Origin of the sequence: Geodermatophilus sp. CPCC 205761, assembly GCF_051383655.1 — a bacterium.
Lineage (GTDB): Bacteria > Actinomycetota > Actinomycetes > Mycobacteriales > Geodermatophilaceae > Geodermatophilus.
The window spans coordinates 1-55,917 of record NZ_JALPKQ010000036.1; the positions used below are offsets into that span (position 1 = coordinate 1).

Below are 55,917 nucleotides of genomic sequence, written 5' to 3' on the forward strand. Positions count from 1 at the left end.
CCCCGACCAGCCCCTGTTCCCCGGCCACAGCAGCGACGACCCCGCCGGCATCGGCGCGACCGCGCACTGAGCCCTGATCTCAGGAGACACCCCCGTGCCCTACGTCATCGGCTCCGAGTGCATCGACACCACGGACATGTCCTGCGTCGAGGAGTGCCCGGTCGACTGCATCTACGAGGGCGACCGCAAGCTCTACATCAACCCCAAGGAGTGCATCGACTGCGGCGCCTGCGAGCCGGTGTGCCCGGTGGAGGCGATCGCCCAGGACCGGCGGGTGAGCGAGGACAACGAGCCGCACATCGACGACAACCGGCGCTTCTTCGTCGAGGTCCTCCCCGGCCGGGACGCCCCGCTGGGCAGCCCGGGCGGCGCCTCCAAGGTGGGCAAGATCGGCGTGGACACCGAGCTGGTCGCCGAGCACGGCTGACCGATGCGCGTCGTCCTCACGCTCAGCAGCGACCAGCCCGCCGTCGCCGCCGAGGCCCGGGCCGCCGAGGAGGCCGGCTACGACGGCGTGGCCACCGGCGAGCACCTGTTCTTCCACGGCCCCGTCGCCAACGGCTTCGTCGTCCTCGCCGCGGCCGCCGGGGCGACCACCCGCATCCGGCTGCTCAGCTCGCTGACCGTCGTGCCGCTGTACCCGGCGGCGCTGGCGGCGAAGCTGGCGACCACGCTGGACCAGGTCAGCGGCGGCCGCTTCGACATGGGCGTCGGTGTCGGCGGCGAGCACCCGCCGGAGTTCGTCGCCGCCGGCGCCGACGTCGCCGAGCGCGGCGCCCGGGCCGACGAGGCGCTGGAGCTGTTCCGCGCGCTGTGGCAGGGCGGGCCGGTCGACTTCGCCGGCCGGTTCACCCGGGTGCCGGGCCTGGCCCTGGACCCGGAGCCGGTGCAGCCGGGCGGGCCGCCGATCTGGCTCGGGGGCCGCCGGCCGGCGGCGATCCGCCGGGCCGGCCGGTTCGGCGACGTCTGGATGCCGTACATGTACACGCCCGAGCAGGTGGCCCGCAGCCTCGGGGAGGTGCGCGCGGCGGCCGAGGCCGCCGGCCGGGACCCGGCGTCGGTCCGGGGCGCGGTCTTCTGCTGGGGCGGCGTGGGGGAGGACGCCGCCCGGTCGCGCCGGCAGGTCGTCGACACGGTCAGCACCGTCTACCAGCAGGACTTCGACCCGCTGGCCGACCGCTACCTGCTGCACGGGGACCCCGACCGGGTCGCCGCCCGGGCGCGGGAGTACGCCGACGCGGGTGCGGAGACCCTGGTCTTCTCCCCCGTCGGCGAGGGCGCCGAGCGGCGGCAGATCGTCGACCTGTTCACCGCGCAGGTGCTCCGCCGCCTGCGCTGACGCCGGCCGGCGATCACCCGGCGCGCCGCCCGTCCCACTGGTACCGTGCGGTTCCGGTCGAAGCTCCGGCCGCGCGCACACCGGTGCGCACCTCTCGGCCGCCCGGAGCTCTCGCCCGGGCTCGGACACCGCGACGAGGTGCTCCGTGCTGGCTCGTTCCCCCGGGTCGTCCCCCGACCCGCTCCCCCGCCCCCTGCTCGTGTCGGTCGACCTCCGGGCCGGCCGCGTCTCCGTCACCGGCGAGCTGGACCGCGGCTCCGCCCACCACCTGCTCGACGCCCTGGCCGCGCTGTCGCTGACCGGCCTCCCGGCGTGGACGGTCGACGGCGCCGGCATCACCTTCTGCGACGCCACGGGCCTGCGGGCGCTGGCCCGGGCCCGGGTGCTGGCCGCCGGCCGCGGCCGGACGCTGGGGGTGGTCGGTCTCCGGCCGTTCCTCGCCGCACTCGTCGAGCTGGCGGGGCTCGGCTCGCTGCTGCCCGGGGAGCCCGTCCGCGGTGGGCGGACACCGTCCTGGCGCTGCGGCACGACGTCGTAGCGGGCCTCCCCCGTCGGGGTGGCGGGCGGGCGCGCGGGAGGTCCCGCCGCCGCGTCCGGCGGGGATGATGGGCTGGGCGACGGGCGCCGGGGACAGGGTGGGGGCGATGGCCGGACGCGGAACGGGACCGGACTTCGTCGAGGCGCTGGCCCGCGGCCTCGACGTCATCGCCGCCTTCGGCGCCGACCGGCCGGCCATGTCGCTCACCGAGGTGGCCACCGCCGCCGGCCTGGCCCGGCCCACCGCCCGCCGGCTGCTGCTGACGCTGGAGGAGCTGGGCTACGTCCGGACGGCCGACGGCGTCTTCCACCTCACCCCGCGGGTGCTCGAGCTCGGCACGGCCTACGTCGGCGCCCTGGGCCTGTGGGACATCGCCCGCCCGCACCTCGAGGCGCTGGTCGCGCAGACCGGCGAGTCCTCGTCCATGGCCCAGCTCGACGGCTCCGACATCGTCTACGTCGCCCGGGTCGCGGTGCCGCGGATCATCGCGCTGCGGGTGGAGATCGGCACCCGGTTCCCCGCCGTCCGGACCTCGCAGGGCAAGGTGCTGCTGGCCGCCCTCTCCCCCGCCGAACTGGAGGCGGCGCTCGCCCAGCCCAGCCGCGCCGGGCTCCCGGCGTCGCCCCCGCCGGACCCGGAGCAGCTGCGCGAGGAGCTGGTCAAGGTGCGGGCACGGGGCTGGGCGCTGGCCGACGAGGAGCTGGCCCCGGGCATCCGCTCGGTGGCGGTGCCGGTGCGCGACGGGGACGGAACCGTGCGCGCCGCCATGAACGTCACCGTGCACGCCGCCGAGACCTCGACCGAACGGCTCGTCCAGGAGCACCTGCCGCGGCTGCTGCAGACCGCCGGCAACGTCAGCGCGGAGTGGGCGCTGTGGCGGTCCCGGCCGCACGTGGAGACCCGCCAGGCGCCCGCGGCGGACACCGCCAGCGCCTGACCCCCGGCACCGCCGTCGGGCTCAGGGCAGCTCGAGCGCGGCGTGGGTGCCGAACACCCGGCCGTGGTAGGTCAGCGGCTGCCCCTCCGTGGTCTCCGCCGCGACCACCGTGCCGAGCGCGACCACGTGGTCGCCGCCGTCGACGAGGGTGGCGACCTCGCAGGCCAGCCAGCCCGGCGCACCGGGCAGCCGCGGCAGGTCGGAGTCGATCTCCCACCGGACGCCGGAGAACTTCCCGGTGCCGCCCTTGCGGGCGAAGGCCAGCGCGAGGTCCGACTGGTGCGCGCCGAGCACGTTCACCCCGAACCGCTGCGTCTCCCGGACGACGGCGAGCAGGTCCGACCCGCGGTCCAGGCTGACCAGCACCATCGGCGGGGTCATCGACAGCGAGGCGAAGGCGCTGACCGTCGTCCCGTGCGGGAGGCCCCCGGCGGTGCTGGTGACGACCGACACCGGCGTCGGCACCCCGGCCATCACCTCGCGGAAACGTGCCTGCAGCTCCGGGTCGACGGGCGCGTCCTCGTCCACCGGGACGATCGGCTGGGCGGGATGGGTCATCAGGAGGTCCTCCCGGGGTCGTCGGCGGGCGGCGTCCGTGCCGGGCCGTACTCGATGAGCTCGATCATGCCGGGCCGGCTCGGGCCGCCGTCCAGGTAGGCCACCTCGCCGCCGGTCAGGTCAGCTGCGTCGCAGGTAGCGCGAGATGGCCACCGCCGCGACCAGCGCGCCGCCGTAGAACAGCTGCTGGGCGTAGTCCTGCGCGCCGAGCAGCTGCAGGCCGGCGGTGCCCGTGGCCAGGAAGAGCACGGCCACGCCGGTGCCGAGGGCGTTGAACCGGCCCGGCTGGATGGTCGTGGCCCCGAGGAACACCGCCGCATAGGCCGGCAGCAGGAAGGTCTCCACCGAGGTCGGGCCGGCCGAGCCGGTGGTGCCGACGTACAGGATCCCGGCCAGGGAGGCGATCACGCCGGCGAGGGTGAAGGCGCCGAACCGGATGCGGTCGGCGTTGATGCCGCTGAGCACCGCCACCTCGCGCGACTGGCCGACGAACAGGTTCCGCACGCCCAGCGGGGTGTGGTTCATGACGTACCAGATGACGAGCATGACCAGCAGGCAGTAGTAGAACTGCACCGGCACCTGCCCGATCTGGCGCAGGTAGGTCCACATCGACAGGTCGCGGTCGACGCCGACGATCGTCGTCGAGTTGGCGATCCAGAACACCAGGCCACCGAAGAGCGTGCCGGTGCCGAGGGTCATGATGAACGGCTCGGTCTTGAACTTGACCACGAACAGCCCGTTGAACGCCCCGCACAGCGCGCCGACGGCGACCGCGATCAGGCAGGCCAGCGGGAGCGACACCCCCTGCTGGACGTTGAGCACCGCGACGAGGATCGCCGCGAGCCCGCCGATGCTGCCCAGCGACAGGTCGAGGTCACCGGACCGGGTGGGCAGCAGCGCGGCCAGCGCCAGCATGAACAGGATCGACTGCGATCCCAGGATGTTGGCGATGTTCCCCATCGAGAGGAACGTGTCGGGGGCGAGGGCGGCGAAGACGACGAAGAGCACGAGCCACGCGATGGGCAGCGCGGCCTTCTCCCCCCACCGGCCGCGGACCGAGCCACTGCCCTGGGCGACGCTCGGCGGCGGCTGCTGGTCCTTGGTGTCGACGGCGTCCGTCGCGCTCATGGCCTCACCTGTTCAACGGTCGGGAGGATGGTGGACTCGCTGGTGCTGGCCCCGTAGACCCCGGAGGTGATCGACTCCGGGGTGATGTCCTCGAGCGGGATCTCGGCGGCGGCCGCCCCGCCGCTGACCACGACGACGCGGTCGCAGACGGCCGCGAGCTCGTCGAAGTCGCTGGAGACCCACACCACCGCCATCCCGGTCTCGGTGGCGCGCTTGATGACGCGGTAGATCTCCGCGCGGGCGGCGATGTCGACGCCCTGCGTCGGCTCGTGCAGCAGCAGGACCGCCGGCTCGATCTCCAGCCACTTGCCGACGACGACCTTCTGGGCGTTGCCGCCGCTCAGGGTGCCGACGGGCAGGTCGGTGCGGCGCGGCCGGACGTCGAGCGCCTCGGCCCGCTGGTCGGCGGCGTTCCGCAGCCGGCGGTTGCGCAGCCGCCCGCCCGAGGCGAAGCGGCGGACCACCAGCAGCATCATGTTCTCCGCGACCGAGACGGCCGGGGCGATGGCGTCGCGGCGGCGGTCGGCGGGGATGAGCGCGAACCCCATGCCCACGGCGGTGGCTGGCTGCTGCTTGTGCGCGGGGACGGTCCGGCCGCCGAGGGTCAGCTCTCCGCCGGTGGCCTGCCGGGCGCCGAAGAGCAGGTAGGGCACCTCCTCCGCGCCGGAGCCGAGCAGCCCGGCCAGGCCGACGACCTCGCCGGGGGCGACGTGCAGGTCCAGGCCGCGCACCTGGCCGCCGCGCAGTCCGGTGACGTGCAGCCCGACGTCCGGGGACCGGTCGAAGGTGCGCGGTGGCGCGGTGGCCGCCTGGGTGGTCCCGTGCACGTGGCCGTGGCCGAAGGCGTCGAGCTTGGCGATGGCCGGGCCGACGATCATCTCGACGATCTCGGCGTCGCTGACGTCGCTCATCCGGGCGACGGCGGCCAGCTTGCCGTCGCGGAGCACGGTGACCCGGTCGGCGATCTCGCGGACGGCGGGGAGGTCGTGGGAGATGAAGACGACGCTGGCGCCCGAGGCGACGATCGTGCGGATCAGGTCGAAGAGGAACTGAACCTCCTCCTCGGGGAGGAAGACGGTCGGCTCGTCGAGCACGAGCACTGACGACGAGGCCCCGGTGCGTTCCCGGTACTGCTTGAGCTCCTCGGCCGCGCGGGCGATGGCGACCAGCGCCTGCTCGACCGGTGGCAGGTGGTTGACCACCGCCAGCGGGTCGACGTTCACGCCGTAGCTGCGCAGCATCGCCCGGGCCTTGCGCGCCTCCGTCCGCCACCGGATGCGCAGCCGGGAGCCGCTGCGCGCGGCGGCCCCGCCGAGCAGGTTCTCCAGCACGGTCAGCGGGCGCGCCAGGCCGAGGTCCTGGTGGACGAAGCTGAGCCCGAGGTCCCGCGAGGCGCCGGCCTCCAGCGGGAGCGGGACCTCCCCGCCGTCGACCAGCATCCGGGCACCCGGCTCCGGGTCGTAGACGCCGGCCATGACCTTCACCAGGGTGGACTTCCCGCAGCCGTTCTCCCCCAGCAGCGCGAGCACCTCGCCCCGCTCGACGGTCATGGAGACGTCCTGCAGCGCCCTGGTCGCGCCGAAGGTCATGGAGACGTCGTGCAGCTCGAGGGCGGTGGTCGTCATCCGGAGGCTCCCCTGGGTCGCCGGCTCAGGCCGCGGGGGCGTCCAGCCAGAGGCCGCGGTACCCCTCGATGTAGGAGTCGCCGAAGCCGTCGTTGGGCCCCTCCACCTCGGCGGCGTTCTCCGGGGTCCAGAGCCGGTAGGGCGAGAATGCCTGGTCCGCCGGGATCGGCTCACCGCCGGCCAGGACGCGGAACAGCTGGTCGGCCCCGGTGTAGGACATCCAGTCGAAGTTCGGGCCCATGTCGGTGCCCATGGGGTTCTCCGGGTCGGTCATCAACTGGACGAAGGTGCGGTCGGCACCGAAGGCGTAGGTCTTGGCGTCCACGTTCGACGACTGGATGGCCGGCAGCACGAACGGCGTCTGCGCGTCGAAGACGGTGAACACCGCGCGGATGTCGGGGTTGGCCACCAGCGCCGAGGACACCGCGCTGGTCAGGTCGGTGGCGTAGTCGGGGATCGGGATGTTGATCGACTCGACGCCGCACTCGTCGCCGCAGAGCTCGGCGAACTGGTCCTTGACCGTCTGCTCCATGCCGACGGACGGCGGGTTCTCGTTCGAGGTGATGACCAGCGCGTCGATCGGCCGCCCCTCGGACTCGATCAGCGCCTGGGCCACGCCGAGCTCCATCGTCCGGTTGAACTGGCCGTTGGTCTGCGCGGCGATGAGGTCCGAGGGCTCCTCGGAGACGTCGGACAGGTGCATGTCGACCACCGCGATCCCGGCCGCCCGGGCGGCCTCCATCTGCGGGGCGAGGGCCGCCGGGTCGATGCCGCAGACCAGCGCGACGCCGTCGTAGCCCTGGTTGATCGCCAGGTTCATGCCCTGGACCCACGCCTGGGGGCCACCGTCGTTCTGGAAGTACGTGCTGTCGGTCATGCCGACGCTCTTGGCGATGTCGACGACGGTGCGGGCCATGCGGTCGCAGCCCTCCAGCTGGCTGCTCACCGGCATCGAGAAGATCTTCTTGCCCGCCAGGCCCGCCACCGAGAACGCCTCGCCCTGGGCCTCGAACTGCGGCTGGGCCATCGCCTCCTCGACCTCGGCGCGGAGCTCGTCGAGGGTCTCCTCCGGGACGACGGCCTCGGCACCGCTGTCGGTGGCGCCCTCGTCGGTGTTCGTGGGCGCGCAGGCCACCGTCGCCAGGGCCAGGACCGCCGCTGCGGCCGGCAGGGCCAGCCGTCGGGAGCGCGTCGAACGGAACACGCGATGAGCCATGGGGTCGTCCTCTTCGTCGGGGTCGCACAGCTGCGGGGATCGCCGCGCACGGGCCGCCGGACGGGCTCGGGCACCGTGGTGGTGGCGGAACAGTGACAGCGGCCACACCCCTTGTCAACCGTCTAGCGGTCAGCTGTCCGTTTCTATCGCGAGGGCAGGTTCTCGCGGCATCGCGCCCGCGCGCGGACGAACCGGAGCACCGCCTGGCGGAGGCAGCGTTGACACCGCGACGTGTCATGCGTCACGGTGCAGCCCGAAGCGGACGACTGTCCGTTCCCGATTGCCGAGGCAGGAGATGCCGTGACCGTTCCCGCTGCTGGACCGACGCCGACGAGGGTGCCGATGGGCTCCGGCGAGATCAGCCTGTTCCGCCAGGGCTCGGGCCGGCCCGTCCTGGTCCTGCACGCGGCCGGCGGGGCGGGGGCCTGGAACCCCTACCTCGAGCAGCTGTCGGAGCACGTCGACGTCATCGCACCCGACCACCCCGGCTTCGGGCTGAGCGACGACCTGCCCGAGGTGGCCACGATGGCCGACCTCGTGCAGCACTACGTCCGGCTGCTCGACGTCCTCGGGCTCGACCGGGTCGACGTCGTCGCCGCCTCCTTCGGCGGGTGGATCGCCGCGGAGCTGGCCAGCACGGTCCCCGACCGCGTCGACCACCTCGTCCTCATGGCCCCCGCCGGGCTGCACATCCCCGACGCCCCGCCGGCCGACCTCTGGCAGATGACGCCGGAGGAGACCGTGCGCGCGCTGTTCTACGACCCCGCCCTCGTCGAGGCCGTGCTGTCGGTGCCACCGACCCCGGAGGCGGCGGCGCAGACGGGTCGGGACATGGAGTCCTTCAGCCGGTTCGCCCGCGAGCCGTTCCTGCACAACCCCGAGCTCCCTGCCCGGCTGTCGAAGATCACCGCCCGCACGCTGGTCATCGCCGCGGAGGTGGACACGATCATCCCGCGCGCGCACAGCGAGGCCTACGCCGCGGCGATCCCCGGCGCGACGCTCCGCACCGCGGAGAAGTGCGCGCACGGGCTGTACCACGAGCGCCCCGACCACCTCGCCGAGCTGGTCGTCGAGTTCCTGACCGGCGCTCCGCAGCCCGCCGACCGCTGAGGCGCCCGCCCCGCCTCGGATCGAACGAGAGGGCCGGACCGGGAACCCCCGGTCCGGCCCTCTCGCCGTTCCTCCCCCGTGCGGGGGCTCAGCCCTTCGGCACCAGGTTCATGTAGGCCCAGGTGTGGTCCGCGGCCAGGCCGGCGAGGTACCGGCCGCAGCCCTCGACCACGTGCGGGGCCGACGTGACGTGCTGGGTGCCGGCGTGCATGTCGCGGAAGTACTGCTGGATCGCGCCGGTGCGCAGCGCGGCGGTGCCCGCGGCCTTGTACACCTCGACGCTGATGGCCTCGGCGGTCCAGGTGGCGTTGTACAGCGCCAGCCGCAGCCGGGTGCGCTGGTCGACGTCGAGCTCGCCGCCGTTCTCCAGCGTCTCGGTGGCCTCGCGCCACACGTCGTACACGAAGGCCCGGGCGGCGTGGTACTTCGCCTCGAGCTCGCCATAGGTGGCGTGGAACCGGTTGCTCTCGGCCATCGAGCCGGCCCGGCCGGCCTTGGCCCGCACCTGCTCGGCCAGGTCGTCGAGCATCCGGCGGGCGACGCCCAGCGCCCAGCCCGAGTGGCCGATCAGCGCGAAGTGCATGATGCCGAGCCTGAAGATCCAGCCCCCGCGGCGCCCCTCCTCGACCGGGCCGAGGTGGGTGAACGTCTCGGGCACGAACACGTCGCGGATCTTGTAGTCGATGCTGCCGGTCGCCTTGAGGCCCATGACGTCCCAGGTCTCGAGGAGCTCGGCCTTGCCGACGGGCAGCACGAAGATCCGCGGCTCACCGGTCTCCTCGATGATGCCGAGGGTGTGGATCCACTGGGCGTGCTTGATGCCGGAGGCGAAGCTCCAGTCGCCGCTCAGCTTGTAGCCGTCGCCGTCGGTCACCGCGGTGCCGGGGCGGGTGCCCTGGCCGGCCACCACGGGCAGCCGCTCGCCGGAGAACATCTCCTTGACGGCCTCGTCCTGCAGGTAGGCGCCGCCGGTGCCGATGGCCAGCGAGGCGGCCATGTGCACCCACGCGGTCGACGGGTCGGCCGCGGCGAGGGCCTGCACGATCTCCAGCGAGGAGATCGGGTCGCACTCGGCACCGCCGAGCTCGCGGGGTGTCCACATCCCGTAGAGGCGGGCCTCGTGCAGGGCGTCGTCGACGGCGTCGACCAGCCGACCGGCCTCCTCGTTGGCGGCCGCGTTCTCCCGGACCAGCGGCTGGAGCGCGCGGGCGGCAGCGACCAGGTCGGCCGGCTGGACGCCGGCGGATCCGAGGGCCGCGTCGGGGGCGGTCGTCGTCATGGGGGCTCCTGTTCTGCTGAGCGAGGCTCGTGCGGGTGGGGATCGAGGCATGCAGTGTCCGTATACCGGACAACCATCCGCAGCCAGTCTCGGCGGCCGCCGCTGGGTGTGTCAAGAGACACATGTCCCGTGCGGAACCGCGGGCCGCGGCCGCGCCCTCCGGAACTTGACAGCAACCGGAGCGGGACCCACCGTACGACCGATCGACAGGCGGACACGCGCGCGGGAAGAGGACGACGATGACGGTCGGATCGGCGGCTCCGGTCGTGTCCCTCGCGTACGGCAGGGGGGCGGTCGAGGTCCCCCTGCACGAGGGCGCGCTGGTCGTCACCCCGCACGACGACCCGGCCCTGCCCGACCCCGCGGCCGCCCTGCGCCGGGCCCTGCGCAGCCCGCTCGGTGCTCCGCCGCTGGCCGCCCTGGTGCGCGACGGCATGACGATCGCCGTCTCGGTCTGCGACGGCACCCGCGCCCAGCCGCGCGAGCCGATGCTGCGGGCGCTGCTCGAGGAGATCGACGGTGCCGCGCGCGGCTGCGAGGTGGTCGTGCTGGTGGCCACCGGCACCCACCGCGGCAACACCCCCGACGAGCTGCGGGCGATGCTCGGCGAGGAGGTCGTGAGCCGGTGCGAGGTGGTCAACCACGACGCCCGCGACCGCTCCACGCTGACCTCGCTGGGCACGGTCGGCGACGGGGTCCCGCTGGAGCTCGACTCCCGGTGGCTGGCCGCCGACCTGCGGATCACCACCGGCTTCGTCGAGCCGCACTTCTTCGCCGGGTTCAGCGGCGGGCCCAAGATGGTGGCCCCGGGGCTGGCCGGCCTGGACACCGTGATGGTGCTGCACGACGCCGCCCGCATCGGCAGCCCGAGGGCCACCTGGGGCGTCGTGGAGGACAACCCGGTGCACCGGGACATCCGGGCCTGCGCGGCGGCCGCTCCGCCCGATCTCGCCCTGGACGTGCTGCTGGACCGGGGCAAGCGGATCACCCACGTGGTCTGCGGCGAGCTGTTCGCCATGCACGCGCGCGCCTGCGAGCTGGCCCGCGCCGCCGCGATGCGCGCCGTCCCCCACCCGATGGACGTCGTCGTCACCACCAACTCCGGCTTCCCCCTGGACCAGAACCTCTACCAGGCGGTGAAGGGCATGGCCGCGGCCGAGCGGGTGGTGCGGCCGGGCGGGACGGTGGTCGTCGCCGCCGAGTGCGCCGACGGGCTGCCCGCGCACGGCTCGTTCGCCGAGGTGCTCGGGGCGGCGCCGGACCCGGCCGGGCTGCTGGAGCTGATCGGCAGCCCCGGGTTCAGCGTCCCCGACCAGTGGCAGGTGCAGGTGCTGGCGCGGGTCCTCGCCACGGCCGAGGTGCAGCTGTACTGCACCGGCCTGCCGCCGGAGGAGGTGCGGGCGGCGCACCTGGTCCCGGTGGACGACCTGGCCGGGGCGATCGACGACGCCGTCCGCCGGCACGGCCCGGACGCCCGGGTCTGCTACCTGCCCGAAGGGCCGCAGACCATCCCCTACCTCGCCGGCTGACCGGCCCCTGACCCGAGGAGGCCCGGACATGGCCGGCCCGCGGATCGTGCTCGCCCCCGACAAGTTCAAGGGCTCGCTGAGCGCCCCCGAGGTGGCCGCGGCGCTGGCCCGCGGGCTGCGGCGGAGCCTGCCCGCCGCCGAGCTGGTCGAGACCCCGATCGCCGACGGCGGCGAGGGCACCGTGGACCTGGTCCTGGCACACGGGTTCACGCCGCGGACCCAGGAGGTGCCCGGCCCGCTCGGCGCCCCCGTGCGGGCCCGCTACGCCGTGCGGGGCGACACCGCGGTGCTCGAGATGTCGGCCGCCGCCGGCCTGGCGCTGCTGCCGGCGCCCGGGCCGACCGAGGAGACCGCGCTGCGCGCCTCGACGCTCGGCGCCGGCCGCCTGGTCGCCGACGCGCTGGACGCCGGCGCCCGGCGGATCGTGCTCGGCGTCGGGGGCAGCGCCACGACCGACGGCGGCGCCGGAGCCCTGGTCGGCCTGGGCGCCCGGGTGCTGACCGGGGACGGCGACGACGTGCCGCCCGGCGGCGCCGCGCTGGCCGCGGCGGCCCGGCTGGACCTCACCGGCCTGGATCCGCGGCTGGCCGGGGCCGAGCTGGTCATCGCCTGCGACGTCGACAACCCGCTGACCGGTCCCGACGGCGCCGCGGCGGTCTACGGCCCGCAGAAGGGCGCCACCCCGGTCGCCGTCGCCCGGCTGGACGCCGCCCTCGCCCGCTGGGCCGACGTGGTCGCCGCGGCGACCGGCGTCGACCGGCGGGACGAGCCGGGCGCCGGAGCCGCGGGCGGCATCGCCTTCGGGCTGTCCAGCGTGCTCGGCGCGCGGCTCACCCCCGGCGTGCGGCTGCTGCTGGACCTCACCGGCTTCGCGGACACGGTCCGCGGCGCCGCCCTGGTGGTCGTGGGCGAGGGGTCGCTGGACGGCCAGAGCCTGCGCGGCAAGGGCCCGGTCGGGCTGGCCGCGCTGGCCGGCGAGGCAGGGACGCCGGTGGTCGCCGTCGCCGGGCGCAGCCTGATCAGCCCGGCGCAGGCGCGCGCGGCCGGCCTGTCCGCGGTCCACACGCTCACCGAGCTCGAACCCGACGAGGCCCGGTGCATGACCGAGGCCGCCGCCCTGCTCGAGACCGTCGGACGGCGGATCGGCGAGGAGCTCGCCCTCAGCCCCCCGCGGCGACCCGGTCGACGGTGACGTCGACCCGCCCGAACGCGCGGATCAGGTTGTTCAGCGCGCGCTCGGAGTCCTGCAGGTGGAAGCGGGCCACCCGCGGCGCCAGGGCCTGCAGCAGGGACTCCGACTCCATGCGCGCCAGGCCGGCGCCGGCGCAGCCGTGCTCGCCCATGCCGAAGCCGAGCTGGTGGACGGCGTTGCTGCGGGTGACGTCGAACTCGTCGGGCCGCTCGAACCGGCGCTCGTCGCGGTTGGCCGCGGCGTAGACGACCAGCACGCGGGAGCCCTCGGGGACGTCCACGTCGCCGATGCGGGTGTCCGTGCTGGTGATCCGGCCGAAGGCGCGGATCGGCGACTCGAGGCGGACGACCTCGTTGACCGCGTTCGGGATGAGCTTCGGGTCGTCGCGGACCAGGTCCCACTGGTCGGGGTGCTGCGCGAACAGCCAGATGGCGCTGCCGACGGCGCTGATCGTGGTGTCCAGCGACGGCGCCAGGTAGTCGAGCATGAGCATCATCGCCTGCTCGGTGGAGATGTCGCCCTCGTCCACCGACTCGAGGACGCCGGCGCCCAGGCTGCCCGGCGAGACGTTGCGGGTGCGGACGATCTCGGCGCCGAAGGCGGCCATCTCGCCGCACTGCGGGAGCGCCCGCTGGGCCCGCTCGTTGAGCGGCCCGAACGAGTCGAAGTTGGCACCGGCCCACCGGAGCAGGTGCTCGCGACCCTCCTGCGGCCACCCGATGAAGTCGGGCACGACCGACAGTGGGAGGGCGCGGGCCAGGTCGGCGACCGCGTCGAACGAGCCCTTCTCGACCAGGCCCGCGACGAGCTGCTCGGCCTTCTCGGTGACGACGTCCTTCATCGGGCGCAGCGCGCGCGGGGTGAGCCGGTTGGCCACCACCTGCCGCAGGTGGGCGTGCAGCTCGCCGTCGCTGGCCAGGGTGCAGCCGAGGATCGCCTGGTTGGCCGGCTCGTTGAGCGCGATGCCGTTGGCCGAGCGGAAGGTGTCGGCGTCCATGAGCACCGCCTTCGCCTCGTCGTACCGGGCGACGGCGTACGCGCCGTGCTGGGACAGCCAGACCGCCGGGCCCAGCTCGCGCAGCGCGCGGTAGTCCTCGTACGGCTCGAGCAGCGCCTCGTCCGCGTAGATGTCCCCGTCGTAGGTGGGGGCGGACGTCGGGGCGGTCGTCGTCATGTCCGAGAAGGTCCTTCCAGCGCGCGGCGCCGCACGGCGGCGTTCGTGGACAGTTGTCCGCGTCGCGGACACCGGGACGATGCACGAGCGCCGCGCGGTGTGTCAAGGCACACACCCGCCCCGCGGAGCACCCGCCGGAGGGCGTCGCCCGCCGTCAGTCCACCGGCGCTCCGGGGACGAGGACGACGCGTCGTCCGGCGCCCTCGGCGGTGAGCGTCCAGCCGCGGGTCACCTCGGCCAGCGGCAGCACGAGGTGGTCGAGGCCGACCTCGCCGCGCTCGGCGTGCCCGAGGACGGCGGTCAGCGCCTGCGCCCGCTGCTCGGGGGTGAGCGCGTTGTTCGTGTACCCGAGCACCTCGGCGCTGCGGCCGCGCAGCACCGAGGACGAGAACCGCGCCTCGTCACCGGAGGCCCCGCCGAGGTTGACCAGCCGGCCGAACGGGGCCAGCACCCGCGAGGCCGCCGTCGCCGCGGTTCCGAAGACGGGGTCCACGACCACGTCGACGGCACCGCCGGCGGCCGCACCCAGCCGGGAGGTGAGGTCGTCGACGTCGCCGGACAGCGGCACCACCTCGTCCGCGCCGGCCCGCCGGGCCCGGTCCTCCGACGCGCCCGGACGGCAGACGGCGACCACCCGGCCGGCGCCGAGCAGCTTCGCCGCCCCGACGGCGACCTGGCCGACCGCACCCCCGGCGCCGAGCACGAGCACCCGCTCCCCCGCCTGCAGCCGACCGCGCCAGGTCAGCGCCATCCACGCCGCGACGGCGGACAGCCCGAGGGCGGCCGCGAGCTCGTCGGGCACCTCGGCGGCGATCGGCACGACGTCGCGGTCCGGCACGGCGCACCGCTCGCCCAGGCTGCCGTCGCCGGGCGCCATCCCGGCCTGCGTGGCGAACCAGACCCGGCTGCCGGGCGGGTGCACCCCGGAGCGCTCGACCACCCCCACGCCCTGCACCCCCGGCACGTACGGCGTCGCGGGGCGGCCGAAGTAGGAGGTGCCCGAGGCGCAGAGCAGGTCGAGCGGCACCACCGGTGCCGCGGTGACCCGCACGAGGGTCTGGCCCTCGGCGGGCTCCGGGGCCGGGTGCGTGCCGAACTCCGGCGGCGCCCCCGGAGAGGTCAGGACGGCGGCCCGCACAGCACTGCTCCCTCTGTCAGGTGGCGATGTCGGGGTAGGGCATCGAGATGTGCTCCATCGCCCTGCCGTAGGCCTTCTGGTACTCCAGCGGGCCGTGGTCGCGCTCGAACATCGCGATGAACAGCGTCAGGGTCAGGAACGGGTGGGCGCCCATCTGGAAGAGCGTGACGTGGTCGTGCTCGCGCAGCGCCGACCGCTCCTCCTCGCTGAACGCCAGCCAGGTGGACTTCTCCGCGTCGATGCAGTTGAGGATCGTGTTGGCCATCTCGGCCTCCCACCACTCCACCGTGCCGGCCGGGTCCTGCCGGTAGCGCTCGACCAGCTCCGGGTCGCGGTCGACGGTGTAGAGGAACTTGTCGAGCAGGTACTTGCTCATGCCGGGACTCCGTTCGGGTACCAGGTGAAGTAGGCCTCCATCGTGTGGAAGAGGTCGAGGGTGTCGACGTGGTCGGCCTTCGCGCCCTCGCCGGCCACGCCCATCATCAGCATGAAGTCCATGAACCCGTGGGTGGCGTTGCCCGGGTGGTGCAGGGACTCCAGCGACACCTCGGCCAGGCAGCCCTCGATGTCGCCGGAGGCGATCCACTCGACGGCCTTGCGGTCGAACTCGGGGTCGGGGCCGTGCTCGCCGAACTGGCGCGGGCCGCCGAGCTCCAGCGACAGGTGGCCGGTGCCGATGATCGCGACCCGCTTGTCGCTCTCCCAGGACTCGACCATCTCCCGGATCGCGCGGCCCAGCTGCACGAACCGCTTCGGTTGCGGCAGCGGCGGGGCGAAGATGTTGGTGTAGACCGGCACGATCGGCAGGTCCGCCTGCGGGCGCAGCGTGATGATCGGGCAGGTGATGCTGTGGTCGATCCGCAGCTCGTTGCTGAACGCCAGGTCGAAGTCGCGGTCCAGCCCGTCGCGCAGGAGGTGCGCGGCCAGCTCCTCCTCGCCCTTCAGCGTCATCCGCGGCAGGCCGAACTCGCGCTCCTCGTTGTAGAAGTTGGCGTCGAAGAACGGCGCCTTGCCGACCAGGAACTGCGGCATGTTGTCCAGCCACAGCTGGTGGAAGTGGTCGCTGCCGACCATCACCAGCACGTCCGGCTCGGCCTTGGTGAGCGTCTCCCGGAACTTCTCGATCTTGGCCACCCACTCGTCGGCGAACGGCGGCCGGTCGGCACCGGTCGACGTGCTGGCCCGGTAGTAGAACGGGTGGTGCGTGGACGCGATGACCGCGGCGACTTCAGCCATGCCGACCTCCGTTGGCGTCGATGTCAGGGGTGTACGGGTCGGGCGCGACGGACCGGTTGTTGAGGTCCACCGACAGGAAGATCTCGTTTCCGACCGGGTTGCGCAGCTCCTCGGCGAGCTGGCCGATCAGGCCGGCGGTGCGGGCCAGCAGCGCGAACCCGCGCAGCAGCTCCAGCGGCAGGCCGAGGTCGGCCAGCGCGGCCCCGCACACCCCGGCCCCGTTGAGCGGCAGCGTCCTGCCCAGCACCTGCGGGTGCACCCGGCCGATCGCGGCGAACAGCGACAGGTGCGGACCGACGAGGCCTTCCTCCGCCGCGATCGCGAACAGCCGCGGCGTGCGCGGGTCGCCCTGCTTGTGCACGTGGTGTCCCAGGCCCGGGACGAACCGCTTCGCCGCCCGCTGCGCGGTCACCGTCTCCAGCGCCAGGGCGTCCCAGCCGGCGTCGTCGGTGGGCAGGTCGCCGTCCACGCCGGTGAGGACGTCGTGCAGGAACCGGCCGCAGTCCTCGGTGACCCCCAGGAACCGCGAGCCCCCGCCGAGCAGCCCGGCGGCCAGCGCGCCCTGCACCGAGTCCGGCGCGGACAGGTAGGTCAGCCGGGTGACGATCGCGGTCGGCGTGAACCCGTGGTCGGCCAGCGCGGCCAGCACCGCCTCGAACACCCGGGTCTCACCCGGCGAGGGCCGGCGCTGCGTCGCCAGCCAGAACGCCAGCTCACCGAAGCCGACCTGCCCCATCACGTCCCGGGCGAGGTCGGTGCCCAGCAGGGTGATGCTCTCCAGGCTGGAGGCGCCGAGCGCGGTGGGGTAGACCGGGCCGTCAGGAGCGGTCACGCGGTGCCCTCCGTCCCGTCGGCGGCCCGGCCGGCCGGCGCCGACAGCCAGGCGCGGATCTCGGCGCCGTGCTCGTCGAGCCCCGGCGGGGGCAGGCGGTAGTCCGCGGGGTTGGCGGAGAAGGTGATCGGGTTGCGCACCGACGGGACGGCGGCCGCACCCTCCCCCACCGTCACGACCGGGTCCAGGCCGACCTCCTCGGCGAAGGCCACCCCCTGGTCGACGGTGTTGATCGGCCCGCACGGGACGCCCGCGGCGATGATGTCGCGGAACCACTCCTGCTTGGTCCGGGTCCGCAGCCGCTCGACCAGCAGGGGACGCAGCTCGTCCCGGTTGGCCGTGCGGTCCTCGTTGCGCACGAAGCGGGGGTCGTCGGCGAGCTCGGGGACGCCGAGCACCTCGACCAGCTTCCGGAACTGCCCACTGTTGCCCGCGGTGATGATCAGGTCGCCGTCGGCACAGGGCAGCGGCTCGTAGGGGAACAGGCTCGGGTGGCTGTTGCCCATCCGGAACGGGACCACCCCGCCGGCCACGTAGGCGCTGGAGTGGTTGACCAGACCGGAGAGCGCGGAGGCCAGCAGGTTGACCTCGACGTGCTGGCCGGTGCCGGTCTCGTGCCGCAGGTTGAGCGCGCTGAGGACGCCGATCATCGCGTGCAGCCCGGCCATCACGTCGAAGACCGAGATCCCGGCGCGGTACGGCTCGCCCTCGGGGTCGCCGGTGAGGCTCATCAGCCCGGAGATGGCCTGGACGATCAGGTCGTAGCCCGGCAGCGCGGCACCCTTCGGGCCGCTGCCGAAGCCGCTGATGGAGGCGTAGACGACGCCCGGGTTGACCTCGGCGACCGACTCGTAGTCCAGCCCGAACCGGGCCAGCCCGCCAGGCTTGAAGTTCTCGACCACGACGTCGGCACGGCGGGCCAGCTCGCGGGCGGCCGCGGCGTCCTCGGGGTCCTTGAGGTCCAGCGCGATCGACCGCTTGTTGCGGTTGATCCCCAGGTAGTAGGTGGAGACGCCGTCGCGGACCGGCGGGGTCCAGCTCCGGGTGTCGTCGCCCGCGGGGCTCTCCACCTTCACCACCTCGGCGCCGAGGTCGGCGAGGAGCATGGTGGCGTAGGGGCCGGCGAGCACCCGCGAGAAGTCAGCGACCAGCAGGCCCGCGAGGGGCCCCCGACCGGGCGTCGCGCCCGGGGGGAGCTGGTGTGCGGTCATCGGTCAAGCCCCTCTCGTAGCTGGCGACCGGCATGCGGACGAGAGTCCGCATACCGCGGCCCCTGAGTCTTGGTGTCCTCCGCCACACTGTCAAGGACACCCCTTTGGCCTGGTCAGCCCGCGCCGCGGTGAACGGGCGTCTTGACAGCGTCGCAGCGACGGCGCGAGGGTGGCTCGTCCGACGTCCTGACCGGTATACGGACGCAGGTCCGCGCACGGTCGCCTGTCTCGAGGAGGAGACGATGACCAGTTCCGACGGCCCCGTTCCGCAGGCCGGGCGCCCCCTGGTGTTCCGCGGCGGCACCGTGCTCACCATGGACGACTCCTGCACGGTCCTGACCGGCGCCGACGTCCTGATCGTCGACGACCGGATCGCCGAGATCGGCAGTGGCCTGGAGGTGCCCGAGGGCACGCAGGAGATCGACGCCTCCGGCGGCATCGTGATGCCGGGGATGATCGACACGCACCGGCACATGTGGCAGACGGCGATGCGCGGCTACGGCGCCGACTGGACGCTCACCCAGTACTTCGTCTGGTACTACCTCGAGCACGGCAAGAAGTTCCGCCCCGAGGACATCGCCGCCGGCAACCGGCTGGCCGCCATCGAGTCCCTCGACGCCGGCGTCACCACGACCGTCGACTGGTCGCACAACCTGCACACGATCGACCACGGCGAGGCCGCGCTCGACGCGCTCCGCTCGGTCCCCGGCCGGTTCGTCCTCGCCTACGGCAACATCCAGCAGGGCCCGTGGGAGTGGACCGCCGACCCCGCCGTCCGCGCCCTGCTCGAGCGGCTCCGCGACGCCGGCGACGACCGGATGGGCGTGCAGATCGCCTTCGACGTCACCGGCGACCCGGCCTTCCCGGAGAAGGCGGCGTTCGAGGTCGCGCGTGACCTCGGCATCCCCGTGACCACGCACGCCGGCGTGTGGGGCGCCACCAACGACGACGGCATCCGGCTGATGCACGAGCACGGGTTCATGACGCCGGAGACCGTCTACGTGCACGCCTCGACGCTCACCCGGGACAGCTACCAGCGGATCGCCGCCACCGGAGGGTCGATCTCCGTGGCGACGGAGTCCGAGTGCAGCGCCGGTCAGGGGCACGCCCCCACCGAGCAGGTCCTGCAGTACGGCATCCCGGTGTCGCTGTCGGTGGACACCAGCGTGTGGTGGAGCGGTGACATGTTCTCCGCCATGCGCTCGACGCTGAACGCCGACCGCATGTCGGAGCACCTCACCGCCCACCTGAAGGGCGACACGATCACGCAGCTCCGACTGCGCGCCCAGCACGTGGTCGAGTGGGCGACGAAGGGCGGGGCGCACGCCATCGGCCGCGACGACCTCGGCAGCCTCGAGCCGGGCAAGAAGGCCGACGTCGTGCTGATCAAGAACGACGACTCCCCGGTGTCGTTCCCCCTGCTCAACCCGCTCGGGCACGTCGCGTTCCAGGCGCAGCGCGGCGATGTGCACACGGTGCTCGTCGGCGGCCGGGTCGTGAAGCACGCCCACCGGCTGGTCGGCATCGACCTGGCGCCGGTGCGGCGGGAGATCGAGTCGACCGTCGAGTACCTGCGCTCGGAGCTGGGCGAGGAGACCTGGCAGCAGGGCATGTTCCCGGAGATGCCGGACGCCGAGGCCGAGATCCTGGCGAACCCGTACCAGTACACCGACTACGAGGACGAGTCCAAGCGCGCCGGCGGCGAGGAGCGCGTCCTCGGCCGTTGAGCTCCACCGCGGGGAGGGCCGGCACCCGGCCCTCCCCGCGGCGCACCGTCGTCCGGTCGCGCAGGCCGGCACCGCAGGTGAGGGGGACGTCATGGCAGGGCGAGGCACGGGACCGGACTTCGTCGAGGCGCTGGCACGCGGGCTGGACGTGCTGGCCTGCTTCGACGCCGACCACCGGAACATGACGCTGTCGGAGGTGGCCGCGGCCGCGGGGCTGGCCCGCCCGACCGCCCGCCGGCTGCTGCTCACGCTGGAGGAGCTCGGCTTCGTGCGCTCGGCCGGCAACGCCTTCCAGCTGACGCCGCGGGTGCTCACGCTCGGCATGGCCTACGTCGGCGCGCTCGGGCTGTGGGACATCGCCCGGCCGCACATGGAGGCGCTGGTGGCCAGCACCGGCGAGTCGTCGTCCATGACCCAGCTGGACGGGTCCGACGTCGTGTACGTCGCCCGGGTGTCGGTGCCCAAGCTGATCGCGCTCCGCGTGGAGATCGGCACCCGGTTCCCCGCGGTGCAGACGTCGCAGGGCAAGGTCCTGCTGGCCGCCCTGTCGCCCGCCGAGCTCGAGGCGACGCTGGCCCAGCCCAGCCGCGCCGGGCTGCCCGCCTACATCGGCCGCACGTCCGAGCAGCTGCACGAGGAGCTCGTCGGGGTGCGCGCCCGCGGCTGGGCGCTGGCCGACGAGGAGCTCGCGCCGGGGGTCCGCTCGGTCGCCGTCCCGGTGCGCGACGCGTCCGGCTCGGTGCGCGCCGCCATGAACGTCACCGTCCACGCGGCGGAGACCTCGACCGAGCACCTGCTCGGCGAGCACCTGCCCAGACTGCTGCGCACCGCCGGTGACGTCAGCGCCGAGTGGGCGATCTGGCAGTCGCGCCCGCACCGCGACGTCGCGCGTCCGGCCGAGGACGGCACCGCCTCGGCCTGACCCCTACGGTCGCAGGGAGAGCACCCGCCCGACCGTCAGGAGCCCGCCGTGACCGACCACGACCTGTCCGCACCCTCGGCCCACGCCCGCGACCTCCACGACCGCATGGTCGCCTTCATGCGCGAGGAGGTGCTGCCGGCCGAGGCCGACTACCTGGCGCACCGCCGGGCGACCGGGCCCGACGGCCACGAGGTCCCGCCGGTGGTCGAGGAGCTCAAGCGCCGGGCGCGGGAGCGCGGGCTGTGGAACCTGTTCCTCCCGGCGGAGTCGGGGCTGACCCAGCTGGAGTACGCGCCGATCGCCGAGCTGTCCGGGTGGAGCCTGGACCTCGCCCCCGAGGCGATCAACTGTGCCGCCCCGGACACCGGCAACATGGAGCTGCTGCACCTGCTCGGCACCGAGGAGCAGAAGAAGCAGTGGCTGGAACCGCTGCTGGCCGGGGAGATCCGGTCGGCGTTCGCCATGACCGAGCCCGACGTCGCCAGCAGCGACGCGACCAACATCGGCACCCGCGTGGAGCGGGACGGCGACGAGTACGTGATCACCGGGCGCAAGTGGTGGACCAGCGGCGCCATGGACCCCCGCTGCGCGCTGTTCATCCTCATGGGCAAGACCGACCCCTCCGCCCCGGCGCACCGGCAGCAGACGATGGTGATCGTCCCGCGGGACACCCCGGGGGTGACGGTGGTCCGCGACTACCCGGTGCTCGGCCACCACGACCAGCACGGGCACGCGCAGGTGCGGTTCGAGGGTGCGCGGGTGCCGGTCGCGAACGTCGTCGGCGAGGAGGGCGGGGGGTTCGCCGCCGCCCAGGCCCGGCTGGGCCCCGGCCGCATCCACCACTGCATGCGCGCGCTGGGCGCCGCCGAGCGCGCCCTGGCGCTGCTGGTCCGGCGGGCGCAGCAGCGCGAGGCCTTCGGCGGACCGCTGGCCGACCAGGGCGTCGTGCAGCAGCAGATCGCCGAGTCCCGGCTGGAGATCGAGCAGGCCCGGCTGCTGTGCCACCGCGCCTGCCAGGTCATCGACACCCAGGGCAACAAGGCCGCGAAGGACCTCGTCGCGATGGCGAAGGTCGCCGTTCCGCGGGCGGCCACCCGGGTCATCGACCGGGCCATCCAGGTGCACGGCGGGGCCGGCATGACCGACGTGACGCCGCTGGCGGCCATGTACGCCTGGCACCGGGCGATGCGGCTGTTCGACGGGCCGGACGAGGTGCACCTCCGCTCCGTGGCCCGCACGGAGCTCAGGCGCGAGCCGGTGCTGCCGCCCGGCGACGTGGTCGTGGACTGAGGCCAGCGGGCCGCGCTCTACGATCCCGCTCGTGGACCAGCAGGCGGTGGCCGGGATCGTCCGGCGGTACTGGGACGGGTTGTGGAACCGGCGTGACCTCGGCGTCATCGACGAGCTGATCGGCGAGCCCTACGTCCGGCACTCGTCGGCCGGCACCCGGTCGCTGACCCGCGCGGAGTTCCGGCGCGAGGTCAGCAACTCCTGGCAGCTGCTGCACGACCCGGCCACGACCGTCGACGACCAGGTCACCGCCCAGGACCGGGTCTGGACGCGGGCGACCACCACCGGGGTGAACCTCGACACCGGGGAGACCTCGGTGGTGACCTGGCTGGTCGTGCACCGGGTGGCCGGCGACCGGATCGTGGAGTCCTGGAGCGCGACCCTGCCCGGGGTCGACTGGCGCTGAGCGGGCGGTTCAGCCGAGGTCGCGCAGCCGCTGCGCGGTCCCGACCCCGCGCCGGCTCACCAGCACGTACATCAGCACGAACAGCAGGACGCCGACGCCCATCCCGGTGAGCGTCCAGCGCAGGCCGATGACGTCGGCGAGCAGGCCCAGCGGCAGCGCGGCGATGCCGAACGCCCCGAAGCTGAGCATGATCAGCGACTGCACCCGGCCGTGGTACTCCATGTCCGACAGCGCGATCAGCTGCGACTGGTTGGTCGTCTGGAAGGCCAGCATCGCGCCGCCCAGCACCAGCAGGACGCCGACCGCGACGGCGGCGTTCGGCGTGACCGCCAGCGCGCAGATCGCCAGGCCGAACAGCGCGCCGGAGACCACGAACACCCGTCCCTCCCGGACCCGCGACGACCGCCGTCCGAGCAGCAGGCCGGTGACGACCCCGCCCACGGCCGACATCGCCGAGAGCACCCCGTAGCCGAGCGAGCCCAGGCCGAACAGGTCGGTGGCGATGGTGGGCATGAAGGCCAGGTAGGGCATCCCGCACATGGTCACGCCGATGCCGCACCAGGTCAGCGCGCTCAGCGAGCGGTGCCGGCGGACGTAGCGGACGCCGTCGGCCAGCTCACCGACCGGGGACCGGTCCGAGGGAGCGCCGCGCCGGTGCCCGGGCGGCAGGGCCCCGGTGAGCAGCACGCCGACGGTGGCCAGCCCCGCGCTCATCAGGAAGATCGCCTCGGTGCCCCAGGCGACCGCGCCGATGACGACGCCGGCCAGCGCGGGGCCGATCACCCGGTTCACCTCGGCGTTGACCAGGAGCAGGGACACCGCCTGCGGCACCGACCCGCGCGGCACGAGCTCGGAGAGGAACGCCATGCGGGCCGGGTTGAACAGCGCGAAGCCGATCGCCTGCAGAACGCCGGCGCCGAGCAGCATCCAGTACTGGATGACGTCGAAGACGACGGCCAGGCCGATCCACGCGCTGGAGGCGGCCAGCACGAGCACCGAGACCTGGAGGACCAGCCGCTTGGGCAGCCGGTCGGCGGCCACCCCGCCCCACGGGGTCGCGATGATCAGCGCGATGCCGAAGGAGAGCAGCACCCCGCCCAGGGCCGCGTTGGAGCCGGTGAGCTCGAAGGCCAGCCAGCTGCGGGCGATCGCCTGCGCCATGACGCCGAGGAAGACCGCGGCGGCGTTGAGGTAGAGCACCAGGAAGCCGCCGATGCGCAGGATGGCCAGCGCGCCGAGCGGCTGCGGGGCGGCGGGGGGCCCGGCGCTGGTCCCGGCGTCCGGCGTCGTGTCCGCGCTCATGGCCCCCCTCGGTACCGCAGCGCCGGACCGGCGGCTGCACCCTGCCGGTCTACCACCGCGGGCCCGCCGGCTCCGAGCCGCCTCCCGGCCCGGGGAAGACGGCGGCCCTCCTCAGCGGCCGCGCCAGACCGGCGCGCGCTTCTCGGCGAAGGCGGTCGCCCCCTCCCGCGCGTCCTCGCTCGCGAACACCGGGCCGATGATCTCGGCCTGCCGCGCCCAGCCCTCCTCGAAGGTCCAGTCGGCGCCGCCGCGGGCGACGGCCTTGGTCGCCGCGAGCGCCAGCGGGCCGTTCGCCGCGATCGTGGCGGCCAGCTCCAGGGCGCCGTCGAGCGCGCCGCCGGCCGGGGTCAGCCGGTTCACCAGGCCCACCTCGGCCGCGCGCGGGGCGCCGAGCGGTTCGCCGGTCAGCAGCATCTCCATCGCCAGGTTGACCGGCACCCGCCGGGACAGCAGGAGCGCGCCGCCGCCGGCGGCGACCAGCGAGCGCTTGACCTCGGGCACGCCGAAGCGGGCGTCCTCGGCGGCCACCACGAGGTCGCAGGCGAGCAGGAGCTCGAAGCCGCCGGCCAGCGCCCAGCCCTCGACCGCCCCGATCAGCGGCTTGCGCGGTGGGGTCTGGGTGATGCCGCACAGTCCCCGGCCCTCGATCGCGGGGGTCTCCCCGCGCAGGAAGGCCTTGAGGTCCATCCCGGCGGAGAAGGTGCCGCCGGCGCCGGTGAGCACGCCGACCCGCAGCTCGTCGGAGGCGTCCAACTCGTCGACGGCCGCCGCCACCGCCTCGGCGACCGCGCGGGTCAGCGCGTTCCGCGCCTGCGGGCGGTTGATCGTGACGACCTGGACGCCGTCGCGCCGCTCGACCAGTACATCGTCCGTCACGGGACCTCCTCGCGTGGTGGGTGCGCCGGTCAGCCGGCCTGGACGACCGCGCCGGAGTCGAGCAGCCCGGTCACCTCGTCGGCGGACAGGCCCCAGGCCTCGAGCGCCGTCCGGGTGTCCTGGCCGGGTGTGCGCGGGGCGCTGCGCACCGCCGCGGGGGTGCGGGAGAACCGCGGGGCCGGGCCCGGCTGCGGCCCGCCCCCGACGTCGGCGAAGGTCCCGCGGGCGGCCAGGTGGGGGTGGGCCGGCGCCTCGGTCAAGCCGAGCACGGGGGTGACGCAGGCGTCGGTGCCGGCGAAGACCTCGGCCCACTGGTCCCGGGTCCGGGTGGCGAAGACCTCGGTGAGCAGCGCCTTCTGCTCGGGCCACCGGGCCACGTCGAGCTGCCCGCCGGGATACCGGTCGGTCAGCCCCAGCCCGGCCAGCAGCTGGGCGTGGAACTGCGGCTCGATCGCGCCGACGGCCACGTGCCCGCCGTCCGAGCACGCGTAGGTGTCGTAGAAGGGCGCGCCGCCGTCCAGCAGGTTCGCCGCCCGCCGGTCCTGCCAGAGGCCGGCCCCGAGCATCCCGTAGACCATCGTGACCAGCGAGCTCGCGCCGTCGACCATGGCCGCGTCGACCACCTGCCCCCGCCCGCTGCTCCCCCGCTCGAGCAGCGCGGCGAGGACGCCGACGACGAGGAACAGCGCCCCGCCGCCGAAGTCGGCGCCGATGTTGAGCGGGACGACCGGCTTGTCCGCCGTCCCGATGGCGTGCAGCGCGCCGGTGAGCCCGAGGTAGTTGATGTCGTGGCCGGCGCGGGCGGCCAGCGGGCCGTCCTGCCCCCAGCCGGTCATCCGGGCGTAGACCAGCCGCGGATTGCGGGCCCAGCAGTCCTCCGGGCCGACGCCCAGCCGCTCGGTGACCCCCGGCCGCAGCCCCTCGACCAGGACGTCGGCCGCGTCGACCAGCCGCAGGACGACGTCGCGCCCCACCGGGGTCTTGAGGTCGACGGCGACGGACGGGCGGCTGCGGTGCAGCGCCTCCTTGGCCGGGTGCACCAGCGCGGTGCCGCCGCCGGGGCGATCCACGCGGACGACGTCGGCACCGAGCTCGGCCAGCAGCATGCACGCGTACGGGGCGGGTCCGAGCCCGGCGAGCTCGACGACGCGGATCCCGGCGAGCGGACCGGTGGGGGGCTGCACGCGGGCCACGCTAGCAACGGGCCGGGTCGCGCACCGGGTGCCGTCGTCCTACGTTCGGGCCGGTGAGCGACGAGCGCTGGTTCGAGGACTACGTCGTGGACACGACCGCCGAGTTCGGCCCGCTGCGGGTCGAGGAGGACGACGTCGTCGACTTCGGCCGGCGCTTCGACCCCCAGCCCTTCCACGTCGATGCACGGGCCGCGGCGGCCGGGCCGTTCGGCGGCCTGATCGCCAGCGGCTGGCACACCTGCGCCCTGATGATGCGGCTGTTCGCCGACGAGTACCTCTCCCCCGTCTCCAGCCTCGGCTCCCCCGGCGTCGACGAGCTGCGCTGGACCGCCCCGGTGCGCCCCGGCGACGAGCTCACCCTGCGGACCACCGTCGAGGAGGCCCGGCTGTCCCGGTCCAAGCCCGACCGCGGCCTGCTGCGCACCCGCATCGAGCTGCTCAACCAGGACGGCGTCGTCGCCCTGAGCATGGTGGCGATGAACCTGGTCCGCACCCGTCCCGCCTAGGAGGAGCTGTGCCCTGGCCCGGCGCCACCGCGCGCACCGACCCCGACAAGCCGGCCCTGGTGATGGCCGGCTCCGGAGCCACCCTGACCTACGCCGAGCTGGAGGAGCGCTCCACCCGGCTGGCGTCGTGGCTGCGCTCCGAGGGCCTGCGGCGGGGGGACGTCGTGGCGCTGCTGAGCGACAACCGGCCGGAGGTCTCGGAGGTCTACTGGGCCTGCCAGCGCGCCGGGCTGTACGTCACGGCGGTCAACTGGCACCTCGCCCCGGCCGAGGCGGCCTACGTCGTGGCCGACAGCGGCGCCCGGGTGCTCGTCGCCGCGGCGACGCTCGCCCCCCCGGCGCGGGAGGTGCGGGCCGCCGTCCCGGCGGTCACGTCCGCGCTGGCCGTCGGCGGGCCGATCGAGGGCTTCGCGGACCACCGGTCCGCGGTGGCCGCCGGCGACCCCGTCCCGCCGGCCGACCAGCCGCGCGGCGCGGACCTGCTCTACAGCTCGGGCACCACCGGCCGGCCCAAGGGGATCCGCCCGCCGCTGCCCGACCGGCAGGTGACCGAGCCCGGCGACAGCCTCGTGGCGGTGTTCGGCACCCGCTACGGGTTCGGGCCGGACACCGTCTACCTCTCGCCCGCGCCGGTCTACCACGCGGCGCCGCTGCGGTTCGTCGCCACCGTCCAGGCCACCGGCGGGACGGTCGTGATGATGGAGTCCTTCGACCCCGAGGCGGCGCTGGCCGCGATCGAGCGGTACCGCGTCACGCACAGCCAGTGGGTGCCGACGATGTTCGTGCGGATGCTCAAGCTGCCGGCGGAGGTGCGGGCCCGCTACGACGTGTCCAGCCTGCGGGTCGCCGTCCACGCCGCGGCGCCGTGCCCGCCGGAGGTCAAGCGCGCGATGATCGACTGGTGGGGCCCGGTGCTCGAGGAGTACTACGCCTCGACCGAGAGCGCCGGCATCACGATGGTGAGCAGCGAGGAGTGGCTCGCCCGGCCGGGCACCGTCGGCCGCGACGGCTTCCTCGGCACCGTGCACGTCGTGGGCGACGACGGCCGGGACCTCCCCCCGGGCGAGGTGGGCGTCGTCTACTTCGAGCGCGACACCATGCCCTTCGCCTACCTCAACGACCCGGCGCGGACGGCGGAGGCCCAGCACCCCGACCACCCGACCTGGTCGACCGTCGGCGACATGGGGTACCTCGACGAGGACCGCTACCTGTACCTCACCGACCGCCAGGCCAACATGATCATCTCCGGCGGGGTGAACATCTACCCCCGCGAGGCCGAGGACGTCCTGGCCCTGCACCCGGCGGTGCTCGACGTCGCGGTGATCGGCGTCCCCGACGAGGAGATGGGCGAGTCGGTGCTGGCGCTGGTCCAGCCCGCGCCGGGTGCGGCGACCGCCGCCCTGCCGGAGGAGCTGGTGGCCTACACCCGCGAGCGGCTCAGCCACTACAAGTGCCCGGCCCGCGTGGAGCTGGTCGACGAGCTGCCGCGCACGCCGACCGGGAAGCTGCAGAAGCACCTGCTCCGGCGCCGCTACACCCGGTCCTGAAAGGCCCTCCTCAGCGCGCGGAGCGCCCGGGCCGCCGTCGCCGCCACCGTTGCCGGTGCCGCCAGGCGGGCCTCCAGCTCGGTCACCCGGTCCTCCACCGCCGCCAGCCGGGGCTCCTCCCCCGCGGGCGGGTGCACGGCCACCTCGGCCAGCCCGTCGGTCAGCGCGGCCACCAGGCTCGCCACCTCGTCCGGCCGCAGCTTGACCGTGCCCACGCAGGTCTCGTCCCGCCAGACGCTCAGGTTGAGCAGCCCGACCTCGGGATGGGCGGAGACCCGGACCGCCCGCGTCCGGTCACGGGCGTCCCACACCCAGCGGCCACGGCTCGGGAGGGACAGCACCGTCATCGGCACAGGCTCGGGCCCGACGGGAGCGGCGTCAACCCGGTCCCCCGATCGCGGCCAGCAGGCGGGCGCGGGCGGGGGCCAGCGACGGCCCGTACCAGGTGAGGTCGCGGCCGGAGACCAGCGCCGTCCGCACGCCGGGGAACGCCTCCGGCCCGTCGTCCGCGGTGAAGACGTACGGCTCGTCCGGGAGGACGACGACGTCCGGCGCGGCACCGCGGATCTCCTCCACCGCCACCTTCGGGTAGCGGTCGGCCGCGTCGGCGAAGACGTTGACCAGCCCGAGCCGGGCCAGCACGTCGCCGGTGAAGGTGCGCGCGCCGACGACCATCCACGGATCCCGCCACACCGGGACGGCGACCCGGAGCCCGGTTCCCGGAGCCGGGTCCGCCCAGGCGGCCGCGGCGGCGGTCAGCCAGGCGGGCTCCCCGACGTCGAGCACCTCGCCGAACAGCCGGCGCATCGAGGCCAGCGCCTCGTCGACCGACTCGATGACCGTCACCCACACCGGCACGCCGGCCGCGCGCAGCCGGTCGACGTCCAGCCGCCGGTTCTCCTCCTGGTTCGCGACCACCAGGTCGGGCGCGAGGGCCTCGATCGCCGCGCGGTCGGGGTTCTTGGTGCCGCGCACCCGGGCCACGTCGAGGTCCGCCGGGTGGGTGCACCAGTCGGTGGCGCCGGCCAGCCGGTCGGGCACAGTGGCCGCCAGCGCCTCGGTGAGCGAGGGCACCAGCGAGACCACCCGCCGCGGCGGCCGGGGCAGCTCGACCGCCGTCCCCAGGTCGTCCCGGAGGGCAGAAATGGCCATTTCTGCCCCTAGACGTTGCGCCGGTACTGGCCGCCGACCTCGAAGAACGCCTCGGAGATCTGGCCGAGCGAGCACACCCGGACGGCGTCCATCAGCTCGGCGAACACGTTGCCGCCCTCCATCGCCACCTGCTGCAGCCGGGCCAGCGCGGCCGGCGCCGCGTCGGCGTGCCGGGCGGAGAAGTCCGCCAGCCGCTGCAGCTGCGACTGCTTCTCCGCCTCGGTGGCGCGGGCCAGCTCCAGCGGCTTCGGCGGGGTCTCGTCGCGGTGCGGGTCGAGGAAGGTGTTGACACCGACGATCGGGAGACTGCCGTCGTGCTTGCGGTGCTCGTAGAGCATCGACTCGTCCTGGATCCGGCCGCGCTGGTAGCCGGTCTCCATGGCGCCGAGGACGCCGCCGCGCTCGGCGATCCGGTCGAACTCGGTCAGCACCGCCTCCTCGACCAGGTCGGTGAGCTCCTCGATGACGAACGAGCCCTGCAGCGGGTTCTCGTTGCCGGCCAGCCCCCACTCCTTGTCGATGATCATCTGGATGGCCAGCGCCCGGCGGACCGAGTGCGGGCTGGGGGTGGTGACGGCCTCGTCGTAGGCGTTGGTGTGCAGGCTGTTGGCGTTGTCGTAGATGGCGCAGAGGGCCTGCAGCGTCGTCCGGATGTCGTTGAAGTCCATCTCCTGCGCGTGCAGGGACCGGCCCGAGGTCTGCACGTGGTACTTCAGCTGCTGCGACCGCGGGTTCGCGCCGTAGCGCTCCCGCATCGCCACCGCCCAGATCCGGCGGGCGACCCGGCCGATCACCGAGTACTCGGCGTCCATGCCGTTGGAGAAGAAGAAGCTCAGGTTGGGCGCGAAGTCGTCGATCGCCATGCCCCGCGCCAGATAGGACTCCACGTAGGTGAAGCCGTTGGCGAGGGTGAACGCCAGCTGGCTGATCGGGTTCGCCCCGGCCTCGGCGATGTGGTAGCCGGAGATCGAGACCGAGTAGAAGTTGCGCACCCGGTGGTCGATGAACCACTCCTGGATGTCGGCCATGCAGCGCAGCGCGAACTCGGTCGAGAAGATGCAGGTGTTCTGGCCCTGGTCCTCCTTGAGGATGTCGGCCTGCACCGTGCCCCGGACGTTGGCGAGCACCCAGGCGCGGATCTCCTCGGCCTCGCCGGCGTCGGGCTCGCGGCCCTCGTCGGCGCGGAACGCCTCCAGCCGCTGGTCGATCGCGGTGTTGAGGAACATCGCGAGGATCGTCGGCGCGGGGCCGTTGATCGTCATCGACACCGACGTCGTCGGCGAGCACAGGTCGAAGCCGGAGTACAGGACCTCCATGTCGTCCAACGTGGCGATGGAGACCCCGGAGGTGCCGACCTTGCCGTAGACGTCCGGCCGCGGGTCGGGGTCGCGGCCGTAGAGGGTGACCGAGTCGAAGGCCGTCGACAGCCGGGTCGCCTCGTTGCCGGCGCTCAGCAGCTGGAACCGGCGGTTGGTGCGGAAGGCGTCGCCCTCGCCGGCGAACATCCGCGCGGGGGCCTCGCCGGCCCGCTTGAACGGGAACACCCCGGCGGTGAACGGGAAGAACCCGGGCAGGTTCTCCCGGCGCAGGAACCCCAGCAGCTCGGCGTCGTCCCGGGTGCGCGGCAGGGAGACCCGCCGCACCTCCGTCCCGGACAGGGTCCGCCGGGTCAGCGGCGTGTGGATCTCCTTCCCGCGCACCGTGTAGACCAGCTCGTCGCCGGAGTAGTCCTCGACGCGCGCCGGCCACTCCTCCAGCAGCGACCGCACCTCGGGCAGCAACTCGGCGTCGGCCGCCGCCATCGCCGTCCGGGCGGCCTCGGCGGCGTCCCCGTCCAGCACGTCGGCGGCGGTGCGCAGGTGCTGCCGCCGCCGCGCGACCTCCGCCTGCGCCTCGGTCGCCGCGTGGTAGCCGCGCACCGCCTCGGCGATCTCGGCCAGGTACCGCGACCGGGACGACGGCACCACCGACGACAGCCCGGTGGAGGTGCGGACGTCGACCCGCGGCAGCACCCCGGACCCGACCGGCAGCCCCTTGTCCGCCAGCAGGCCGAGCAGGTGCTGATAGAGCGCGGTGACGCCGTCGTCGTTGAACCGGGCGGCGCTGGTGCCGAAGACCGGCATCTCCTCCCACGGCTGCCCGAACGCCTCGCGGTTGCGCACCATCTGGCGGGCGACGTCGCGGCGGGCGTCCTCGGCCCCGCGCCGCTCGTACTTGTTGATCGCGACGGCGTCGGCGAAGTCGAGCATGTCGATCTTCTCCAGCTGCGACGCGGCGCCGAACTCCGGCGTCATCACGTACAGCGCCACGTCGGAGAACGGCACGATGCCGGCGTCGCCCTGGCCGATGCCAGGCGTCTCCACGACGACCAGGTCGAACCCGGCGGCCTCGACCGCGCACAGCACGTCGTCCAGGTGCTGCGGGGTCTCCGCGCCGGCGGACCGGGTGGCCAGCGAGCGGAAGAAGGTGTGCGACCCGTCGCCGGTCTCCAGTGCGTTCATCCGGATCCGGTCGCCGAGCAGGGCACCGCCGCCGCGGCGCCGGGTCGGGTCGATCGCCAGGACGGCGACCCGCAGCTTGTCCTCCTGGTCCAGCCGCAGCCGGCGCAGCAGCTCGTCGGTGAGCGAGGACTTCCCCGAGCCGCCGGTGCCGGTGATGCCCAGGACCGGCACCGTCCGCCCGGCCGCCGCCTCCCGCACCCGCGCGGCCAGCTCCGGGTCGCGGCCGGCCTCCAGCACCGTGATCGCCCGGGCGAGGGCCGCCGGGTCGCCGGTGCGCAGCGCGTCGACGTCCGGGCCCGACGCGGTCAGGTCGACGTCGCAGGCGCGGATCAGCTCGTTGACCATCCCCGGCAGGCCGAGCCGCTGGCCGTCCTCCGGCGAGAAGATCGTGACGCCGCGCTCCCGCAGCAGCGCGATCTCCTCGGGCACGATCACGCCCCCGCCGCCGCCGAACACCTGCACGTGACCGGCGCCGGACCGCGCCAGCCGCTCGACCAGGTAGCTGAAGTACTCGACGTGCCCGCCCTGGTAGGAGGAGATCGCGACCCCCTGCACGTCCTCCTCCAGCGCCGCGCGCACCACGGCGTCCACGCTGCGGTCGTGCCCGAGGTGCACGACCTCCGCGCCCTGGCTCTGCAGCAGCCGACGCATCACGTTGATCGCCGCGTCGTGCCCGTCGAACAGGCTCGCCGCGGTGACGAACCGGACCGGGTGGACGGGGACGTGCAGGTCGGTCGGCATGACACTCCCGAACTAGTAGGACGTCCAAGTAACTCTACGCGGCCCCCGGCCCTGATCACCACGTCCGGGAGCCACCGCTCCCGCCGGCGCGGGCATGATGAGCCGTCCCCGCCCGGACCCGAGCCCGGAGGCCAGCCCGTCATGGACGCGACGTTCCTGCCCGACACCGCCGCCACCGTCGCCCGCGCCCGCCAGCACGCCGTCGGCGATCTCCTCCACCGCACCGCCGCCCGGTACCCGGACAAGCTCGCGGTGGTGGCCGGCGACCTGCGCGTCACCTACGCGGAGTTCGACGTCGCGGTGAACCGCACGGCGCACGCCCTGGCCGAGCGGGGCCTGGCCACGGGCGACCGGCTGGCGCTGCTGAGCCACAACTGCTGGCAGTTCGCGGTCCTCGCGTTCGCCACCGCCAAGCTGGGCGTGGTGCTCGTGCCGGTCAACTTCATGCTCGGCGCGGAGGAGATCGCCTACATCCTCGGCCACTCCGGTGCGCGCGGGATCGTCGCGGAGGACGCCCTGGCCGGGACGGCGGACCAGGCGATGGCCGCCGCGGGCGTCGACGGCGGGCTGCGCGGCTGGATCCCGCTGGCCGGCGCCGCGCCGGCCCCCGGCTGGGAGGACGTCGACGGGTGGTGGCGCGACGGGACCGCCACGGCCCCCGACGTCGCGGTCGCCGACGACGACCCGCTGCGGCTGATGTACACCTCGGGCACCGAGTCGCGGCCCAAGGGCGTCCTGCTCTCGTCCCGCTCGCTGATCACCCAGTACGTGTCCTGCGCGATCGACGGCGGCATGAGCGCCGACGACGTCGAGCTGCACTCGCTGCCGATGTACCACTGCGCGCAGCTGGACTGCTTCTTCTCCGTCGACGTCTACCTCGGCGCGACCAGCATCATCCTGCCGGGGCCGGACGCCGGCACGATCCTCGCCACGATCGCCCGGGAGCGGGTGACCAAGCTGTTCTGCCCGCCGACGGTGTGGATCTCGCTGCTGCGGCACCCCGACTTCGACACCACCGACCTGTCCAGCCTCCGCAAGGGCTACTACGGCGCCTCGCCGATGCCGGTGGAGGTGCTGCGCGAGCTGCAGCGCCGGCTGCCGGACGTGCAGCTGTGGAACTTCTACGGCCAGACCGAGATGGCCCCGCTGGCCACGATCCTGCGGCCGCACGAGCAGCTGGAGCGGGCCGGCTCGGCCGGGCGGGCCACGCTGAACGTCGAGACCCGGCTGGTCGACGACGACGGCCACCCGGTGCCGCCCGGCCAGGTCGGCGAGATCGTGCACCGCAGCCCCCAGGCCACGCTCGGGTACTACGCGGACGAGGAGAAGACCGCCGAGGCCTTCCGCGGCGGGTGGTTCCACTCCGGCGACCTCGGCGTCATGACCGAGGACGGCTACCTGTCGGTGGTCGACCGCAAGAAGGACATGATCAAGACCGGCGGGGAGAACGTGGCCAGCCGGGAGATCGAGGAGGCCATCTACGAGCTCGACGGCGTCGCCGAGGTCGCGGTCTTCGGCATCAGCCACCCGTACTGGGTCGAGGCGGTGACCGCCGTCGTCGTCCCGAAGCCCGGGGCGACGCTGACCACCGAGGACGTGCAGGCGCACACCCGCGACCGGCTGGCCGGCTACAAGCGGCCGAAGTACGTCGTCCTCTCCGAGGCGCTGCCCAAGAACCCCAGCGGCAAGATCCTCAAGCGGGAGCTGCGCCAGCAGCACGCCGATCTGGCCCGGGACTGACACCTGCCCCGCTGCTACCTTCCGGCCGGTGGGCGCCGACGCGGGTGGGTTCGCCGGGCTCCTGCGCCGGTTCCGCGGGCGCGCGGCGCTGAGCCAGGAGGAGCTCGCGGCGCGGTCCGGCCTCACCGCCAAGGCCGTGAGCGCGCTGGAACGCGGCGAGCGGCGGCGGCCCTACCCGCACACCGTCCGGGCCCTCGCCGACGCGCTGGACCTCGACCCCGCGGAGCGGGACGCGCTGGCTGCGGCCGCCCGCCCGGAACAGCCCGGCCCCGGGGCCCCGGCGGCTCCGCCCGAACCCGCCCCGCTGCCCCACCCGCCGGCGCCGCTGATCGGCCGGTCGGCCGAGCGGGACGAGGTGGTCGCGCTGCTGCGGTCGGGCGCCACCCGGCTGCTCACCCTCACCGGGCCGGGCGGCGTCGGGAAGACCAGCCTCGCCCTCGACGTCGCGCGGGCCCTGGCCGGCGACTTCCCCGGCGGCGGCACCGTCGTCGAGCTCGCCCCGCTGCGCGACGCGCGGCTGGTGCTGGCGACGGTCGCCCGGGCGCTCGGCGTCCGGGCGGGCGGTGCCCCGCTGCTCGACACGATGGCCGCCCAGCTCGGCGGGCGCCGGCAGCTCGTGGTGCTCGACAACCTCGAGCACCTGCTCCCGGCCGCCGGCGACGTGGCCGCGCTGGTCGCCCGCTGCCCCGGGCTGGTGGTGCTGGCCACCAGCCGGGCCGCGCTCCGGGTGCGGGCCGAGCTCGAGGTCCCGCTCGAGCCGCTCGCCGTGCCCGCGCGGTCCGACGTCGAGGCCGTCTCCGCCTCACCGGCGGCCCGGGTGTTCCTCGACCGTGCCCGGGCGGCCGGCCGGGCCGTCGCGCTCACCGAGGCCACGGCGCCCGACGTCGCGGCGATCTGCCGCCGGCTGGACGGCCTCCCGCTCGCCCTGGAGCTGGCCGCCGCGCACGCCCGCTTCCTCTCCCCCGCCGCGCTGCTGGCCCGGCTCGACCAGGCGGTCGCCTCCCCGCGCAGCCGCGACCTGCCGGAGCGGCAGCGGACGATCGGGGCGACCCTCGACTGGAGCCACGAGCTGCTGACCGCCGAGGAGCAGGTGCTGCTGCGCCGGCTCTCGGTGTTCGCGGGGGGCTTCGCGCTGGAGGCGGTCCAGGAGGTGGCGGGCGCGGACGTCGACGTGCTGCCCGCCCTGGCCGGCCTGGTCGAGCAGTCGCTGGTGGTCGCCTCGGACGAGCCGGCCGGCCGCTACCGCCTGCTGGAGCCGGTCCGCCAGTACGCCGCCGTCCGCCTGGGCGACGCCGGGGAGGCCGACGCGGTCGCCGACCGGGCCGCCGACCTCGTCCGCGCGCTCGCCTCCGGTGCCCGCCGGGGACTGCGCGGCCGGGAGCAGCCGGAGTGGCTGGACCGGCTGCAGCTCGAGCACGGCAACCTCGGCGCGGCGCTGGCCCGGCTGGTCGCGGCCGGCCGGCACGGCGCGGCGGCCGGGCTCGCGGCGGACACCTGGCTCTACTGGGCGCTGCGCGGCACCACCGCCGAGGGGCTGGCGTGGGCGCAGCGCGTCGAGGAGGACACCCTCTCGCCCGGCGAGCGGGCCGCCCTGCACGTGGCGATCGCCGGGCTGAGCCTCGCGTCGGGGGACGTCGGCGCCACGGCGTCGGCAGCCGTCCGGGCGGCCGCCGCGGCGGAGCAGGCCGGGGACGACGCGGTGCGGGCCGAGGCGCTGGTGCTGGCGGGGTCGGCCGCGGTCTTCCTCGGGTCCTTCGAGGAGGCGGCGCCGCTGCTGGCCGCCGCCCGGCGCCTGGGCGAGGCGACGGAGCACGCGTGGGCGCTGGCGCACGCGGCCACGGCGCAGGCGCAGCTGCTGTTCCGCGCCGGCGACCTCCCCGGTGCGGCGACGGGGCTGGCCGAGGCGGAGCGGATCGCGCGCGCGGCCAGCGGGCCGTTCACGCTGGCGACGGTGCTCAACGTGCGGGCGAGCCTCGCCCTGGCCCGCGGCGACGACGGTGCCGCTCTGCGCGAGTGGACCGAGGCCGCGGAGCTGGCCGCGGCGGTCGGCACGACCTGGACGATGGCCTACACGGTGCCGGGGCTGGCGGTGCTCGCCGCGCGGCGGGGGCGGCCGGAGCTGGCGGCGGAGCTGTTCGCGGCCGGGTCGGCGACGGCGGAGGCGGCCTCGGTGGCCGTGTCCTTCCCCCCGGACCTGGAGAGCCTGGCCCGGCACCTGCCCGAGGTGCGGACGGCGCTGGGCGAGGAGGCGTTCCGGCGGGCCTGGGAACGCGGGCGCGGCCTGCGGCCGGCCGACGTCCCCGGGCTCGCCGCGCAGCTCACCGCCCGTTCCGCACCCGGCTGACGTAGCGCCGGTACCGGCGCGCGAACACCGTCCGCAGCAGGAACCGGACCGGCGCCGGGAGGACGGCGAGGATCGCCCGCCGCTCCTCGGGCGTGGCCTCCTCGACCACCGCGCCGAACATGATCGGCAGGTCCCTCGGCCGCATGTCCGCGACACCGTGCTCGCCGAGCTGCGACCACTCGGCCTGGGTGACGTGGCGCGCGGCGAGGGGCAGGATCTCGCGCTCCTCCTCGTCGAGGTGCTCGATGAGCGCCGCGCGGAGGGTGTCGAAGCCGGCGGCGACCTCCTCGGTGACGGCCGGCCGGGCCTCGGCCTCCCAGCGGTCCAGCGCGGGGCCGAGCCGCTCGATGGCCTGCTCGACCCGGGAGTGCTGGTCCTCCATGCGGTGCACCAGCGCGGCGTCGGGGGCGGCGCGCTCGAGCAGCTTGGGCCAGAGCAGCTCGTCCTCGCTGGTGTGGTGCAGGTGCAGCCCGGTGAGGACCATGCGGGCGTGCCCGGCGAGGACGCGGGCGCGGGCGGTGTCGCCCGGGGCCACGGCGCGGGCCAGCTCGGGGATCAGCCGGAACTCGCGGCGGAAGACGCGGTGCACGACCACCATGTCGGAGACGTCGGTGAGGGGGCGGGAGGAGGTCTCGGTCATGGCGACGAGCCTGTCGCCGCGCGCCGGCGTCCGGCACCCACACGACCGCCACGCTGCCCCCACACTCCGCGCCGGCGGCGGAGCGGAGGCCCCTTGACGGGGCTCCGCGGCGGCGCGACCGTCGGCCGGAGGCAGCGCGCGAGGAGACGCCATGGCCACCACCCGATTCACCGAGCTCACCGGCTGCTCCGTCCCGGTGCAGCAGGCCCCCATGGGAGCGGTGTCCCCGCCGGCCCTCGCCGCGGCGGTCGCCGAGGCCGGCGGGGTGGGCACGCTCTCGTCCCTGCGGATGACGGCGGACCAGGTGGTCCGGGCATCGACGAGGCGCGCCGGGCCACCGCCGGGGTGCTCGCGGTCAACGTGCTGACCGCGGACGTCGACGAGGACGTGGTCGCGGCCGCCGCCGAGCGGGTCCGGCTGGTCGACTTCTTCTGGCTGGACCCGCGGCCGGACCTGGTCGAGCTGGCGCACCGGGGCGGTGCCCTCGTCGGCTGGCAGGTCGGCTCGGTCGAGGAAGCCCGCGCCGCCACGGACGCCGGCAGCGACGTGGTGACCGTGCAGGGGACCGAGGCGGGCGGGCACGTGCGCGGGTCGCGCCCGCTGCGGCCGTTGCTGGCCGAGGTGCTCGCGGCGGTCGACGTGCCCGTGCTGGCCGCCGGCGGCATCGCCTCGGGGCCGGCGCTGGCAGCGGTGCTGGCCGACGGGGCGGACGGCGCGCGGATCGGCACCCTCTTCGTCGCGACCGAGGAGTCCGCGGCCCACCCGGACTACAAACGGGCGGTGGTGGACGCCTCCTCCGGCTCGACCGTGGTCACCGGGGCGTTCGCCACGGAGTGCCCGCTGTGCGCCACCAGCCCGCGTGCCCGGGTGCTGCGCGCCGCCGTGGACCGGGTGGCCTCCTTCGACGGGGACGTCGTCGGCACGCTGACGATCGCCGGCGGGGAGCTGCCGCTCCCCCGGGGCGCGGGCATGCCCCCGGTCGCCGCGGTGTCCGGCTCGGTCGACGCGATGGCCCTCTACGCCGGCGAGGGCGTGGGCTCGGTGACGGGCGTCCGGCCGGCCCGCGAGGTCGTCGCCGACCTGGCCGCCGCCCTCCCGCGGTGATCGGTCAGCGCAGGGGCGCCGGCGGGCCGTCGTCGTCGGGGTCGCCGAGCGGCCGCTGGCTCCAGGCGACGTCGTGCCACCGGCCGTGCTTCCAGCCCGCCCGGCGGTAGGTCCCCACCGGCTCGAAGCCCACCGCCCGGTGCAGCCGCTCGCTGGCCGGGTTGGGGAGGACGACGCCGGCGAAGGCCATCCGGTAGCCGCGCGCGGCCAGCCGGTCGAACAGCGCGGTGTAGAGGGCCCGGCCGGCGCCGGGGCGGCGGGTGCCGGCCTCGGTGTAGACGCTCACCGACGTCGACCACCGGTAGGCCGCCCTCGTCATGAACGGCGCGCCGTAGGCGTAGCCGGCCACCCGACCGGCGTCCTCGAGCACCACCCAGGCGTGCGTGCCGAGGGCAGCCTCGATCCGCCCGGCCATCGCTGCCGGCGTCGGGGGCTCGGTCTCGAACGAGATCGTGGTGCCGGTGACGTAGGGGGCGTAGACCTCCGCGCAGCGCGCCCCGTCCTCCGGGGTCGCGTCCCTGACCAGCCATCTCGTGCTCACCCCGCCATCCAAGCGGGTTCCGCCGCGGCGGCTCGACCGTAGGCTCGGCGGGTGGACTTCGCGTTCACCGAGCGGCGCCCCGGGGGCCGGCTCGGCCGGTACGTCGAGTCGCTGTGGCACGCCCGGGGGCAGATCCCGTACCGCCGGGAGCGGATCGCGCCCACCGGGTCGACGGTCGCCGGCATCGTGCTCGGCCCGCCGATCCGGCAGACCCCCGACGGCGGGCCCGAGTTCCTCGCGGTCACCGGCTTCCTCATCGGGCCGCACGACCGGCCGGTCCTCAACGAGCCCACCGCGGGCACCCACTGCGTGGGTATCGTCACGACGCCGATCGGGTGCCGGGCGGTCCTCGGGCTGGACCCCGCCCCGCTCCGCGGCCGGGTGGCCGACCTGCCGGCACTGTGGCCGGCCGGCCGTGCGCTGCGCGCCGACCTGCTGGCGGCCGGAGCCGAGGGCGGCGAGGCGCTGGACCGGACCGAGGCCGTGCTGGCGGCCGGGCTGGACGAGTCCGACCGCGGGCTGGACCGGGTCGCCGCCGCCGTCGCGGCCTTGGAGGCCGACCCGGCGCGTCCGGTCGGCGACCTCGCCGCGGACCTGGGCATCTCGCACGGCCACCTGGACCGGGAGTTCACCCGCGTGGTCGGACTGAGCCCCCGCACCCTGGCCCGGGTGCTGCGGGTCCGCCGGCTGCTCGAGCGGGTCGACGTCCGGGACCGCGTGGCCTGGACCCGGATGGCCGCCGAGCTCGGCTGGTACGACCAGGCGCACCTGATCCGCGACGTCGTCCGCCACACCGGCGTCCCGCCGTCGGCCTACGTGGCCGCCCAGCGGCGGTTCCTCGAGCCCGGCGAGGAGGCCCCCGGCTTCGTCCCCGAGGCCGGGTGAGCCGCCGCAGCGTGTGCAATCCGTCCAAGACCGCGCCGGCCGGGCGGGGAAGGGTGGGCGCTCCGCGAACCAGGAGGCCCGGCATGACCCGCGCGTTCACCGCGACCCACGCCATCGACCGACCCGCCGAGGAGGTCTGGCGGCTGCTCACCGACTGGGACCGCGCCGCCGGCTGGCTCGGCGTCGACCGGGTCACCGCCGAGGGCCCGACGGCGGCCGGCACCCGGCTGCGGTTCACCACCCGGGGCAAGGACCGGGCCGCCGAGATCACCGCCGTCGACCCCGGCCGGTCGGTCACCGTGCGGTCGCAGCAGGGCGGCGTCACCGCGGACTACACCTACCGCGTGGAGCCGGCCGGCACCGGCGCCCGGCTGACCCTCGACGCCGACGTCCGGATCCGGGGGGCGTGGGCCGCGATCGGGCCGCTGCTCCGCTGGGTGATCCGGCGCACCGACGCCCGGCAGCCCGCCGCGCTGGACCGGGAACGCGCCGGTCGCTGACCAGCGGTCCGAGTCGGCCGGACCGCGCCGCCGTAGCGTGTCCGGCATGAGCCACGCACACCCCGAGCTCCGCACTCCCCCACCGCTGGCCGCGGGCGGCCTGCGGGTCGTGGCCCTCGGCGGCCTCGGGGAGATCGGCCGCAACATGACCGTCTTCGAGCACGCGGGCCGGCTGCTGGTCGTCGACTGCGGCGTGCTGTTCCCCGAGGAGCACCAGCCCGGCGTCGACGTGATCCTCCCGGACTTCACCTCGATCCGGGACCGGCTCGACGACGTGGACGCCATCGTGCTCACGCACGGCCACGAGGACCACATCGGCGGCGTCCCCTACCTGCTGCGGGAGCGGTCCGACATCCCGCTGGTCGGCTCGAAGCTGACGCTGGCGTTCGTCGAGGCCAAGCTCAAGGAGCACCGGATCCGGCCGGTGACCCGCCAGGTCAGCGAGGGCGACCGGCTGCGCTTCGGCCCGTTCGACTGCGAGTTCGTGGCGGTCAACCACTCGATCCCCGACGCGCTGGCCGTGGCGATCCGCACGCCCGCGGGGACGGTGCTGCACACCGGCGACTTCAAGATGGACCAGTTCCCGCTGGACCGGCGGATCACCGACCTGCGCGCCTTCGCCCGGCTCGGCGAGGAGGGCGTCGACCTCTTCCTCACCGACTCGACCAACGCCGAGGTGCCCGGCTTCACCACCTCGGAGGGCGAACTGGTGCCGGCCATCGAGACGGTGTTCCGCACCGCGCCGCGGCGGGTCATCGTCTCCAGCTTCGCCAGCCACGTGCACCGGATCCAGCAGATCCTCGACGTCGCCGCCGCGCACGACCGCAAGGTCGCCTTCGTCGGCCGCTCGATGGTGCGCAACATGGGCATCGCCAAGGACCTCGGCTACCTGACCGTGCCGCCCGGGCTGCTGGTGGACATGAAGGAGCTGGAGAAGATGCCGGCCGACCGGGTGTGCCTGATCTGCACCGGGTCGCAGGGCGAGCCGATGGCCGCGCTGTCGCGGATGGCCAACCGGGACCACGTCATCCGGATCACCGAGGGCGACACCGTGCTGCTGGCCAGCTCGCTGATCCCGGGCAACGAGAACGCCGTCTACCGCGTGATCAACGAGCTGACCCGGTGGGGCGCGAACGTGGTGCACAAGGGCAACGCCAAGGTGCACGTCTCCGGTCACGCCAGCGCCGGCGAGCTCGCCTACTGCTACAACGTCGTCCGCCCGCGCAACGTGATGCCGGTGCACGGCGAGTGGCGGCACCTGCGGGCCAACGCCGACATCGCGGTCCGCACGGGGGTGCACCCGCGCGGGGTGGTCATCGCCGAGGACGGCGTCGTCGTCGACCTGCTCGACGGCAAGGTGCGGATCACCGGCAAGGTGCCCGCCGGCAACGTCTACGTCGACGGCACCACGGTCGGCGGCGCCACCGAGGCGCACCTCCGCGACCGCCGCACCCTCGCCCAGGAGGGCGTCATCACCGTGGTCGCGATCGTCGACGCCGACACCGGGCAGCTGGCCGAGGCGCCGGACTTCCTCGCCCGCGGCTTCGCCCACGACGAGGAGATGTTCGAGGAGGTCGTCCCGCTGATCGAGAAGGCGCTGGCCAAGGCGGCCGAGGAGGGCGTGGGCGGCTCCCTGCAGCTCGAGCAGCTCATCGCCCGCGCGGTCGGCACCTGGGCGCACCGGACGCACCGGCGCAACCCGATGGTCATCCCGGTCGTCGTCGACGCCTGACCTCAGCCTCCGTGGCGGTAGGCCGTGACCCAGAGTCCGGGCAGCACCTCCCGGTCGCCGGTGCGGACGAACCCCAGCCGCTCGTAGAGGGCACGGGCGGGGACGTTGTCCCGTCCGGTGGCGACGACGGCCGGGCGGGGGCCGGCCCGGCCGAGGAGCGCGCGGACCAGGGCCGTCGCGGTCCCCCGGCGGAGGCCGGTGGGGGCGACGACCAGCCGCTCGACGTCGAGGACGGCGCCGTCGTCGGACCACCCCAGCGCCCCGGCCAGCCGCCCGTCCTCGCCGAGGGCGCCCAGCCAGGCCAGGCCGGCGCCGCGGAGCCCGTCGAGGTCCTCGCGCAGCGGCGGGATCCGGTCGTCGCCGATCAGCGCCGCCTCGACGGCGTAGGCAGCCGCCTGGACGGCGAGCAGCTCGCGGGCCAGCGCGTCGTCGGCGGCGGGGTCGATCGGGACGATGCGCACGCCGGGCAGCCTGCCAGCGGCCGGTGGCGGCTCGCGGTGCTGGGCGGGCTGCTGGCGCTCGCCGTCGTCCTGGCGCTGACGGTGGAGCGGCCCGGCGTCCCCACGCTGCGGGCCTGGCTGCACGACGCCGGCCCGCTGGGCTGGGGCGCCGTCGTCCTCGGGGTGGCGCTGGCGCTGTGCACCCCGGTGCCGCGGACCGCGCTGTCGTTGCTGCTCGGCGCCGCGGCCGGGTTCCCCGCGGGGCTCGCCGTGGCCGTCGTCGGCGGGTGGCTGGGCGGCATGGGCGGGTTCGCGGCGGGCCGGCACCTGGGCCGGGACGCCGTCGCGCGGCTGGCCGGCCACCGGCTGGCGCGGGCCGACCGGCTGTTCCGCGACCGCGGGTTCCTCGCCGTGCTCACCGCGCGGGTCAGCCCGGTGCCGTTCTGGGTGGTCAGCTACGCGGCCGGGCTGTCCAGCGTGCGGTGGGTGCCGCACGCGCTCGGGACCGCCGTCGGGGTGGTGCCGGGGGCGGTGCTGTACGTCGGCATCGGCGCCTCGGTGCTCGGCTGGCTCTGACCCGGCACCCTCAGGCGGCCGGGGCGGGCGCGAGGGCGCGCGCGAGCCCGGCCGGGTCGTCGGTGCACACGAGGTGCGCACCGAGCCCGTCGAGGTCGGCCGCCTCGGCGGGGTCGTCGACGACGCCGACGCCGACCAGGAGGCCGAGGGCGCGGATGCGGGCCACCACCCCGCGGTCGTCGCGCACGTGGACGGGTGAGAGGTGGACGTCGTCCAGGCCGCGGGCCCGGGCCTGCAGCGCGCTGCGGTCGGGGTCGAGGTGCGGGGCGACGATGAGCGCGCCGGAGACGGTGCCCACCCCGGCCAGCGACGCGGCGGTCGTCAGGTCGAACGACGTGGTGGTGACGCGGTCGCCGTCGGGCCGGCGCCGGCGCCGGTCGGTGAGCAGGGCGGCGAGCAGCCGCGCGGTGCGCCGGGCGTCCTCGCCGCCGGCCTCGGGCTTCACCTCGGTGAGCACCTGCGCGCCGGCGGCGGCCGCGACGTCGAGCACCTCGGAGAGGGTGGGCACCGCGGTGCCGCCGGGCAGCTCCAGTTCGCGGAGCACGGCGAACGGGGTCCGCGAGACCACCGGGCCGGTGCCGGGGCCGGTGCCGAGCACCCGCCCGAGGTCCCGGTCGTGCGAGAGGACGAGGACGCCGTCCCCGGTGGCCTGGACGTCGACCTCGATCCCGTCGGCGCCGGCCTCGAGGGCGGACCGGACGGCGTCGAGGGTGTTCTCGGGGTTGAGGGAGCTGGTGGGCGTGCCGCGGTGGCCGATGACGCGCATGCCGGCACGCTCTCGGCGCCGGGCGGCGGACCGGTGACGCCGACACGAGGCGCGGGTGTCCGCCCCGTGAAGCCCGCGGTGTATCGACGAGGGGACACGTCGGGAAACCGACGCGGCCGCCGGGGCGGGAGAACCGGCGAGCTCGTCTACCGGCCGTGCCGCGTGCCGCGGACCATGCGGATCTCCCGCACCCCGCCCTCGACCTGGACCGCCCCATCGGCGACGAAGCCGTGCTTGCGGTAGAACGCCTGGGCGCGAGGGTTCGGGTCGGCCACCCACAGGGCCGCCGACTCGCCCGGATCGACGACCGCCTCCAGGAGTGCCCGCCCGGCACCCGTGCCGTGGTCGGCTGCACGCACGTAGAGCACGTACAGCTGCCGCGCCCACGCCGCCGCGGCGTCCAGGGGCGGGCCCGACATGGCGATCCCCACCACCTCGCCATCCCGCTCGGCGACAGCCACGCGGTTCTCGCGATGGCGCTCGTCGGTCAACGCGGCAGTCCAGAACCGCGCCCGCGCAGCCGGGAAGCCCGGGTCATCGAGGACCGCATCCGGCATGAGCCCTCGATAGGTCTCCTGCCAGCACCGGACGTTCACCCGCGCCATCTGCGCGGCGTCCTCCACCCGTGCCCGGCGAACCGTCAGCGCGGAGATCACCGCCGGATCGCAGGGCGGCGGTTCGCGCCGTCTCACCGCGGCAGCCGGACGGCCACCACCTCGTACGGCGGCGCGGCGACCGGCTCGTCGAACTTGCTGTCCACCAGCAGGAGCCGGCCGCGGGCCTCCTTGCCCGTGGTGAACACCCGCGCGGGGTCGGTGGGCGTCTCGGAGACCAGCTCGGCGGAGCGGGCGTGCCGGTCCAGCCGCAGCGTGGTCAGCACCCGGCTGAAGTTGCGGATCACCACGAGGCGGTCGTCGTGCAGGACCAACCCGTCGGCGTCGGTCAGCCGGGCGTTCCCGGTGTCGATCCGGGAGGCGGCGCCGGTCCGCAGGTCGAAGCGCCACAGGATGCCGGCGTTGCCCTGCGCGACGACCAGCGAGCGGTGGTCCGGGGAGACGACGATGCCGCCGAGGTTGAAGCCCTGGCGCTGCTCGATGGTGCCGGTCGCGTCGGCCCAGGTGCTGACCCGCCACTCGCCGTGCTCGCGGGCGACGCGGAAGACCTGGGGCGCGTTGGAGTTGGTGAAGTACGCCGCGCCGTCGGGGCCGATGGCGACGTCGTTGAGGAAGGCGCCCGCGACGTCGACCCGCAGCGCCGCGAGCAGGCTGCCGTCGGCGTCGTAGACCCAGAGGTCGGGCCTCGACTCGTCGTCCAGCCCGTTCGGCCCGCCGGCGATGTAGACCCGGCCCTCGGCGTCGGTGGTGATCCCGCGCGCGGTGACGCGGCCGTCGGCGCCCTCACGGAGCCACACCTCGGTCTCGCCGGTGCGGACGTCGCCGCGGTGGATCTCCCCACCGGTGGTCTCGCTGACGTAGAACGTCCGCTCCCGCGGGTCCACGCCGATGCCCTCGAACTTCGAGCCGGCCGGGTCGCGGGGGTCGCCGTCCAGCTCGTACGTCGCCGGGCGGCCGTGGTCGTCGTCCGATGCGGCAGCGGGCGGGACGGCGAGGAGCAGCGGCAGGGTGAGGCCGAGGGCGGTGGCAGGGGCGAGCAGTCGTCGCACGGGTTCTCCCGGGGTCGTCGTGGGATCTCCACGCTGCCCCCGCCGAGGGCCACGGGCATCGGGCGAACGGTCCCCGCGGGGGTAGCCGAACGGATGATGACCCCGGTCGCCGGGAGTCGTAGCGTCGAGGGGTCATGGACCGGATGCTCGAGCGCCACAGCGGCGTGCGCGGCATCCTGGCCGACATCAGCCGGCTCGACGTCTGGCTGGACGTCGTCCTCGTCCTCCTCACCCTCGCCTCCGCCGCCCGCTACGTGGACGCGCACGGGTCCGGCGACCGCACCCCCGCGGTGCTGGCGGCAGCCGGCCTGCTCGTCGTCTGTCACCTGGCCGGCCGGCGCTCGGGCCGGTGGGCGCGCGGCGCGCCGGCGTCGGTGTGGTGCCTCGCGCTGGTCCTGATCTGGGCGGTCCTGCTCTCGCTGGCGCCGTCGTTCGCCTGGATCGCGGTTCCGCTCTCGTTCGTCGCCCTGCGCGTGCTGCCCTTCGCGGCGGCCGGGGTGGTCATCGCGGCGATGACCGCCGGCGTCGTCGTGGCCTGGACGCTCATGCAGGGCGAGCTGGACGCCACCGTGGTCGCCGGGCCGATCTGCGTCGCCTGGCTGACCGTCGTGGCGTACCGGGCCCTGGAGCGGGAGGCCGCGTCGCGTCAGGAACTGGTGCGCGAGCTGCAGGAGGCCCAGGGCGACCTGGTCGAGGCGCAGCACAGCGCCGGCGTGCTGGCCGAGCGGGCCCGGCTGTCCCGCGACATCCACGACAGCGTGGCGCAGGCGCTGTCGAGCATCAACCTCCTGCTCCAGGCCGCGGAACGGTCGTGGACCAGCCGCCCCGCCGCTGCCCGCGACCACGTCGCCCAGGCGGCCGGCACGGCGCGAGACGGGCTCGAGGAGGTCCGCCGCGTGGTGCGCGACCTGGCCCCGTCCGAGCTCGGCCTGACCGGCACCGGCCCGGCCCTGGTGGCCGCGCTGCGCCGGACCTGCGACCGCGCCGTGTCGGGCACCGGCGTGCACGTCGACGTGCACGTCGACGGGACGCCGGTCGAGGTGCCCGCGGACGTGGCCACCGCGCTGCTCCGGACCGCCCGCGGCGCGCTGGCCAACGTGGTCGAGCACGCCGCCGCGACCACGGCCACGGTGTCCCTGACCTACCAGCCGCACGTCGTCTCCCTCGACGTCCGCGACGACGGGGTCGGGTTCGACCCCCGACGCGCCGCCGCCCGGGGTGCCCGGGGCCGCGGCCTGCCCGGGATCCGGGACCGCGCCGAGCAGTTCGGCGGCACGCTGGCCGTCGAGAGCGCCCCCGGCGAGGGCACCGCGCTGGCCTTCTCCATCCCGGTGGGAGGCAACGGCGATGGACGGCGGTGAGCCCGCGCTGCGCATCGTGCTCGTCGACGACCACCCCGTGGTGCGCGTCGGCCTCCGGGCGCTGCTGGAGAGCCAGCCCGACCTGCTCGTCGTCGACGAGGCGCCCGACTCGGCCGGCGCGCAGGAGGTCGTGCGGCGCACCCGGCCCGACGTCGTCCTCATGGACCTCAACCTGGGCGACGGCCCGGGGGGCGCCGCCACGACCGGGCTGCTGCGGGACCTCCCCGACCCGCCGCGGGTGCTCGTGCTGACGACCTACACCACCGAGGCCGACGTCCTCGCCGCGCTGGACGCCGGCGCCTCCGGGTACCTGCTCAAGGACGCGCCACCGGAGGAGCTCTTCCGTGCCGTCCGGTCCGTCGCCCGGGGCGAGACGGTGCTCGCCTCGGAGGTGGCGGCCCTGCTGGTCCGCCGCGCCCGGTCGCCGGTGCCCGCGCTCACCGAGCGGGAGGTGCAGATCCTCGGCCTGTTGGCCGGCGGCCTGGCGAACAAGGAGATGGCCCGGCGGCTGCTGGTCAGCGAGGCGACGGTGAAGTCCCACCTCTCGCACATCTACACGAAGCTCGGCGTGGACACCCGGGCCGGCGCCGTCGCCCGGGCCATCGAGCGGCGGATCATCCGGGCCTGACCCTCGAGCCCGGACGATCCGCCGTCGACCGGGTCAGTGCCCTGCCGGCTCCGCCGCGGCGACCGGACGGGCCAGCCGGACGCCGACCGCGGCGACCACCGCGACCGCGCCGAGCACCGCCAGCGCCGAGTCCAGGCCGCTGATCGCGTCACTGAGTCCGAGGACCAGCAGCGGGCAGACGAACTGGCCGATGAAGACCGCCGACGTCCAGACGCCGGTGCCGCGGCCGCGCTGCTCGAAGCTCAGCGAGCCCAGGGCCCAGGTGAGCAGGGAGGGCAGCAGCAGCCCGTTGCCGAACCCGGTCACCACCGCGAAGACGACGACCGCCGGGATCGATCCGGCGAAGGACAGCCCGAGCAGGCCGATGCCGGAGAAGGCGAGCGCCGCCGGCACCGTGACCGCCGGGCCGAGGCGGGCCAGCCGGCCGAACAGGAACGCGCCGGTGGCCGTGCCGAGCGACGCGATCGCGCTGATCGCACCGATGGTCCCGGTGGACTCCACGCCGATGCCGTCCAGCACGAACGACAGCTCGACGACCAGCACGTAGAAGACCAGCCCGCCGACGAGGCTGACGCCGACCGGCGCGGCCAGCTGCCGCCACGGCAGCGCGGGCAGCGCCGTGGTGCGGGCGGCGCCCTGCGGGGCCGGCTGCCACACGTACGTCGCGGCGAGCGCGGCCAGGGGCAGGCTCACCGCGTAGAGCCAGAAGGGCGTCCGCCAGTCCTGCGCACCCAGCGCGCCGCCGAGGCCGAAGAAGACCGTCGCCGCGACCGTGGTGCAGGCGACCTGCAGGCCGAAGTAGCGCTCGCGCTGCGAGCCGGAGAAGTAGTCGGCCAGCAGCGTCGTGCAGCAGGTCATGATCGCCGCCTCGGTGAGGCCGACGAGCACCCGGCTGGCCACGATCAGCTGCAGCGAGTCCAGCCACAGCGGCGCGGTGCCGGCGAACGCGTAGGCCACCAGGGCGCCGACCAGCAGCCGCTTGCGGCCGACCCGGTCGACGATCCGCCCGGCCACCATCGCGGTCAGCCCGATGACCAGCGCCGGGGCGGTCAGCACGATCGGCGTGAGCGTCTCGACCCCCGGCGTCCCGGCGAAGGCGTCCTGGATGCGCGGCAGCACCGGCGCCAGCAGGACGGCGCCCAGCACGGCCAGGCAGCTGGACAGCAGGAGGACGACGGCCTGCGGCCGGCCCGCCGGACGGCCGGTCGCCGGGTCGACGGCGACCTCTCCGGCGAGGGGTTCCCGGCCGAGGTCGGCGGGGTCGAGGACGTGTTCCGACACGGGCAGCTCCGAGGCGAGGGCCGGTCCCGGTGACCGGCATCACGACCGCGAAGTGTGCGGACGGCGGCCCGCGAGCGGAAATCACTTCGCTCGGGGGTCTGGTATCAGCGCGGGCTATACCGCCTCGGGCGCGGCCCCGACCGCGATCTCCGCCGCCCGCGCGACGACGTCCCGCAGGTAGGCGTGCTCGGCGTCGTCGTCGTACACCGGGTGCCACCACATCGCCTCGATCAGCGGGGACACCTCGAAGGGGCACGGCAGCGCCCGGATCCCGAGGTCGAGCGGCAGCTGCTCGACCAGTCGGCGCTGCAGCAGGCCGATCCGGTCGCTGCCGGCCACCAGAGCCGGCACGGTCAGGAACGCCTCGGTGATCACCTGGACCCGCGGCTCGATGCCGAGCATCCGCATCTGCCGCGCGGCCGGCGTCGACGCCGTCTGCCCGTGGTAGGTGGCCACCCACGGCAGCCGCTGGAGGTCTTCGACGGTCAGCCCCTCCTCCGCCGGCCGCGTGCCGGCGGCGACCACGCAGACCCACTCGTCCCGGTAGAGGTCGCGGTGCGACAGGTCGGTGACGAAGCCGTGCGGCAGCAGCAGGAGGTCGGTGGAGAGCAGCACCTGGTCGGCCCGCTCCACCGCGGCCGGGGTGTTGGCGGTCAGCCGCAGCCGGGTGTGCGGCGCCTCCTCCGCGAGCAGCCCGGCGACCGCGTCGCCGAGGATCGCGACGACGTAGTCGCTGACCAGCAGGGAGAACTCCCGCCGGGAGGACGCCGGGTCGAACTCGGTCTGCGCCTCGAACACCCGCTCCACACCGGCCAGCGCGAGCCGGGCGAGCTCCTTGAGCTGGACCGCCAGCGGCGTCAGCCGGTACTCGTTGCCCGCCCGGGTGAGCAGCTCGTCGCCGAAGTGCCGGCGCAGCCGGGCCAGGGACGCCGACAGGGCCGGCTGGGACAGCCCCATCTGCGCCGCGGCGCGGGTGACGCTGCGCTGCTGCAGGAGGGCGTCGAGCGACACGAGCAGGTTGAGGTCCAGGCTCGCGATGTTCACGGCCGAACGGTATCGACCGCGCTGATGTAGCACATCAGACATCTCCTCTTCCCGAGTGACATCGATCCGTAGACCGTTGGACACGTGACGGACACGCCGGCGCTCGACCGCACCGACCCCGAGGGCGCGATCGCCGCGGCCGCCGGGCGCTGCTCCAACTGGGGCCGCTGGGGCGCCGACGACGTCCTCGGCACGCTGAACTTCCTCGACGAGGCCAAGCGCCTCGAGGGTGCGAAGCGGGTGCGCCGCGGCGCGAGCTTCTCCCTCGCCCAGTCCTTCGACATGAACGGCCCGCAGAAGGGCTGGCGGCGCCGGACCAACCCGGTGCACACGATGCTCGACACCGGGACCGACGCCGAGCGCGGCACCCAGGGGTTCCCGCACGGCATCGGCGGCGCCGACGACGTCGTGTTCATGCCGCTGCAGGCCTCCACCCAGTGGGACGGGCTCGGCCACATCTTCGACCACGGCAACGCGTGGAACGGCCGCCGGGCCGGCGACGTCGTCACCAGCGACGGCGACACGGTGACCGGCATCGAGACCGTCGCCGCGCTGATCGCCGGCCGCGGCGTGCTGCTCGACGTCGGCCGCGCCATCGGCACCGACGGCGAGCTGCCCGACGGCTTCGCGATCACCGCCGAGCACCTCGAGGCCACCATCGCCGCGCAGGGCGCGACGGCCCGGGTGGGCCGCGGCGACCTGCTGCTGGTGCGCACCGGCCGGCTGGCCCGGGCCCGCCGCGAGGGCTGGGGCGACTACGCCGGCGGCGACTCCCCCGGCCTGTCGTTCACCACCGCCGACTGGCTGCACGGCACCGAGATCGCCGGCGTCGCCACCGACACCTGGGGCTTCGAGGTCCGGCCCAACGAGTTCGACCTCGCCTTCCAGCCGCTGCACCAGGTCGCCATCCCGAACATGGGCCTGTTCATCGGCGAGATGTGGGACCTCGACGCGCTCGCGGCCGACTGCGCCGCCGACGGCGTGTGGGACTTCTTCCTGACCGCCGCCCCCCTGCCCGTGACCGGCGCCGTCGGCGCCCCGGTCAACCCCGTCGCCGTCAAGTGAGGGAGCTGCCCGTGCCCGCCGTGAACAGCGTCCTGGTGGTCGGGGCCGGCCTCGCCGGCACCGCCACCGCGATCCGCCTGGCCGAGGCCGGCGTCGCCGTCGAGCTCGTCGAGATCAAGACCGAGACCACCGCCCTCGGCTCCGGCATCACCCTGCAGGGCAACGCGCTGCGGGAGCTGCGCGGCCTCGGCGTCTGGGAGCAGGTGCGCGACGCGGGGTACGCCTTCGACGTCACCGGCATCCGCGCGCCCGACCCGGCCGGCACCGTCGTCGCCGAGATCCAGGACGCCCGCACCGGCGGTCCCGACCTGCCCGCCGTCATCGGCATGCCCCGGCCCGAGCTGGCGCGGATCCTGGTCGACCGCGCCACCGAGGTCGGCGTCAAGGCCCGCTTCGGGACGACGCACACCGAGCTGCGCCAGGACGCAGCGGGCGTCGACGTCACCTTCGCCGACGGGTCCACCGGCCGCCACGACCTCGTCGTCGGCGCCGACGGCGTCCGGTCCTGGACCCGCCGCGCGCTGGGCATCGACCTGGAGACCCGCGCGATCGGCATGGGCATCTGGCGCGCCTTCGGTCCCCGCCCGGCCGGCGTGACCCGCACCGACCTCTACTACGGCGGGCCGTCGTTCATCGCCGGCTACTGCCCCACCGGCGAGGACTCGCTCTACGCCTACATCGTCGAGCCGGCGCAGGACCGCTCCACGCTGACCCCCGACGAGCAGCTGGCCACCATGAAGCAGCTGGCCGCGGCCTACCACGGCCCGTGGGACGAGATCCGCGAGTCGCTCACCGACCCGGCCCGGGTGAACTACACCTGGTTCGAGACCCACGTCCTCCCGGCGCCGTGGCACCGCGGCCGCGTCGTCCTGATCGGCGACGCCGCGCACACCTGCCCGCCCACCCTCGCCCAGGGCGGAGCGCAGGCCCTCGAGGACGCCGCCGTCCTCGCCGACCTGCTGCTCACCCGCGACGCCCTCGTCGAGGACCTGTGGAACGCCTTCCACGCCCGGCGCGTCGCGCGCGCGACGGCCGTCGTCGACGCCTCCAACCAGCTCGCCCAGTGGCAGCTCGACCACGTCCAGGGCGACGCGCCCGCCCTCTTCCGCAGCATCGCCGAGCTCGTCAGCCGGCCGGCCTGAACGCACCCGAGGACATCCCCATGACCCAGCGCCTGATCACCCACCTGCGGCACGTCGACCTCGCCGTGCCCGACCACGCCAAGCAGCTCGACTTCTACACCGACACCTGGGGCCTGACCGCCGAGCACTCCGACTCGGAGCTCACCTTCCTCGCCGCCGAGGGCAGCCCGGAGCAGTACGTCGTCCGGCTGCGCCAGTCCGACGACAAGCGGATCGACCTGATCGCCTTCGGCGCGAAGGACGCCGCCGACGTCGACACCCTCGCCGGGCAGCTCGCGTGCGACGGCGTCCAGCTGGTCACCGAGCCGGGCACGCTGCAGACCCCCGGCGGCGGCTACGGCTTCCGCTTCTTCGACAACGAGGGCCGCACCGTCGAGATCAGCGCCGACGTCGCCGTCCGGCAGCACCGGGCCGTCGAGGAGGGCGAGTCCATCCCGGTCCGCCTGTCGCACGTGGTGATCAACTCCGCGGACCCGGAGGGCACCCGGGCCTTCTACGAGAAGCACCTCGCCTTCGCCCTGTCCGACACCCTCATGCACCCGCGCATGGGCAACATGATGTGGTTCATGCGGATCAACGCCTGGCACCACAGCCTGGCGATCGCGCGGGGCCCGCACCCCTCGCTGCACCACGCCTCCTTCGAGCTGCGCGGCCTCGACGAGTACATGCGCGGCACCGGCCGGCTGCTGCGCGCGGGCGTCGAGAAGATCTGGGGCCCCGGCCGCCACCTGGCCGGCAACAACACCTTCAGCTACTTCCTCGACCCACACGGCAACACCGTCGAGTACACGACGGAGCTGGAGCAGATCGACGAGGACACCTGGCACCCGCACCTCTACGACTTCACCGACCCCGAGGTCTCCGACCAGTGGGGCACCGCCAACGCCATGAACGAGTTCGTCGCCTCGCGCTCGTTCAACGACCCCGACAAGGGCCTCTTCGTGGCCCCCCCGGTCTGATGCGGTTCGCCACCTGGGAGGCGGACGGCCGGGTCCGCGCCGGCGTCGTCAGCGACGCCGGGCTGCACGAGCTCCCCGCGCGGACGACGGTGCTCGACCTCGTCCGCGCGGGGCTGCCGGCCGCGCTCGACGTCGGCGCGGTCGCGCTCGACCGGCCGGCGGTCCCGCTGGACGGCGTGCGGCTGCTGCCGCCGCTGGCCGCGCCGACGGTGCGGGACTTCGTCGCGTTCGAGGAGCACGTCGAGGGCGTCGTCGCCTCGGTCGGGGACGGCGCAGGGGTCGTGCCCGAGTGGTACCAGGCGCCGACCTTCTACTTCACCAACCCATACGCGCTGATCGGCGCGCACGACGACGTCGCCGTCCCGCCGGGGTCGCAGCTGTTCGACTTCGAGCTCGAGGTGGCCGTCGTGGTGGGCCGGGACGGCGCCTCGCTCACCCCCGAGCAGGCCCGCGACCACGTCTTCGGCTACACCGTGCTCAACGACTGGTCCGCCCGCGACCTGCAGCGCCGCGAGATGAAGGTCAACCTCGGCCCGGCCAAGGGCAAGGACTCCGCCACCACCCTCGGGCCCTGGCTGGTGACCGCCGACGAGCTGGAGTCCCACCGGGACGCCGACGGGTTCCTGGCGCTGGACATGCGGGTGTCGGTCAACGGCACCGAGGTCGGCCAGGACCTGCTGTCCAACATGGGCTGGCCGTTCGAGGAGCTGATCAGCTACGCCTCGCGCGGCGCCGAGGTCCGCGGCGGCGACGTGCTCGGCTCGGGCACCTGCGGCAACGGCGGCTGCCTGGCCGAGCTGTGGGGCCGCCGCGGCGAGCAGAAGCCTCCCCCGCTGCGGCCCGGGGACGTCGTCGAGATGACCGTCGAGGGCATCGGCACCATCCGCAACCGCGTCGTCGAGGGCCTCGAGCTGCCGCCGGTCGCGCCGGCGCGCCCGAGGTCGCGGGCCCGCAAGCGCCTCTCGTGAGAGTGGCGGGCAAGGTCGTCGTCGTCACCGGCGCCGGCCAGGGCCAGGGGGCGGCCGAGGCGCGGCTGCTCGCCGCTGAGGGCGCCACGGTCATCGGCTGCGACCTGTCGCCGGCGCCGGCCGAGGACCTCGGCGGCGCGGACTACCGGCAGCTCGACGTCACCGACGGCGCCGGCTGGACGGCGCTCGCCGCTGACCTGGGAGCCCGGTACGGCCGGGTCGACGGGCTGGTCGCCAACGCCGGCGTCACCTGGCGGGCCCGGCTGGCCGACCTCGACCCCGCCGACCTCGCCCGGGTCTCCGACGTCAACGTCACCGGAACGCTGCTGGGCATCCAGTCGCTCACCCCGCTGATGACCGCCGGCGGGTCGGTCGTCGTGGTCGGCTCGGTGGCGGCACTGACCGGGCACTTCCCGGTCGCCTACACCGCGTCGAAGTGGGCGCTGCGCGGTCTGGCCAAGGCCGCCTGCCTGGAGCTCGGGCCGCGCGGCATCCGGGTCAACACCGTGCACCCCGGGTACATCGAGACGCCGATGACCGCCTCGGCCGCCCCGGCGTTCCGCGACGCCAACGTCGCCGAGACCCCGCTCGGCCGCACCGGCACCGTCGACGAGGTCGCGCCCCTGGTGCTGTTCCTCGTCAGCGACGAGGCCTCGTTCATCACCGGCGCGGAGATCCCCGTCGACGGCGGGATGACCGCCCACGGCGGCGTGAAGTCGATCAGCGACGCCGTCGGCACCGCTTCCTGAGCACACCGAGAGAGGAACCCCCGTGTTCGAGTACTTCCCGGGCAACTACGTCTGGAACCTGGGCGTCGTCGCCACCCTCAACTCCGGCGGGCTGATCGACGAGGTCGACCGCGCCTGCCGGCCGATCAAGGACGCCGCCCAGCAGGGCGAGGACGCCGGGACGCCGGACTTCCTCCGCGCGTGGACGGCGCTGACCGACCAGCTGGTCGGGCAGGCCGAGGACGCGGAGAAGGCCGGGCACACCCGCACCGCCGGCCAGCTGTACTCCCGCGCCACCAACTACCTGTGCCAGGCCGAGCGGATGCTGGCCCACTCCGACCCGAACCGGGTGCCCACCTACAAGCGGGTGCTGGAGCTGGCGGAGAAGGCCTTCGCCCTGCACAGCCCGCGGGTCTCCCGCGTCGAGATCCCCTACGAGGGCACCACGCTGCCGGCCTACCTCAGCGCCGCCCCCGCGACCGACGCCGGCCCCGCCCCGGTGATCGTGCTGGTCAACGGCCTGGACTCGACCAAGGAGCACATGTACTCCTCGGGCCACTGGGAGGAGCTCGCCGCCCGCGGCATCTCCTGCCTGATGCTCGACCAGCCGGGCACCGGTGAGGCGCTGCGGCTGCAGGGGCTGGCCGCCCGCATCGACACCGAGGCGTGGGCCGGCGCGGCCGTCGACTGGCTGGAGCAGCGGGACGACGTCGACGCGGCCGCCATCGGCATCGTCGGCTGGTCGCTGGGCGGGTACTACTCCCCCCGCGCCGCCGCGTTCGAGAAGCGCTTCGCCCTCTGCGTCGCCTGGGGCGCCAACCACGACTGGGGCGCCGTCCAGCGCCGCCGGCTGGAGCGCGAGGGCGAGCGCCCGGTGCCCCACTACTGGGAGCACGTGCTGTGGGTGTGGGGCCACGACGACCTCGACGCGTTCATCGAGTTCGCCGACGACGTCCACCTCGACGGCGTCGTCGAGAAGATCACCGTGCCGTTCCTCATCGCGCACGGGGCCAACGACCGGCAGATCCCGCTGGAGTACGCGCACCGCTCCTACGACCAGGCGGTCAACTCCCCCAAGCGAGAGCTGCGGGTGTTCACGCCCGAGGAGGGCGCGACCGAGCACATCGGGCTGGACCACCTGCCCTACGTCAGCACCTTCATCGCCGACTGGGTCGCCGACACCTTCGCCGAGCTGAAGCGCTCCTGACCGCCCCCGGGGAGACGGCGATGGGCGAGAACGGCGGCAGCCACGTCCCGGTGACCTACGAGCACTGCGAGCACATCCGGGGGCCCTTCTACCACGGGACGAAGTCCGTACTCGAGGTCGGCGCCGAGCTGGTTCCCGGCCGCGGCTCCAACTTCCAGGAGGGCCGGGTGTCGAACAACGTCTACTTCACCGCGCTCGTGGACACCGCCGCCTGGGGAGCGGAGCTGGCGACCGCGCTGGCCGGCACCGGGGAGCTGGGGCACATCTACGTCGTGGAACCCCTGGGTCCCTTCGAGGACGACCCGAACGTGACCGACAAGAGGTTCCCCGGCAACCCCACGCAGTCCTACCGCACCCGCCACCCGCTGCGCGTCGTCGGCGAGGTGGACGGCTGGGAG

General features: G+C 74.8%; 55 protein-coding genes (1 of these 55 only partly in view). 30 read left to right on the plus strand and 25 right to left on the minus strand.

Features of this window, described 5'->3' with window-relative positions:
• The first annotated feature begins 94 nt into the window (after positions 1-94).
• From fdxA to MY526_RS19420, 4 genes are all read left to right on the plus strand, one after another.
• Positions 95-427, plus strand: coding sequence for a ferredoxin (gene fdxA, locus MY526_RS19405; protein WP_436694282.1), 333 nt, complete (start codon positions 95-97; stop codon positions 425-427).
• A 3-nt stretch (positions 428-430) separates the two neighbouring features.
• On the plus strand, positions 431-1,339 hold the full coding sequence (locus MY526_RS19410) for an LLM class flavin-dependent oxidoreductase (RefSeq protein WP_436704859.1): 909 nt from the start codon (positions 431-433) through the stop codon (positions 1,337-1,339).
• 145 nt (positions 1,340-1,484) lie between these two features.
• Positions 1,485-1,877 carry an STAS domain-containing protein gene (locus MY526_RS19415; RefSeq protein ID WP_436694284.1) on the plus strand — a complete coding sequence of 131 codons (393 nt, stop codon included), beginning with the start codon at positions 1,485-1,487 and terminating at the stop codon, positions 1,875-1,877.
• A 106-nt stretch (positions 1,878-1,983) separates the two neighbouring features.
• Complete coding sequence (locus MY526_RS19420) at positions 1,984-2,814, plus strand: IclR family transcriptional regulator domain-containing protein (RefSeq protein WP_436694285.1); 831 nt, start codon at positions 1,984-1,986, stop codon at positions 2,812-2,814.
• 21 nt (positions 2,815-2,835) lie between these two features.
• On the opposite strand, the gene MY526_RS19425 is transcribed toward MY526_RS19420, so the two are convergent.
• The 4 genes from MY526_RS19425 to MY526_RS19440 all read right to left on the minus strand — a co-directional run bounded on the left by MY526_RS19425 (position 2,836) and on the right by MY526_RS19440 (position 7,341).
• Complete coding sequence (locus MY526_RS19425; RefSeq protein WP_436694286.1) at positions 2,836-3,372, minus strand: flavin reductase family protein; 537 nt, start codon at positions 3,370-3,372, stop codon at positions 2,836-2,838.
• Positions 3,373-3,492: 120 nt separating this feature from the next.
• The gene (locus MY526_RS19430) at positions 3,493-4,500 is read right to left on the minus strand and encodes an ABC transporter permease (RefSeq protein WP_436694287.1); all 1,008 of its coding nucleotides are present in this window, start codon (positions 4,498-4,500) and stop codon (positions 3,493-3,495) included.
• Positions 4,497-6,125: a sugar ABC transporter ATP-binding protein gene (locus MY526_RS19435; RefSeq protein WP_436704860.1), complete on the minus strand. Its 1,629-nt coding sequence runs from the start codon at positions 6,123-6,125 to the stop codon at positions 4,497-4,499. Before MY526_RS19435 ends, MY526_RS19430 begins: the two co-directional genes overlap by 4 nt.
• A gap of 25 nt (positions 6,126-6,150) precedes the next feature.
• Positions 6,151-7,341, minus strand: coding sequence for a sugar ABC transporter substrate-binding protein (locus MY526_RS19440; RefSeq protein ID WP_436694289.1), 1,191 nt, complete (start codon positions 7,339-7,341; stop codon positions 6,151-6,153).
• Between the two features lie 300 nt (positions 7,342-7,641).
• Between MY526_RS19440 and MY526_RS19445 the strand changes: the two genes are divergently transcribed.
• Entirely contained in the window at positions 7,642-8,451 is an 810-nt protein-coding gene (locus MY526_RS19445; RefSeq protein WP_436694290.1) for an alpha/beta fold hydrolase, read from the plus strand.
• Positions 8,452-8,539: 88 nt separating this feature from the next.
• On the opposite strand, the gene MY526_RS19450 is transcribed toward MY526_RS19445, so the two are convergent.
• Positions 8,540-9,730 carry an acyl-CoA dehydrogenase family protein gene (locus MY526_RS19450; protein ID WP_436694291.1) on the minus strand — a complete coding sequence of 397 codons (1,191 nt, stop codon included), beginning with the start codon at positions 9,728-9,730 and terminating at the stop codon, positions 8,540-8,542.
• A 239-nt stretch (positions 9,731-9,969) separates the two neighbouring features.
• Between MY526_RS19450 and larA the strand changes: the two genes are divergently transcribed.
• Both larA and MY526_RS19460 read left to right on the plus strand, forming a co-directional pair.
• On the plus strand, positions 9,970-11,259 hold the full coding sequence (gene larA / locus MY526_RS19455) for a nickel-dependent lactate racemase (protein WP_436694292.1): 1,290 nt from the start codon (positions 9,970-9,972) through the stop codon (positions 11,257-11,259).
• Between the two features lie 28 nt (positions 11,260-11,287).
• Positions 11,288-12,451 carry a glycerate kinase gene (locus MY526_RS19460; protein ID WP_436694293.1) on the plus strand — a complete coding sequence of 388 codons (1,164 nt, stop codon included), beginning with the start codon at positions 11,288-11,290 and terminating at the stop codon, positions 12,449-12,451.
• Here MY526_RS19460 and MY526_RS19465 read toward each other — a convergent pair.
• The 6 genes from MY526_RS19465 to MY526_RS19490 form a co-directional block, all read right to left on the minus strand.
• Positions 12,420-13,625: a cytochrome P450 gene (locus MY526_RS19465; RefSeq protein WP_436694294.1), complete on the minus strand. Its 1,206-nt coding sequence runs from the start codon at positions 13,623-13,625 to the stop codon at positions 12,420-12,422. The genes MY526_RS19460 and MY526_RS19465 overlap by 32 nt on opposite strands.
• Before the next feature lie 154 nt (positions 13,626-13,779).
• On the minus strand, positions 13,780-14,763 hold the full coding sequence (locus MY526_RS19470) for a quinone oxidoreductase family protein (protein ID WP_436704861.1): 984 nt from the start codon (positions 14,761-14,763) through the stop codon (positions 13,780-13,782).
• Positions 14,764-14,779: 16 nt separating this feature from the next.
• Positions 14,780-15,139 carry a hypothetical protein gene (locus MY526_RS19475; RefSeq protein ID WP_436704862.1) on the minus strand — a complete coding sequence of 120 codons (360 nt, stop codon included), beginning with the start codon at positions 15,137-15,139 and terminating at the stop codon, positions 14,780-14,782.
• Positions 15,136-15,999, minus strand: coding sequence for an extradiol ring-cleavage dioxygenase (locus MY526_RS19480; protein ID WP_436694297.1), 864 nt, complete (start codon positions 15,997-15,999; stop codon positions 15,136-15,138). The genes MY526_RS19475 and MY526_RS19480 overlap by 4 nt, the downstream gene beginning before the upstream one ends.
• Entirely contained in the window at positions 15,992-16,831 is an 840-nt protein-coding gene (locus MY526_RS19485; protein ID WP_436704863.1) for a citryl-CoA lyase, read from the minus strand. The genes MY526_RS19480 and MY526_RS19485 overlap by 8 nt, the downstream gene beginning before the upstream one ends.
• On the minus strand, positions 16,828-18,042 hold the full coding sequence (locus MY526_RS19490; RefSeq protein WP_436694299.1) for a CaiB/BaiF CoA transferase family protein: 1,215 nt from the start codon (positions 18,040-18,042) through the stop codon (positions 16,828-16,830). Before MY526_RS19490 ends, MY526_RS19485 begins: the two co-directional genes overlap by 4 nt.
• Before the next feature lie 242 nt (positions 18,043-18,284).
• Between MY526_RS19490 and MY526_RS19495 the strand changes: the two genes are divergently transcribed.
• The 4 genes from MY526_RS19495 (at position 18,285) to MY526_RS19510 (ending at position 22,387) form a co-directional block, all read left to right on the plus strand.
• Positions 18,285-19,769, plus strand: a complete 1,485-nt coding sequence (locus MY526_RS19495; RefSeq protein WP_436694300.1) for an amidohydrolase family protein — start codon at positions 18,285-18,287, stop codon at positions 19,767-19,769.
• A gap of 91 nt (positions 19,770-19,860) precedes the next feature.
• Positions 19,861-20,691 (plus strand): IclR family transcriptional regulator domain-containing protein, encoded by an 831-nt coding sequence (locus MY526_RS19500; RefSeq protein ID WP_436694301.1) that lies wholly within the window; start codon positions 19,861-19,863, stop codon positions 20,689-20,691.
• 48 nt (positions 20,692-20,739) lie between these two features.
• On the plus strand, positions 20,740-21,981 hold the full coding sequence (locus MY526_RS19505) for an acyl-CoA dehydrogenase family protein (RefSeq protein WP_436694302.1): 1,242 nt from the start codon (positions 20,740-20,742) through the stop codon (positions 21,979-21,981).
• A gap of 31 nt (positions 21,982-22,012) precedes the next feature.
• Positions 22,013-22,387, plus strand: a complete 375-nt coding sequence (locus MY526_RS19510) for an ester cyclase (RefSeq protein ID WP_436694303.1) — start codon at positions 22,013-22,015, stop codon at positions 22,385-22,387.
• Positions 22,388-22,396: 9 nt separating this feature from the next.
• Here the strand turns inward: MY526_RS19510 and MY526_RS19515 are convergent, their stop codons facing one another.
• From MY526_RS19515 to MY526_RS19525, 3 genes are all read right to left on the minus strand, one after another.
• Positions 22,397-23,689 (minus strand): MFS transporter, encoded by a 1,293-nt coding sequence (locus MY526_RS19515; protein WP_436694304.1) that lies wholly within the window; start codon positions 23,687-23,689, stop codon positions 22,397-22,399.
• Positions 23,690-23,800: 111 nt separating this feature from the next.
• A complete protein-coding gene (locus MY526_RS19520) occupies positions 23,801-24,565 on the minus strand; it encodes a crotonase/enoyl-CoA hydratase family protein (protein WP_436704864.1) in 765 nt (254 codons plus the stop codon).
• A 29-nt stretch (positions 24,566-24,594) separates the two neighbouring features.
• A complete protein-coding gene (locus MY526_RS19525; protein ID WP_436694306.1) occupies positions 24,595-25,749 on the minus strand; it encodes a CaiB/BaiF CoA transferase family protein in 1,155 nt (384 codons plus the stop codon).
• A gap of 62 nt (positions 25,750-25,811) precedes the next feature.
• Between MY526_RS19525 and MY526_RS19530 the strand changes: the two genes are divergently transcribed.
• Positions 25,812-26,264 carry a MaoC family dehydratase gene (locus tag MY526_RS19530; protein ID WP_436694307.1) on the plus strand — a complete coding sequence of 151 codons (453 nt, stop codon included), beginning with the start codon at positions 25,812-25,814 and terminating at the stop codon, positions 26,262-26,264.
• 8 nt (positions 26,265-26,272) lie between these two features.
• The gene (locus MY526_RS19535) at positions 26,273-27,811 is read left to right on the plus strand and encodes an acyl-CoA synthetase (RefSeq protein WP_436704865.1); all 1,539 of its coding nucleotides are present in this window, start codon (positions 26,273-26,275) and stop codon (positions 27,809-27,811) included.
• On the opposite strand, the gene MY526_RS19540 is transcribed toward MY526_RS19535, so the two are convergent.
• Genes MY526_RS19540 through icmF form a run of 3 tightly spaced genes read right to left on the minus strand, consistent with a single transcriptional unit; the run spans position 27,796 to position 32,205 of the window.
• Positions 27,796-28,158, minus strand: coding sequence for a hypothetical protein (locus MY526_RS19540; RefSeq protein WP_436694309.1), 363 nt, complete (start codon positions 28,156-28,158; stop codon positions 27,796-27,798). The genes MY526_RS19535 and MY526_RS19540 overlap by 16 nt on opposite strands.
• A gap of 31 nt (positions 28,159-28,189) precedes the next feature.
• Positions 28,190-28,963 (minus strand): helical backbone metal receptor, encoded by a 774-nt coding sequence (locus MY526_RS19545; protein ID WP_436694310.1) that lies wholly within the window; start codon positions 28,961-28,963, stop codon positions 28,190-28,192.
• 8 nt (positions 28,964-28,971) lie between these two features.
• Positions 28,972-32,205 (minus strand): fused isobutyryl-CoA mutase/GTPase IcmF, encoded by a 3,234-nt coding sequence (gene icmF, locus MY526_RS19550; protein WP_436704866.1) that lies wholly within the window; start codon positions 32,203-32,205, stop codon positions 28,972-28,974.
• A 141-nt stretch (positions 32,206-32,346) separates the two neighbouring features.
• On the opposite strand from icmF, the gene MY526_RS19555 reads away from it, so the two are divergent.
• Together MY526_RS19555 and MY526_RS19560 are read left to right on the plus strand one after the other, a co-directional pair.
• Complete coding sequence (locus tag MY526_RS19555) at positions 32,347-33,945, plus strand: acyl-CoA synthetase (protein WP_436704867.1); 1,599 nt, start codon at positions 32,347-32,349, stop codon at positions 33,943-33,945.
• A gap of 28 nt (positions 33,946-33,973) precedes the next feature.
• The gene (locus MY526_RS19560) at positions 33,974-36,289 is read left to right on the plus strand and encodes an ATP-binding protein (RefSeq protein WP_436694313.1); all 2,316 of its coding nucleotides are present in this window, start codon (positions 33,974-33,976) and stop codon (positions 36,287-36,289) included.
• On the opposite strand, the gene MY526_RS19565 is transcribed toward MY526_RS19560, so the two are convergent.
• The gene (locus MY526_RS19565) at positions 36,264-36,929 is read right to left on the minus strand and encodes a hemerythrin domain-containing protein (protein ID WP_436704868.1); all 666 of its coding nucleotides are present in this window, start codon (positions 36,927-36,929) and stop codon (positions 36,264-36,266) included. The two genes, MY526_RS19560 and MY526_RS19565, sit on opposite strands and share 26 nt — an antisense overlap.
• 151 nt (positions 36,930-37,080) lie before the next feature.
• Between MY526_RS19565 and MY526_RS19570 the strand changes: the two genes are divergently transcribed.
• Positions 37,081-37,296 (plus strand): nitronate monooxygenase, encoded by a 216-nt coding sequence (locus tag MY526_RS19570; RefSeq protein WP_436704869.1) that lies wholly within the window; start codon positions 37,081-37,083, stop codon positions 37,294-37,296.
• Positions 37,290-38,033 carry an NAD(P)H-dependent flavin oxidoreductase gene (locus MY526_RS19575; protein WP_436704870.1) on the plus strand — a complete coding sequence of 248 codons (744 nt, stop codon included), beginning with the start codon at positions 37,290-37,292 and terminating at the stop codon, positions 38,031-38,033. The genes MY526_RS19570 and MY526_RS19575 overlap by 7 nt, the downstream gene beginning before the upstream one ends.
• Positions 38,034-38,037: 4 nt before the next feature.
• On the opposite strand, the gene MY526_RS19580 is transcribed toward MY526_RS19575, so the two are convergent.
• Entirely contained in the window at positions 38,038-38,574 is a 537-nt protein-coding gene (locus MY526_RS19580) for an N-acetyltransferase family protein (protein ID WP_436694317.1), read from the minus strand.
• A gap of 51 nt (positions 38,575-38,625) precedes the next feature.
• On the opposite strand from MY526_RS19580, the gene MY526_RS19585 reads away from it, so the two are divergent.
• The 3 genes from MY526_RS19585 (at position 38,626) to MY526_RS19595 (ending at position 41,691) form a co-directional block, all read left to right on the plus strand.
• Entirely contained in the window at positions 38,626-39,459 is an 834-nt protein-coding gene (locus tag MY526_RS19585; protein WP_436704871.1) for a helix-turn-helix domain-containing protein, read from the plus strand.
• An 83-nt stretch (positions 39,460-39,542) separates the two neighbouring features.
• Positions 39,543-39,959, plus strand: coding sequence for an SRPBCC family protein (locus MY526_RS19590; protein WP_436704872.1), 417 nt, complete (start codon positions 39,543-39,545; stop codon positions 39,957-39,959).
• A 46-nt stretch (positions 39,960-40,005) separates the two neighbouring features.
• Entirely contained in the window at positions 40,006-41,691 is a 1,686-nt protein-coding gene (locus MY526_RS19595; RefSeq protein ID WP_436694320.1) for a ribonuclease J, read from the plus strand.
• A 2-nt stretch (positions 41,692-41,693) separates the two neighbouring features.
• Here the strand turns inward: MY526_RS19595 and MY526_RS19600 are convergent, their stop codons facing one another.
• Positions 41,694-42,152, minus strand: a complete 459-nt coding sequence (locus tag MY526_RS19600) for a GNAT family N-acetyltransferase (protein WP_436694321.1) — start codon at positions 42,150-42,152, stop codon at positions 41,694-41,696.
• A 36-nt stretch (positions 42,153-42,188) separates the two neighbouring features.
• Here MY526_RS19600 and MY526_RS19605 point away from each other — a divergent pair, with 36 nt between their 5' ends.
• Positions 42,189-42,707, plus strand: a complete 519-nt coding sequence (locus MY526_RS19605) for a TVP38/TMEM64 family protein (RefSeq protein WP_436694322.1) — start codon at positions 42,189-42,191, stop codon at positions 42,705-42,707.
• A gap of 10 nt (positions 42,708-42,717) precedes the next feature.
• On the opposite strand, the gene MY526_RS19610 is transcribed toward MY526_RS19605, so the two are convergent.
• From MY526_RS19610 to MY526_RS19620, 3 genes are all read right to left on the minus strand, one after another.
• Positions 42,718-43,473 (minus strand): glycerophosphodiester phosphodiesterase, encoded by a 756-nt coding sequence (locus tag MY526_RS19610; protein ID WP_436694323.1) that lies wholly within the window; start codon positions 43,471-43,473, stop codon positions 42,718-42,720.
• A 146-nt stretch (positions 43,474-43,619) separates the two neighbouring features.
• Complete coding sequence (locus MY526_RS19615) at positions 43,620-44,129, minus strand: N-acetyltransferase family protein (RefSeq protein WP_436694324.1); 510 nt, start codon at positions 44,127-44,129, stop codon at positions 43,620-43,622.
• Positions 44,130-44,161: 32 nt separating this feature from the next.
• Positions 44,162-45,136, minus strand: coding sequence for an SMP-30/gluconolactonase/LRE family protein (locus tag MY526_RS19620; protein WP_436694325.1), 975 nt, complete (start codon positions 45,134-45,136; stop codon positions 44,162-44,164).
• A gap of 134 nt (positions 45,137-45,270) precedes the next feature.
• On the opposite strand from MY526_RS19620, the gene MY526_RS19625 reads away from it, so the two are divergent.
• Together MY526_RS19625 and MY526_RS19630 are read left to right on the plus strand one after the other, a co-directional pair.
• Complete coding sequence (locus MY526_RS19625; RefSeq protein WP_436694326.1) at positions 45,271-46,497, plus strand: sensor histidine kinase; 1,227 nt, start codon at positions 45,271-45,273, stop codon at positions 46,495-46,497.
• A complete protein-coding gene (locus MY526_RS19630; RefSeq protein WP_436694327.1) occupies positions 46,484-47,125 on the plus strand; it encodes a response regulator in 642 nt (213 codons plus the stop codon). Before MY526_RS19625 ends, MY526_RS19630 begins: the two co-directional genes overlap by 14 nt.
• 33 nt (positions 47,126-47,158) lie before the next feature.
• On the opposite strand, the gene MY526_RS19635 is transcribed toward MY526_RS19630, so the two are convergent.
• Both MY526_RS19635 and MY526_RS19640 read right to left on the minus strand, forming a co-directional pair.
• Positions 47,159-48,406 carry an MFS transporter gene (locus MY526_RS19635; RefSeq protein WP_436704873.1) on the minus strand — a complete coding sequence of 416 codons (1,248 nt, stop codon included), beginning with the start codon at positions 48,404-48,406 and terminating at the stop codon, positions 47,159-47,161.
• Between the two features lie 114 nt (positions 48,407-48,520).
• On the minus strand, positions 48,521-49,450 hold the full coding sequence (locus tag MY526_RS19640; protein WP_436694329.1) for a LysR family transcriptional regulator: 930 nt from the start codon (positions 49,448-49,450) through the stop codon (positions 48,521-48,523).
• 84 nt (positions 49,451-49,534) lie between these two features.
• Here MY526_RS19640 and MY526_RS19645 point away from each other — a divergent pair, with 84 nt between their 5' ends.
• The 7 genes in view from MY526_RS19645 to arr are tightly spaced (at most 22 nt apart) and all read left to right on the plus strand, a layout consistent with a single transcriptional unit that may run on beyond the window.
• Positions 49,535-50,515 (plus strand): cyclase family protein, encoded by a 981-nt coding sequence (locus MY526_RS19645; protein WP_436694330.1) that lies wholly within the window; start codon positions 49,535-49,537, stop codon positions 50,513-50,515.
• Between the two features lie 11 nt (positions 50,516-50,526).
• Entirely contained in the window at positions 50,527-51,657 is a 1,131-nt protein-coding gene (locus MY526_RS19650) for an FAD-dependent oxidoreductase (RefSeq protein WP_436704874.1), read from the plus strand.
• A 20-nt stretch (positions 51,658-51,677) separates the two neighbouring features.
• Complete coding sequence (locus MY526_RS19655; RefSeq protein WP_436704875.1) at positions 51,678-52,616, plus strand: VOC family protein; 939 nt, start codon at positions 51,678-51,680, stop codon at positions 52,614-52,616.
• A complete protein-coding gene (locus tag MY526_RS19660) occupies positions 52,616-53,584 on the plus strand; it encodes a fumarylacetoacetate hydrolase family protein (protein ID WP_436704876.1) in 969 nt (322 codons plus the stop codon). The genes MY526_RS19655 and MY526_RS19660 overlap by 1 nt, the downstream gene beginning before the upstream one ends.
• Positions 53,581-54,333: an SDR family NAD(P)-dependent oxidoreductase gene (locus MY526_RS19665; RefSeq protein WP_436704877.1), complete on the plus strand. Its 753-nt coding sequence runs from the start codon at positions 53,581-53,583 to the stop codon at positions 54,331-54,333. The genes MY526_RS19660 and MY526_RS19665 overlap by 4 nt, the downstream gene beginning before the upstream one ends.
• 22 nt (positions 54,334-54,355) lie before the next feature.
• Entirely contained in the window at positions 54,356-55,519 is a 1,164-nt protein-coding gene (locus tag MY526_RS19670; protein WP_436704878.1) for an alpha/beta hydrolase family protein, read from the plus strand.
• A 20-nt stretch (positions 55,520-55,539) separates the two neighbouring features.
• Positions 55,540-55,917 carry the 5' portion of an NAD(+)--rifampin ADP-ribosyltransferase gene (gene arr, locus MY526_RS19675; RefSeq protein WP_436704879.1) on the plus strand. It continues 84 nt past the right edge of the window, so 378 of the gene's 462 nt are visible here — the first part of the coding sequence; its start codon is at positions 55,540-55,542; the stop codon falls past the right edge of the window.

Bases quoted from the DNA above. Each gene is read 5' to 3' on its own strand.
- MY526_RS19655 (WP_436704875.1), top strand. From the start codon at position 51,678: ATGACCCAGCGCCTGATCACCCACCTGCGGCACGTCGACCTCGCCGTG.
- MY526_RS19410 (WP_436704859.1), top strand. From the start codon at position 431: ATGCGCGTCGTCCTCACGCTCAGCAGCGACCAGCCCGCCGTCGCCGCC.
- MY526_RS19570 (WP_436704869.1), top strand. From the start codon at position 37,081: ATGGCCACCACCCGATTCACCGAGCTCACCGGCTGCTCCGTCCCGGTG.
- MY526_RS19450 (WP_436694291.1), bottom strand. From the start codon at position 9,730: ATGACGACGACCGCCCCCGACGCGGCCCTCGGATCCGCCGGCGTCCAG.
- MY526_RS19435 (WP_436704860.1), bottom strand. From the start codon at position 6,125: ATGACGACCACCGCCCTCGAGCTGCACGACGTCTCCATGACCTTCGGC.
- MY526_RS19630 (WP_436694327.1), top strand. From the start codon at position 46,484: ATGGACGGCGGTGAGCCCGCGCTGCGCATCGTGCTCGTCGACGACCAC.
- MY526_RS19595 (WP_436694320.1), top strand. From the start codon at position 40,006: ATGAGCCACGCACACCCCGAGCTCCGCACTCCCCCACCGCTGGCCGCG.
- MY526_RS19565 (WP_436704868.1), bottom strand. From the start codon at position 36,929: ATGACCGAGACCTCCTCCCGCCCCCTCACCGACGTCTCCGACATGGTG.
- icmF (WP_436704866.1), bottom strand. From the start codon at position 32,205: ATGCCGACCGACCTGCACGTCCCCGTCCACCCGGTCCGGTTCGTCACC.
- MY526_RS19425 (WP_436694286.1), bottom strand. From the start codon at position 3,372: ATGACCCATCCCGCCCAGCCGATCGTCCCGGTGGACGAGGACGCGCCC.
- MY526_RS19590 (WP_436704872.1), top strand. From the start codon at position 39,543: ATGACCCGCGCGTTCACCGCGACCCACGCCATCGACCGACCCGCCGAG.
- MY526_RS19500 (WP_436694301.1), top strand. From the start codon at position 19,861: ATGGCAGGGCGAGGCACGGGACCGGACTTCGTCGAGGCGCTGGCACGC.
- MY526_RS19490 (WP_436694299.1), bottom strand. From the start codon at position 18,042: ATGACCGCACACCAGCTCCCCCCGGGCGCGACGCCCGGTCGGGGGCCC.
- MY526_RS19610 (WP_436694323.1), bottom strand. From the start codon at position 43,473: ATGCGCGTCATCGGCCACCGCGGCACGCCCACCAGCTCCCTCAACCCC.
- MY526_RS19495 (WP_436694300.1), top strand. From the start codon at position 18,285: ATGACCAGTTCCGACGGCCCCGTTCCGCAGGCCGGGCGCCCCCTGGTG.
- MY526_RS19465 (WP_436694294.1), bottom strand. From the start codon at position 13,625: ATGACGACGACCGCCCCGACGTCCGCCCCCACCTACGACGGGGACATC.
- MY526_RS19545 (WP_436694310.1), bottom strand. From the start codon at position 28,963: ATGGCCATTTCTGCCCTCCGGGACGACCTGGGGACGGCGGTCGAGCTG.
- MY526_RS19460 (WP_436694293.1), top strand. From the start codon at position 11,288: ATGGCCGGCCCGCGGATCGTGCTCGCCCCCGACAAGTTCAAGGGCTCG.
- MY526_RS19420 (WP_436694285.1), top strand. From the start codon at position 1,984: ATGGCCGGACGCGGAACGGGACCGGACTTCGTCGAGGCGCTGGCCCGC.
- MY526_RS19440 (WP_436694289.1), bottom strand. From the start codon at position 7,341: ATGGCTCATCGCGTGTTCCGTTCGACGCGCTCCCGACGGCTGGCCCTG.
- MY526_RS19555 (WP_436704867.1), top strand. From the start codon at position 32,347: ATGGACGCGACGTTCCTGCCCGACACCGCCGCCACCGTCGCCCGCGCC.
- MY526_RS19515 (WP_436694304.1), bottom strand. From the start codon at position 23,689: ATGAGCGCGGACACGACGCCGGACGCCGGGACCAGCGCCGGGCCCCCC.
- MY526_RS19480 (WP_436694297.1), bottom strand. From the start codon at position 15,999: ATGGCTGAAGTCGCCGCGGTCATCGCGTCCACGCACCACCCGTTCTAC.
- larA (WP_436694292.1), top strand. From the start codon at position 9,970: ATGACGGTCGGATCGGCGGCTCCGGTCGTGTCCCTCGCGTACGGCAGG.
- MY526_RS19430 (WP_436694287.1), bottom strand. From the start codon at position 4,500: ATGAGCGCGACGGACGCCGTCGACACCAAGGACCAGCAGCCGCCGCCG.
- MY526_RS19625 (WP_436694326.1), top strand. From the start codon at position 45,271: ATGGACCGGATGCTCGAGCGCCACAGCGGCGTGCGCGGCATCCTGGCC.
- MY526_RS19540 (WP_436694309.1), bottom strand. From the start codon at position 28,158: ATGACGGTGCTGTCCCTCCCGAGCCGTGGCCGCTGGGTGTGGGACGCC.
- MY526_RS19475 (WP_436704862.1), bottom strand. From the start codon at position 15,139: ATGAGCAAGTACCTGCTCGACAAGTTCCTCTACACCGTCGACCGCGAC.
- MY526_RS19660 (WP_436704876.1), top strand. From the start codon at position 52,616: ATGCGGTTCGCCACCTGGGAGGCGGACGGCCGGGTCCGCGCCGGCGTC.